This window comes from Cloacibacterium sp. Arc13 (assembly GCF_041431305.1).
Lineage (GTDB): Bacteria > Bacteroidota > Bacteroidia > Flavobacteriales > Weeksellaceae > Cloacibacterium > Cloacibacterium caeni_B.
In genome coordinates, this window is record NZ_JASMRM010000001.1 from 1 (window position 1) to 57,089 (window position 57,089).

The window sequence follows — 57,089 nt, forward strand, 5'->3', positions numbered from 1 at the left end:
GCAAAAACGTTTTTACTTTGGTTTAATTATTTATTTTTGTCCTATAATCTGTATCGGTTTTTTAGGACTAGTCATTTCAATTAAATTTCAGTTTTTGAAGCAAAAATTTTGTCTTTCAGTAAAATAAAGATAAATACAACTACTAAGATAAATAGGCAGAGAATGGTATTAAACCCAATTTTTGATGCTATTTCTTGTGTTTTTATTACTTCGTGACTGATGTAAAAAACACAATTCCCTGCCCAATGCATGGCTGAAGTTACCCAAAGTTTTTTGGTTACCAATATAGGAATGGCAAAAATTACACCTAATAAAAAGAGATAAGCAATAGTTTCAAAACCGTTTCCTAGTTTATAAATGTGGTTCAAAACATAGAAAACCGCCGAAAATAAAACGAAAAAAACGCTACCTATTTTGGAATGCAAATGTTTAAAGAGCAAACCTCGTGTTAAAATATCTTCTGATGTAGAAGAGAAAATTAATCCAAAAACAAAAGGAAGAGATGTCTTAATAATTGTGCTTATATCAGGAATTTCAGTTATTTTTTCAATTCCAAAAGAAATTCCAATCAAATACGAAATTCCATACAGCAGAACACCAAAGAAAATCCCTAAAGCAATTTGCAATACAAAACCACCTTTTATAGAAAGTCCCCATGTAGATAGCCCTCCTTTGTCATACCATTTCCCGAGAAAAAAAGCAGTGCCAAAAAACAAAAATTGAAATGCCAAAAACATTGTCGCATTGTTTTTAAACACTATAAAAAATTCAGCTAAATGATATAAGGCAAAAAGAAGAACCAACGATAAAACAAAAATGAAATTTTTATTTTTCATTGGTATCCATTAAATTTCCTCTTGACCTTTCATTTTCTCTGCATTTTCTGCCATAATCACAGCATCCATCATTTCTTGGATATCGCCATTCATATAAGCATCTAAATTGTAGATAGATTTGTTGATTCTGTGGTCGGTAACTCTACCTTGAGGATAATTGTAAGTTTTAATTTTTGCAGAACGGTCACCGGTAGAAACCATCGTTTTACGTTGTGCTGCAATATCTCCTACCACTTCCTGTAATTTAATATCATACAATTTTGCACGAAGCATTTCCATCGCTAACTCTCTGTTTGCCAGCTGAGAACGCGCTTGTTGACAAACCACCACAATTCCTGAAGGTTTGTGCGTCAATTGAACTTTCGTTTCAACTTTGTTTACGTTTTGTCCACCAGCTCCACCAGAACGAGAGGTTTGCATCTCAATATCTGCTGGGTTAATTTCCACATCTACTTCTTCCGCTTCTGGTAAAACCGCAATCGTAATCGCCGAAGTATGCACTCTACCTTGAGATTCTGTCTCAGGAACTCTCTGAACACGGTGAACTCCCGATTCAAATTTCATAATTCCGTAAACACCTTCTCCTTCTACTTTCATCACGAGTTCTTTGTAACCTTTAGAAGCTTCAGAAGAATCGGTAACCTCGTGTCTCCAACCTTTGGTTTTGAAATACATGGTGTACATTCTGTACATATCTTCCACGAAAATCGCAGCTTCGTCGCCACCAGTTCCGGCGCGCATTTCTAGGATAATATTTTTATCATCTGCAGGATCTTTTGGGATTAAAAGAACTTTTAATTCTTCTTCCAATCCTGGAATTTTTTCTAAAGCTTCGTTTTTTTCGATTTTTGCTAATTCTACAAAATCCTTATCAGAACCATCTGCAATGATTTCGTCTGATTCTTCAATCGTATTTAATGCTTGCATATACTCATCAAAAACTTTCACGATTTTTCCCAAATCGCTGTATTCTTTGTTGAGCTGACCATATCTTTTTTGGTCAGTAATCACATCTGGTTGTATAATTAAATCAGCAACCTCGTTATAACGTTGCTTAATTGCTTGAAGTTTTGGGATTAAACTTTTTGACATAGTCTAAAATTATTTGGGTACAAAGATAAGGAATTTTGCTTGGATGTTAGAAGTTAGATGTAAGGATGAAAAAAATCTGCCCAGAAAAACTGAACAGATTTTAAATATATTTTGTTTTGCTTTGATATTACTTTTCTCAAATTCAGGGAGAAAAGCAATGTCACCTCAATTAATGATGACCAGCGTGTAAATAAGGGCCGTCTCCTTTTGGTTGGTTGTAGATTACTTCTACACCTTCTTGCTCTAGAAGAGTTTTTCTTCTGATATCTTCTGGGTTAAATTTCTTTGTTTTCCCGAAATATTCAGCTAAACCTTCTGTTAACCACATAGGAATCACTACTCCGAAAAACATAAAGATACACCAAAATCCAACTAAAAACATGGTTAGAAAATATACAGTCCAAAGAAACTGATAAACTGGCCAAAATCCTGCTAAAAACATAATTTCTATTATTTTAGGCAAAAATATAACATTTTTTTAATCGACAAAAGTTTTTTTATTGAATTTTGCCGCATACTGCTAAATCTCCACCGAATTTTTACCTTTTCTTCATTAATGAGCTAAAGTTGCAAAGAAATCATTGCCTTTATCATCTGTAATAATAAACGCAGGGAAATCTTTCACTTCAATTTTTCTTACCGCTTCCATTCCTAATTCTGGGAAATCTACTACTTCTACCGAAAGAATATTTTCTTTCGCCAAAATTGCAGCAGGACCACCAATAGAACCTAAATAGAAACCGCCGTATTTTGCACAAGCATTGGTTACATCTTTGCTCCTATTGCCTTTAGCAAGCATAATCATACTTCCACCATTTTTCTGGAATTCGTCTACATAAACGTCCATTCTTCCCGCAGTTGTAGGCCCGAAACTTCCACTTGGCATTCCTTCTGGAGTTTTGGCAGGACCTGCGTAATAAATTGGGTGATTTTTAAAATATTCTGGCATTGGTTTTCCAGCATCTAATAATTCTTTGATTTTTGCATGAGCAATATCTCTTGCAACAATCAGCGTTCCGTTCAGTTTCAAACGAGTTTTGATTGGATATTTAGACAATTCTGCCAAAATTTCTGGCATTGGCTTGTTCAAATCTATTTCCACAGCTGGTTCTAAATGAGGAGCTGTTTCTGGTAAATATTGTGCTGGATTTGTTTCTAATTGCTCCAAGAAGATTCCGTCTTTGGTAATTTTACCTTTGATATTTCTGTCTGCAGAACAAGAAACGCCCATTCCAACAGGACAAGAAGCGGCGTGTCTCGGTAATCTGATAACTCGAACATCGTGTGTTAAGTATTTTCCACCAAATTGCGCCCCGATTGCTGATTCCTGACAAATTTCTTGCACTCTTTTTTCCCATTCTAAATCTCTGAACGCTTGACCAGCCATATTTCCTTCTGTAGGAAGGTTGTCATAATATTTTGCAGATGCTTTTTTCACCGCTGCTAAATTGGCTTCAGCAGAAGTTCCACCAATAACTAATGCTAAATGATAAGGCGGACAAGCTGCAGTTCCTAAATCCATAATTTTTTCGCGGATAAATTCTTCTAAAGATTTATCGTTCAATAGAGATTTTGTTTTTTGATACAAGAAAGTTTTATTCGCAGAACCTCCTCCTTTTGTCAAGAATAAAAATTCGTAATAATTTCCTTTTTTTGCATAAATATCAATTTGTGCAGGAAGATTAGAACCCGAATTTTTCTCTTCGAACATGCTCAAAGGAACAATCTGAGAATATCTTAAGTTTCTATTTTTATAAGTGTTATAAATTCCTCGGCTTAAAAATTCTCCGTCATCAACTCCAGTGTAAACATTTTCTCCTTTTTTTGCTACCACAATTGCAGTTCCTGTATCTTGACAAGAAGGTAATGCACCTTCTACCGCAACTGCAGCATTTTGCAACAAATTATACGCTACAAATCTATCATTATCAGTAGCTTCTGGATCATCTATAATTCTGCGTAAACTTGCCAAATGCTCAGAACGAAGCATAAAAGAAACATCTTCCATTGCTTTTTCCGCCAAAAGCTCTAAACCTTTTGGATCAACGGTTAAGATTTCTCTATCACCTAATTGTTCTACTTTTACGTAATCTGAAGTGAGTTTTTTATAAACAGTGTCATCCTTTAGAATTGGATACGGATCTTGGTAAATAAAGTCCATTTTATTTTTGATTTACGATTTTTGATTTACGATTTTTGAAGCTAAAAACCTTCTCTTTCATCTTCAAAATTGAAGTGTAAATTTACGAAATAAATCAAATAAAGGAAAGATAATATTGCGAGTATTAAAACAAAAAAACCTTTCTGCGTTCTATGCAAAAGCAAAAAACGCAGAAAGTGTTGGTTCTTAAAAAAAGCTAGTCTACAAACTTACTTGACTAGCAAAATATTCTTCTAATTCTTTCAAGGTCTCAGAATTGGTAGAAATATCTTTTACCACTACACCTTTATTGATGGCTACAATTCGGTTGCAAACTTCTGTAGTGTGCGCCAAATCATGGCTAGAAATCAAGAAAGTGACTTCTGCATTTTGAGAAAGCACTTTAATCAAATTTTTTAGTTTAATCTGTGTAGAAGGATCCAAATTCGCGAAAGGTTCATCTAAAACAATGATTTCTGGATTGCCAATTAAAGCGCCTACAATTCCTACTTTTTTCTGATTTCCTTTCGATAAATCTCTGATGTATTTTCTAGCATTGAGAATTTCTCCATTAAATAAATCTTCGAATTGTTTTAGAAATTCGTCTACAGAAGCTTTGTTTTGACCGCGCAACTCGCCTAAAAAGTAAAAATATTCTTCTGGAGTAAGATAACCAATTAAGAAACTGTCATCTATAAATGCAGAAACTTTATTTTTCCAATTTTCTGACTTATTCACCTGAATTCCATCAATTTGAATGCTTCCTGAACTGGGTTCAATTAAATCTAAAAGCAAGCTAAAGAGCGTGGTTTTTCCTGCTCCGTTATTTCCTACCAAACCGAAAGTTTCGCCTTTGGGAATAGTAAGTCCTTGTATATTAAGCACTTTTGCGGTTCCGTAAACTTTAGAAATATTTTGAATGTTTATCATGATAGTAATTGGTATTTAGTAGTTGGTAGTTGGTATTTAGTAATTGGTATTTGGTATATTTATTTTGGTTGTGATTTTGCGTGAGGGCGTAACTGGAAATCCTTTTTTGTAAAAAAAGATTGGAAGTGTAGACCGACTTTTTTGCTTTGGCTCTGTAAGAAAGCTTGGAAAAAAGGCACGCCCAAATTCTAATCATTATTTTTTAAAAGCCGCGATGGTAGAATATTTTTCGGTTCTGTAGATTTTTACAATGATGTTGAAAATTTTATCTCGAAGTAGAAACCCTATCAATCCTAGAATTCCTAAACTCATAACCGCTGGAGTCATTCCGAAGAAATATTTCATCGCTCCGAAAACAGCCATTGGTAAAACCATTTGTGGCAATAAAAGAAAGAGAATTTTAATATTGAAATTGTTTTGTCCGCTGGTGAAACCTTTCGAAGCAGAGTTCAAATCAATCGGTTTTTTATTGTAAGCTCCCGCCAATAAAGTGAGGTAAGAATTGACTCCTAAATTATATAAACCTGCCGCAAAAATGGTAAAATAAAATTCCCAACTGATGAATGCATAACCGACTGCTAAAATCATAGAAACCGAAATCGCAATCACAAAAAGCGCCCATTTTGCTTTGAGAAAATCTTTGTAAGGAACATTTTGCGTCATCATCAGAGGATAATAAGAACTGTCCCAAGCTGGAACTCTTTGTCCGAACATAAAATTAAAACCGCCTGTTACAAAAATCCCTAGAAAAACTTGCATGAAACTGGTGTTGTAACCTTTGCTAAAGAAAAGTAACCCGTAAAAAAGGAATAAAACTCCTCCAATTAAAGCACTTCTCGCCGCTTTACTTCTTTTAATCAATCGAATATCATTGTTGATAAAAGTTCCTAATGTACCGTATTTATTGAGGAAAGCAATGTTTTCGGTTTTTCCTGCCGCTTTTTTCATTTCTAAACCTCTGTCCAGATACAAATTCTTTTTGATGAAAGAAAAAGTATAAATCGCCAAAACCAGCAATACAACAATCGGAATAATAAAGAAGCCAATATTTTGATACAATCCATAGAAAATGCTCTCAGAAATCGCTAAAACATCTATAATTTCAAAGTAATGCAATCCACCAATAATCGCCATCAATCCAAAAAGACTGTACATCAGCTTATCACTTTTATTGATAATGGTGTTGACAAACGTATTGATAAAAACCATAGAAATACAAGCTGCGAAATAGAGCAAAACGGTTACTACATTTAGATTCCCTTTAAAAATTAAAAGCGCTGCAAATGGTATCGCAAAAAGTAAAAACGCCCAACTGAAGAATGAAACTAAAATTTTCACTAGGGTGTAACCTGCAATTTGATTTTTAGAAATTTTCAAGGTGAGAAAGGGCTTGATATTTTCCGCAGGAAGTTGCTGCATAAAATATTTCAACAACAAATCGATGGCAATATACACTAAGAAAATCCGGCTAAAAAGTTGAATCGGTTCGTAACCTACTTTTTTCGCTCCGAAATACACACCCAAAGCTCCGCCTACAAAAATAAGCGCCAAATATGCGTACATAAACAGCATTCCTATTTTCATTAAGATTCCCGCAGCAAATTGCGGGCTTCTCACAAAACTTTTGAGTTCAAGTTGTAGAAATTTTAGAAACATAATCGTTTTTCAATCATTAGTTTCTAAAACTATATTTTCGTTACAAAATTTATTGCATGAGTTCTTTTGCCTGAAGAATTGCGGCATCTGTAATCTTGCTTCCAGAAAGCAATTGTGCAATTTCTGTAAGTTTTTCTTCTTGATTAAGTGGCAAAATTCTGGTTTGGGTTTTTCCTTCAATATCAGATTTTTGCACTTTATAATTATCATTTCCTTTTGCCGCAACTTGCGCAAGGTGAGTAATGACTATCAACTGCATATTTTCTGCCATTTCTTGCATTACATTGCCCATTTCATCGGCAATTCTTCCAGAAACACCCGTGTCTATTTCGTCTAAAATAAGCGTAGGAAGTTCTGCATTTTCTGCCATGAATTTTTTAATCGAAAGCATCACTCTGCTTCTTTCACCACCAGAAATGGCATTTTGAATCGGTTTCAAGGCAAATCCAGCATTCGCTTGGAATAACAATTGGATTTTCTCCGTTCCGAATTTACCGAATTCTTTCGTTGAAGAGAGTTCCACTTCTACTTTAGCTTTTTCTAGTCCTAATTGATGTAAAAGTGATTCTACTTTTTCTACAAAAACTGGAGCCGTTTGTTTTCTGTTTTTAGATAAAATTTCAGCTTTTTTAAGCAAAGACTGAGAAGCTTCAGTAATTTCTTTTTCTAATTGAGCAATCTTATTTTCTATGTCTTCAAAAGAATTCTTTTCTAAAGAAAGTTCTTCTTTGATTTTCAATAAATCTTCTATATCTGAAACTTTGTGTTTTAGAAAAAGTGCATTGATTTTATCATTTTGCTCTTGTAAAACCAATAAATCTTCAGGATTTGCATCTAGTTTTTCGGCTTCATTTTGCAATTGAAAGAGAATATCTTTGAACTCTACATAGTTTTCTTCTAATCTTGCATTGAGCTCAGAAAACTGCAAAGACAAGTCTGCGACTCTGCTCAATTTGTTTTTAACATCATAGAAACCATCGAACAAACCTACTTCTTCTTGGTCTGTTCTGGCAAAAATTTGAGCGAGCAATTCAGAAATCGCACCTTTGTTTTCTGCTAAAGAAATTTGGCTTTGCAGCAATTCATAATTCACCGTTTCTAATTGTGCTGCTTCTAATTCCTCCAACAAAAACAACTTGTAATCGCTCTCTTTATTTCCTTCGGAAAGTGTATTTTTCAGTTTTTCTAGTTCTCTTTGCTTTCTTTGAAATTCAAAATAATCATTCTGATAAGTTTCTATTAAATTTTTATTTTCAGAAAGTCCATCGATGATTTTAAACTGATATTCTTCGCTAAAAAGTTGAGAAGTTTCAAACTGAGAATGGATATCAATCAATCTCTCAGAAAGTTCTTTCAAAACGTCTAAAGTAACAGGAACATCATTCACAAAAGCTCTAGATTTCCCAGAAGGCAAAATTTCTCTTCGGATAATGGTATCTACTTCAAAATCTAAATCATTTTCCTCGAAGAAAATTTTCAAAGATTCAGAAATTTTAAATTCCGCTTCAACTACACTTTTCGTTGAGAAGTCAGAAATGCTTTTAGAATCCGCTCTTTCTCCTAAAATAAGTCTCAAAGCACCCAAAATAATAGATTTACCAGCGCCTGTTTCGCCAGTAATCACTTGTAAACCTTTCTTAAAATTGATTTCAAGTTGGTCTATCAATGCAAAATTTTGGATGTAAATTCTTGATAACATTATTTAAAGAATACTTATTTGAGTTGCGTTTTCGAGCCTGTAAAAATAGTGTAAATTTCAGAAAATTCAAACCACAAAAGCGTAGCTCTAAGATTCATTTTACTTCCATTTATTCCACTTCGTGTCTATATCTTTTGGAGAGAATAAACTCATCAAATTTTTGAGCTGATTCATGTCTACACCTCCATTATTATTGGAATCGAAAATGTTATAAATTTCGTCTTTTTTGCTTTCTACAAAGAGGTTAAAAGGATAATTCATCTGGAAATTACTTTCGTAGAATTTAAGTCTCAAAATCTCATTTGCAATGGTTTGTTTCGTAGAAAATTGGTCTTGTTTGCCTAAATTATCTAAGCCCATTCTGTGATAATTATAGTAGAAATTTCTAAGCGTGGAATTTTGTTCAGACAAAATCGTAGCAATCAGCGCTCCTCTATTTCTAGGACTTTCTAATTGAGACCAACCCATATAGTTCTGATTTTGAGAATTTTGAGTAATCTGCATCGCTTTATCAAACCACGGAGTTCCGCCTTTCATTTGGTATGTATCTGCATCGTAACCTAAAATAAGGTAGACATAAAAACTCATCACATCAATCAAATTTTTCCCCGAAAATTGTCTTTCGTTAAAAACCATGTTCTGATTTTCTAGATATTCAAAAGAAAAATTGGTGTCATTAACATTAAGAATCGGCGTTTCATACTGCGTTCCATAAACAGGACGCACCGACTGAACCACCAAAGTTCCTTTGTAATTATTCCCGCTTTTTTCGACAAGAATGATTGAAAAATTGCATTTTATTTTTTCGTAGTTCTGAAATTTTTTGCCAGTCCAACTGGTTTTATTGATAAAGTCTTTCAGACTTTTCTCCATTGTTCTGAATAATTGCACGTTACTTCCGCCAATTTGTTGGTAATTAATCTGAACTTGGGCATTCAGTTCTTGCGCAAAACTAAATTGAGAAAGCAGTAAAAGTGCAAATATGTAAAGTAGTTTTTTCATTGAATTCTAAACGAATTTTTAAAAAATTTATTTCTTAAGTTGAGTTTCTACAAAATCTAAAATGTCTTTTGCCACTTCATCTTTAGATTTCAGAGAAAATTCTTTTTGTTCTGAATATGTTAAAATTTTAACCTTATTGGTGTCTTTTTGGAAACCAGCACCTTCATCACGAAGTGAATTAAGCACAATCATATCCAGATTTTTTTTCTGCAATTTGCTTTTGGCATTTTCTTCTTCATTCTTAGTTTCTAATGCAAAACCAACCAAAAACTGATGCGTTTTTTTCTCGCCCATCGTTTTCAAAATATCTGGATTTTTAACCAATTCTATGGTAAATTCTTCTTCAGATTTTTTTATTTTTTCTTTGGCAACGATTTTTGGGGCATAATCTGCAACAGCCGCACTTGCGATAGCAATATCTACCTTTTCATAGTATTTAAAAACCTCATCGTACATTTCTTTCGCCGAAGTTACTCTATGAATTTTAATATTTTTAGTGCTCGTTTTTTGTGAAGTAGGACCAGAAATTAAAATCACTTTTGCGCCACGTCTTACCGCTTCTTCAGCAAGCGAAAATCCCATTTTCCCCGAAGAATGATTGCCAATAAAACGAACTGGGTCTATTGCTTCATAGGTAGGTCCTGCTGTAATGAGAACGGTTTTTCCTTCTAAGTTTTTAGAATGATTTTGAGTAAAAAAATCTTCTATGTTTTGTAAAATAGTTTCTGGCTCCGCTAATCTTCCTTGACCTTCTAAACCAGAAGCCAATTCTCCAAATTCTGCTGGAATAATATAATGGCCAAATTTTTCTGCTTTTTCTAAATTTTCTTTGGTGGAAGGATGTGCATACATATCCAAATCCATTGCTGGAGCTATGAAAACCGGGCATTTTGCAGACAAATAAGTAGCAATTACCAAATTATCACAAATCCCATGAACCATTTTAGCCAAAGTATTTGCAGTACAAGGTGCTACCAATAATACATCGGCCCAAAGTGCGAGTTCTACATGAGAATTCCATGTTCCGTTTTGGTCATAAAAATCAGAATAAACTGCATTTTTAGAAAGCGTAGAAAGGATGACTTTTGTAACGAAATTTTCAGCAGAAGGTGTTAAAATAACTTTTACTTCTGCACCTTTTTTTACAAAATCTCTTACAAGGTAATTCATTTTGTAGGCTGCAATTCCGCCAGAAATTGCCAATAGAATTTTTTTACCTTTTAGAGCCATATGATTAGAATTTTAACTGAACGAATTTATGGTTTTTTTTTGAATTTTTATGGTTTATTTTAAACGCAAAGAATCTGCATCATTTACCTTTATTAAAGGCATTTCATTTAACAAAGCTTGCAAAGTTGAAAATCTAAAGATTTTCAAACATAAACTCAACAAAAAAGCCACAGAAAATCTGTGACTTTGTTTTTTATCCTAACAAATGTTGTTTATTTTTCTTCGGTTCTACGGAAATAAATTTCGTCATCTAACCATTCTCTAATGGCAATAGATGTAGGCTTCGGTAATCTTTCGTAGTTTTTAGAAATTTCAATTTGCTCTCTGTTTTCGAAAACTTCTTCCAGAGTAGAATTGTGCACCGCAAATTCGTCTAATTTTTGATGAAGTTCAGTTCTAATTTCAGCATTAATTTGTTCTGCTCTTTTTCCCATAATTACGATAGCTTCGTAGATAGAACCTACTTTTTCTTCGATTTTATCTTTATCGTATGTAATGGTGTTTACTTCTGCTTTTGTATCTTTTACGCTCATTTTGAGTGATTTATTTTTATTTTAGTTTGCAAAGATAATTAATTTCTTCTAATCTTGAAAGTAGCACCTGGTTCTGGTGTGCTAATTTTTGCACTATCTATTTTAATTTTATTCGCTTCTTGCTGATCTTTAACTTGTTTTTTAGCATCTTCCTTGGCTTCAGCTGCTTTTTGTTTTTCTGTAAATTCAGCTTTTCTAGCTTCTACTTCTTTTTGAAGTTTCGCAAATTCTACAACTTCTTTTTCTAGTTTTGCTCTTATATCAAGAGCTTCTTTGCTTAAATCTGAGTTTGGATATTCTCTTTCTACTTGTCTGGTAAATGCGATTGCACTTTCTAATCTTTCTTTTTTAAGGTCATAAATAGAATTGATCCCCAATTCTGATTTAGATTTTAAAATATAAGCGTAGATTTTAGATTTAAGCTTAGTTGCAGGAAAATCATTTAAAACGTTTTCAAAAGCAATGGTAGCTGCTTTATAATCTGCCATTTTAAAATATTGCCTTGCGTTTTCATAAGCCTTGAACTCTAATTTATAGTTCAGTTCATCAATTAAATCATTGATGTTTTTTGCTTTTTCTGAATTTGGATAATTATTTAAAAATTCTTGTAATTCATTAATCGCCGAAGTTGTATTACTCTGGTCTAAGTTATAATCCATAGAACCTTCGTAGTAACACAATGCAGACATATAAGCTGCTTCTTCTTTTCTAGGATCATTGGTAAACGTAACCGAGAAATTCTTGAATTGGTGTGCCGCTAGTTTATAGTTTTTGTCGTAATAATTAGCATACGCAGATTTATAAACCACTTCTGGAGCATCATCTGTTCCTGCCACCAAATTGGTTAATCTTTCGTAAAGCGCAAGTGCGTCTGTCCATTTCTTTTTTTCGTATTTTTCATTGGCAACTTTCATTATAAAATCTTTATCAGCAGATTTCATTGCCAAATCATATTGTTTGTTACAAGACAAAAGCAAAAAAGCGATTGCGAATAATGAGAATATTTTTTTCATAAATAAAAGTAAGGAAATCTTTCTATAATGTTCCCTTTATCAGTTTGCAAAAATAAAACTTTTTTTGTCAAAAGATTTATTTTAAGATACTTTAACGCAAATAAGGTTAAATTTGATATCCTAAAAGCGAGAAAACACAAAGATTGAGATGGTTTTTCAGTTTTTTTTCGGCATTAGCTAGGTAATCTTCGTCGTTACCTTTTAAATAAATTTCGTAATAATTTTTATTCCTAATGGTAAATACAATGGTTCCAATGATGGTAGAAACTATATCTTCTGATTTTGCAGCTCTTTTAAAAACGCCACTTACAATACCTTTCTGCACTACATCTTCTAGAACTTTAGTAAACGTTTGGTAGAATTCTAGCAACGTACCTTTCACTCTATCTTGATGTCTGAGTTCTTGCGTCACAAAACCATGAAAATAATTGAATTTAAATAACTGTTTAGTTACGAAATTAATAATTTCTTTGAGTTGCATCTCTGGTTTTCCGTCTTTTATGGTTTGGGTAAATTCAGCAAATGTTTCTCTGGTTTTCTGTACTCTATATTGGTAAAGATTTACCATCATTTTCTCTTTAGAGCCGAAGTAATAAGAAATCATCGCCACGTTGATATTCGCTTTAGCAGAGATATCACGAACGGAAGTCCCTTCAAAACCTTTCTGTGCAATAAGCTCTTCCGCGATTTCTAGAATATGAATTTGCTTTTCGGTAAATTTTTTCTTCATTCTCTAATTTGTTGAAAAGTAAAGATATAAAAAACTTTTTCTCATGCAAACAAATGTTTAATACTTTGTTTAATTTTTTAACCGATTTCATATCTTTGAATATGAATTTTTTCAACTTCCATCATCATAACCCACAAATCTCTTACGGAATTTATAATTCTACGCCAGAAGAAAAGATTCCAGAGCATTATTTTTCGGTGGGAATTCATCCGCAAAGCATTGATGAACACTGGGAAAATGATTTAGAAAACCTAAAAATCATTTCTCAAAATCCAAAATGTTTAGCCATTGGAGAATGTGGTTTGGATGCTTTGGTAAACATCGATGAAAATCTACAGAAAAAAGTTTTCGAAGCACAAATTCTTTGGGCAAATCAAATTCAAAAACCGGTTATCATTCATTGCGTAAGGAAATTTCAAGAATTAATTCCTTTTCAAAAAATTGCACAAATTCCATTAATTATTCATGGTTTTAATAAGAAAAAAGCAATTGCTGATGAGATGCTAAAACATGGTTTTTATCTAAGTTTTGGAAAATCTGTACTTCACAACTTATCTTTGCAAACTACATTGAAAGAAATTCCTTTAGAAAAAATATTTTTAGAAACAGATGATGCAGATTTTGACATTGCAGAATTGTATCTAAAAGCAGCTGAAATCAAGGAAATTTCTGTAGAAAAACTACAAGAACAGATTTCTAAAAATTTAGAAATTTTAAACATTCAGTTTTAATTAAGTGATTAAGAAAATCTTTGCGCTCTTTGCGTGAAAAAATAAAATTAGAAAATGACAGATTGGTTACAACGTTCGGAACTGCTCGTAAAAAAAGAAGGCTTAGAAACCTTGAAAAACGCTAAAGTTTTAGTGGTTGGTTTAGGTGGAGTGGGTTCTTTTGCAGCAGAATTTTTGGCAAGAGCTGGAGTTGGAAATATGACAATTGTAGACGGAGACATTGTAGATATCACCAACATAAACAGACAGTTACCCGCTTTACATTCTACTGTAGGAAAGGATAAAGTAGAAATCGTTGCAGAGAGAATTTTAGACATCAATCCTGAAATTAATTTGGTTAAAATCAATGAATTTCTGTCACCTGAAAGAATGGACGAAATTTTAGAAGAAAACAAATTTGATTACGTCTTAGATTGTATAGACAGTGTTTCGCCGAAATTAGCCTTGATTAAAGCTTGTAGAAGAAGAAAGATAAAACTGGTTTCATCAATGGGAGCTGGTGGAAAAACCGACCCAAGTAAAGTTTTGGTAAGAGATTTAAGCAAAACCAATAATTGTTACCTTGCCAAGCAAATCAGAAAAAGATTGAAAAAAGAAGGAATTACCAAAGGTTTCAGATGTGTTTTTTCTACAGAAATTCAAAAAGAAGAAAGTCTAAAACTCACCGATGGAAGCAATTTTAAAAAATCTTTTTACGGAACCATCAGTTTTATGCCTGCACTTTTTGGTTTAAATGCTGCCGCAGAAGTGATTAATTTTTTATTAAAAAGTGAAAAGTGAATCTTTCCTACGGAAAGAGAATGGTGAATTATAAAATTGACTGTAAAAGAAATTCACTTGCAAAGCAAAATTCACAAATTAATTGACAAAATTTTATATTTTGAATTTTAAATATCCCAGAGAAGAAAAACTCAAGCAAAAAAATGACATTTCCTTACTTTTTGAGAAAGGAAAATGGAAAACTTGCGGAAATTTGAGAGTGATTTCTTACCAAATAGATGCTTCGACTTCGCTCAGCATGACAACTCAACATAAAGTTGGCGTTTCTGTTTCTAAGAGATATTTTAAAAAAGCAGTTCACAGAAATAGAATCAAAAGACTTTTGCGCGAAGTTTATAGACTCAATAAAGCTCAGTTTTTAGAAAAATTTGGCGAAAATTCCTTAACCATGTTGTTCTACATTTCACCTACTCTTCCGAAAAATTATCAAGAAATAGAAGAAGAATTTTTAAAACTTCTCAAAAAATAAAAATCAATAGCACGTTTTTTGTAATTTAGTTTGCACAAATAATAAACTATTACACAAAATGTTAGACAACATTCCTTATCTTCCTTACTTCATCAGTGCATTTATTGGCATTGGTTTAGCTGCAGCTTCTGGCTTTAGAGTTTTCTTGCCTATGTTTGCTGTAAGTCTCGCTTCTTATATGGGTTGGATTCCCATGAACGAAAATTTTCAATGGTTGGCTGGTTTACCTACGCTCATCACTACAGGAATTGCCACTGTGGTAGAAATTTTAGCATATTATATTCCGTACGTTGACCATTTATTAGACACCGCTTCTGTTCCCTTGGCTACAATTGCAGGTTCTATCATGTTTGCTGCGCAATTCACAGATTTAGGAACGTTTCCAACTTGGGCACTTGCATTAATTGCAGGTGGAGGAACTGCCGCCGCAATTAGTTCAGGATTTGCAGGAACACGAGCCGCTTCTACTACTACAACTGGTGGACTCGGAAATTCTGTAGTTGCCACCACCGAAACAGCAGGAGCAGGAATGATGACTTTTTTAGCTTTAGCAGCTCCCGTAATTGCGTTTTTGGTAGCGATTGCCCTTGTTATTGTAGTCTTTATTTTAGGAAGGAAAATCTGGAATAAATTAAGAGGAAATCTGAAACCTGAAGAAACTTTATAAACAAATCGTTAGTCTAATTCAATAAAAAAACTCCAAGAAATTCTTGGAGTTTTTGTTTTATTTACCTTGCTTTAAATCTTTGATTTCTTGAATTTTATCTTTGAAATCTTCGGCTTTTTCTGGATGCTTATTTTGAAGGATTTCGTAAGCTTTAATTGCTTTGGTGTACAATCTTTGTTCGGTGTAAAGTTTTGCCAAAGTTTCAGTCATCAAATGAGAGATGTCGTCATTTTTTTCTTTTACGACAAAGCTAACTTCTTCTTTTAACTGAGAAATTTTAGGATTTTCTTCAATGAATTTATCGATGATTTCTGCTTTTTTCTCAATGACTTTTACTGGGATATTTTCAGGAGTTTTAACCATTGACCGGTCAATTTTAAGCCAACTTTGCCAAGTATTTACAAAATCTGGAACGTTGCTAATGTTTTCTTCCACCGAAACTGCTTCTACTTGATTTTCAAGAGTTTGAACTGGAGTTTCTTGGACGTTATTTTTTAAGAAAGACGTATTTAGAATAGATTTTTCAACAGGTTTTTCTGCTATTTTAACTTCTTCTAAAACCTCTTTTTTCAATTCGATTGGTGCAACTTCTTCTACCATTTTCTTCTCTTCTGTGATTGCAATTTCTGGTTTTACCTCAACTGGTTTTTCGGTAGCTTTCGGTTGAGAAACTGCTGGTTTTTTAATCATAGAATCCAGTGGATTCATCACAAAATTCATCGGTTTCCAATCGGTATGAATTTCTTCTACAATTTCTTCTTTTTCTTCCGTCAAAATAGGAGTATTAATTACTTGAGGCTCTTCTTTTTCAATCGTCATTTCCGTATTTTCCTCTATAATCTCTGTTTTTTCTGGTGCTGAAATGTTCCATTCTGGAGTTTTTTCAGATGGAATTTCTGCAGATTTTATTTTTTCTTCAGTTGGTTTTTCTTCAATAATTGGTGCAGGAATTTCTGCTGTTGGTTCAGATTTCGGTTCTTCTTTTGGAGTAGAAGGAACGGTGAATTTTACGTTTGGCAAGAAACTTTCGAAACCATTAAAACTGATATCCGAAGGTTTTACAGACGTAATTTCCTTGTCATCTGATTGATCAATATGCTCAAAAACCGTTTCTTTACTGAAATTAAGGTCTTCTTCTCTCGTTTTGAACGCAATTTCTATATTTTCTTCTTCCGATTTTTCTTGCTCAAGCAATTGATTTTCAATTTCTAGAATCTCCAATTCTTTCAGAACTTCGAACTCATTTTCTTTTTTGTCAAGAATCGGCGCTTCTAATTCAGTATCACCTACTACACTTTTCGGATGCGTAACTACAGGTTTTTCTGCCTCTATTTTTTCTACCGTTTCGGTTAAATTTTCAGAAGAATTCTTAGTGATATTTTGCTCTGGAACCTCAACGATTTTTACAGGTTCTTCAATGGTTTTTTCAACTTCATATTCAGTTTTAGCGAGTACAATTTTCTTGAATTTCGTCAATTCTTTTTTCTCTTCTTCCTTCTTTTTATTGATGAAAGTGTAGAGAATTTTTTTATCCGTAGTATACGCTGCGGTTTTTGTTAGTTCTTTTTGGTAATTTTCAGCATCGAAATTAAAAATCGCCGAAAGATGCAAAGTTCTGATACTCTGCATGTAAGGGAATTTAGAAATTTCATTCTGAAGAAGCGAAATGTCTTCTCTAGAAATATTTTCTGGGCGCTGAAGCAATTCTAAAACTCGTGCATTCATCTTTTACCAATTGGCTACAATATCGTTAAAAATTTTATTGATAATCCTTTCGTTTACCAATTTCACTTGAGAAGTTTCTATGGCATTAATATCTAAATCACTACTGAAAACCGCTTCGTCTGAATACGTTCTATCAAAACTTGCTTCTGGAAACTTACTGTTTTCGTAATGAACTTTTACCGTAATGGTAAGTTTATTTTGTGCCGCTTGAATATTTCCACCATCAGTAGTAACTGGTGTAGAAATAGTGGTAGGCGAAATGCTGTAATCTGTAATTTCTCCTTCAATAAGAACATCAGGATTTTCCGTAGTTCCCTTTAAACCAGACCTTTGCAAAAATCTATTTTGAAGAGCAATAGAAAATTCTTGACTTAAATTGGCATTCACCAAAGCTGCATTATTAGGGAAATTTTTAATCTGAATGGTTTTTTCGTCGTGATTCAAAGAATTCCCTGTAAAACTATAGCAAGAAGAAAAAAGAGCCAAGGAAAAGAAACCCAAGAATAAAACTCCAAAAATTTTAAAATTTTTGGCTTGAAATCTGAAATTTAAAATCTGAAATCTTTTCATTAATCTTCTAAATTATATTGTTTTATTTTTCTGTAAAGTGTTCTCTGAGAAATTCCCAATTCATCAGCAGCCTTATTTCTTCTGCCTTTGTGTTTTTCGAGCGCTTTTACAATTAAATCTCTCTCATTATTGATTAAAGAAAGAGACTCTTCTTTTGGTTCTTCTTCTAAATCTATATCTTCTACCCCATTCTCGTACTCCTCGGTATCATTATAAAAATTAGGAGTTGGCGCAGCTGGTTGATCTTCGTAATACAAAATAGAACTTGTATTAACCGGTTGGGTTTCAGTTTTAAAAACTCTACCGATTAAATCTTGCTCATGATGCGAAAAACTCTGATTTCCTCTATTCTTAATCAGTTCCGAAGTTAAGGATTTTAAATCATTTAAATCATTTCTCATGTCAAAAAGAATTTTGTACATGATTTCTCTTTCTGAACCGAAATCTGCTCCTGAATTCCCTGAATTTCCACCTCTGGAAACCACAGCAGGAAGTTGAGCATTCATCGGAATATATTCTGCTAATTTAGTAGAATTTACGCTTCTGTTTTGTTCTACCACCGTCATTTGTTCCACTAAATTTCTCAACTGACGTATATTTCCTGGGAAAGTATAATTTTCTAAATATTTAACGCCATCATCTGTCAATTGCAACTCTGGCATTCTGTATTTTTCGGCAAAATCAATGGCGAATTTTCTGAAAAGCAAATGAATATCTCCTTTTCTTTCTCTCAAAGGCGGCATATCAATCTGAACCGTATTGAGACGATAGTACAAATCTTCTCTGAATCTGCCATCTTCAATCGCTTTCATCATATTTACATTAGTCGCAGCTACGATTCTCACATTGGTTTTTTGAACCTGAGAAGAACCCACTTTCATAAATTCTCCACTTTCTAAAACTCTGAGAAGTCTTACTTGAGTTTGTAACGGAAGTTCACCTACTTCATCTAAGAAAATCGTTCCACCATCTGCTACTTCGAAATAACCTTTTCTGGTAGAAGTTGCGCCTGTAAAAGCTCCTTTTTCGTGCCCAAAAAGCTCTGAATCTATCGTTCCTTCCGGGATTGCACCACAGTTTACCACAATATATGGTTGGTGTTTTCTGCGAGATTCGCTATGAATAATTTTCGGGATATGTTCTTTACCAACTCCAGATTCTCCGATAACCAAAACGGAAATATCTGTGGGCGCCACCTGAATTGCTTTTTCTATGGCACGGTTAAGTGCGGGAAAATTCCCTATAATTCCGAAACGGTTTTTTATGGATTGTAAGTCGCTCATAATTTTGAGATTTGAGGTTTAGTGTTTTAAAAAATTTAGAAAACTTTACGATTTCCTTAAATCGCTTTCCCCAAAAGTGTGCCTTGAGTGCTATCATGAACAAAAACAGTCACAAAGTCACCAACATTGTGTCCTTCTACTTTGTCAAAAACCACTACTGCATTCTGAGAAGTTCTTCCTTTCCATTGATTTTTATCTTTTTTAGACTCTCCTTCAATTAGAACTTCGTAGTTTTTGCCAACGTAAGATTTCATTCTTTTTCTGGATAATTCTCCTTGTAACGCAATGATTTCGGCTAATCTTCTTTGCTTCACATCTGCAGGAACATCATCTTCCATTTTTTTATGAGCTGGAGTTCCTGGTCTTTCAGAATACGCAAACATATAACCGTAATCGTATTCTACTTGTCTCATTAAATCAAGAGTTAATTGATGATCTTCTTCGGTTTCGCCACAGAAACCAGCAATCATATCTTGAGAAAAAGCAATATCTGGAACTATTTCCTTCGCTTTTTTAATCAAATCTAAATATTCCTGACGTGTATGTTGACGATTCATTTTCTGCAAAATTCTGTCACTTCCGCTTTGTACAGGAAGGTGAATATATTTACAAACGTTATCATATTTTGCAATCACACGGAAAACTTCTTCCGTCATTTCGTGCGGATTAGAAGTAGAAAAACGAATTCTCATTGCAGGAACTGCTTTTGCTACCATTTCTAACAATTGAGCAAAATTTACAGCGGTAGCTTTTTGCATTTCCGAAGCTTTATCAAAATCTTTTTTAGGACCACCTCCATACCAAAGATATGAGTCCACGTTTTGTCCAAGAAGCGTAATTTCTTTGTAGCCATTTTCAGCCAAAGCTTTGCATTCTTCAATAATAGAATGCGGATCACGACTTCTTTCTCTACCTCTGGTAAAAGGAACTACGCAAAAAGTACACATATTATCACAACCTCTGGTAATGGTTACGAAAGCTGTAACACCGTTTCCACCCAAACGAACAGGATTAATATCTGCGTACGTTTCTTCTTTAGACAAAATAACATTGATGGCGTCTCTTCCGTCTTCTGTTTCTTTCAAAAGATTGGGTAAATCTCTGTAAGCATCTGGACCCACTACTAAGTCTACCAAATGTTCTTCTTCTAAAAATTTAGTTTTAAGACGTTCTGCCATACAACCAAGAACACCAACAGTAAGGTTAGGCCTTTCTTTTTTCAAATTTTTGAATTGTGAAAGTCGCATTCTCACCGTTTGTTCTGCTCTTTCTCTGATAGAGCAAGTATTCAGCAAAATTAAATCTGCTTCTTCCACATTCATAGTGGTATTATAACCTTGTTCGTTAAGAATAGAGGCTACGATTTCGGAGTCTGAGAAATTCATTTGGCAACCGTAACTTTCTAAAAACAATTTTTTAGAATTTTCTGGTTTTTCAGCAATAGCAAAAGCTTCGCCTTGTTTAGTTTCGTCTATATATTTTTCTTGCACTTTTCAAATATTTTGAGTGCAAAGATAATGAATTTTATGACAAAATGGCAGGAAGATTAGTCTACATTTATCGTAATGGGTAGTCTAAATCTAGAAGTAATCGGTGAACCATGATAAGTAGCGGGTTTAAATTTTATTTTTCTAGGAACTACACATTTTACAATCATTTTCACAAAATCTTCATTATCAAAGCTGGTATCAATGTAAATATTTTGAATATCACCTTGAGTATCTACCTCAAAATTAATGACAAATCTAAAACTTTGGCTGTAATTAAATCCATTGGTATTAAAACAAGAAATAAACTTCTTTCTATAATTGGTAATGCCACCAGGAAATTCAGCATCTATTAAAGAGGAATTCAAGGGAATGTAATTACTATCTGCAAACAACTCTTTTGGATAAAAAATAATTCGAGTAAGCGCTGGAGTTTTCACACCATCTACTTCTGCAGGAACATAATCATTAAGATTTGCTAATATTTTCTTCCCAAAATCAAAAGCACACTTATTATTTTTTACTCCCATCACATCTGGATCTTGCACATAATTTACTTTTCCATCTGGATTTACGAGAATTTTCATCAAATAGACTTCATCAGGATTTTCACATGGCTGAATTTTGTTATTTTTCACAAAATCATGGGCATCTTCATAGAATTTCATATAACCTCCTTTATAAAATTCTTGACCTTCTGGATAATTAGGTAAAACTTGTATCTGAGCTTGTAAAGAAATAGCAATAAATGAAAATAAAAGGGTAATTCTTGTCAACATCTTATTCATGTTCTGTATGATCTGTAATAAAATTAATTTTAATAGTGTAATTAGAAGTAATTGGCATTCCATCTTTAGTAGCTGGAATCCATTTAGTTTTAACTTTTCTCATGCAAAATAGCATATCATCAATAAAAAGTTCACTGTTTTTTACTTTTGGATTTACATCTAAATTTTTAATCTTTCCATCAGGTTGTACATCAAAAGAAAAGGTAAACACACCATTTACTGCATAAGTTTTTATATCAATATAAGCATTGATCATTTTGAACAACTCTTTTCTAAAAGCTGTATCACCACCCGGAAATTCTGCTTTCTTATTAATAACGCTAGTGCTTTCTGTATTCATTTCGGTTTTCTGCTCTTGAGAAAAAATAAAAATATTGGAAATGAATAGTGAGAATAAAAATAATTTTCTCATGTTTATTAGTTTTGTGCATCAAAGATAAATAAAAAAGTCGCTTTTCTCAAGCGACTTTTATTTTTTACATATCGAATAAATCTGTCCTGAAATTGACTTTCAGTCTTATTTTAGAATCTACTTTTGCACCATCGCAAGTTGCGGGCATCCATTTTTGATTCATGGCTTTTACCGCATTATTAATGTCTGTTTGCAAAAGATTACTATTCGGAACTTCTGGTTTTAGTGCAAAATCCTTTAAATTTCCTTCTTTATCAATGTAGAAAATGAAATCAAAAGTTCCATTTACAGAATATAAATTGTTAGAAAGACTGGCTTTTAGATTTTTAAATAATTTGTCTTTAAAACCATTTTCTCCGCCAATATATTGCGCATAAGTAGCATTCGCACATTTCAGCCTGTAAAATTCTAGCGGATTATTCATGTCTAATGAAATATCAGCTCTACCAAATTCTTTAGAATTTTCTGTAATATCATTGTCTTCTACCAAATATTGTGCACTCACAAAACCGAAAGAAAACGTCATCATCACTAATAATAAAAACTTTTTCATGTCTTAAAATTTAATAGTAAATTTACAAAAAAAGGTTGTAAATGAATTACAACCCTTATTTAAAATTTATAAAACTTCGATCTGATTTTTCAATAAATCATCGAATTCTTCTCTTTTTCTGATGAGATGCGCTTTTCCATCTAAGAATAAAACTTCGGCTGGTTTCAGTCTAGAATTGAAATTAGAACTCATCTCAAAACCATAAGCTCCTGCATTTCTGAACACTAAAACATCTCCTTCTCTAACTTCATGTAATTTTCTGTCCCAAGCAAAAGTATCGGTTTCACAGATATTTCCAACTACGGTGTAAATTCTTTCAGTTCCTTTAGGATTAGTTAGGTTTTCGATGACGTGATATGAATCATAGAACATCGGTCTGATTAAATGGTTAAATCCAGAGTTTACCCCTACAAAAACGGTAGCAGTTGTCTGTTTAATCACGTTAGATTTTACCAAAAAATGTCCAGATTTAGAAACCAAATATTTCCCTGGTTCAAACCACAATTCAAAATCTTTTCCAGTTTCTTTTTTGAACTGAGCCACTGCTTTTTCTACTTTTTTACCCAAAGCTTTTACATCAGTTTCTAACTCACCTTTTTGGTAAGGAACTTTGAAACCGCTTCCCATATCAATATATTTAAGATTTGGAAAACTTTCTGAAAGTTCAAACATAATTTCTAAACCTTGTAAGAAAACTTCCGGATCTTTAATCTCGCTACCAGTATGCATATGCAAACCTTCAATATTGAGATTAGTAGATTTCATCACGCGTTCTATGTGACGCATTTGGTGAATAGAAATCCCAAATTTAGAATCAATGTGTCCTGTAGAAATTTTATAATTTCCTCCTGCAAAAATATGTGGATTAATTCTTAGAAAAACCGGGTAAGAATCGCCATATTTAGTCCCGAATTGCTCTAAAATAGAGATGTTATCAATATTAATATGAACGTTTAGAGCCATTGCTTCTTCTATTTCGGCAAGGTCTACACAATTGGGCGTAAATAAAATTCTCTCTGGCGAAAAACCAGCTTTTAAACCTAATTTTACTTCGTTTATAGAAACACAATCAAGATTCGCTCCTAATTTTTCTACATATTTTAGGATGTTGATATTGGTGAGTGATTTACAAGCGTAGAAAAACTTAGTGCTCTCTGCAAAAGAAGTGGTGAGTTTCTCATACTGAGATTTTATAGAATCGGCGTCATAAACATAAACCGGCGTTCCGAATTCTTCTGCAATCTGAAGCAAATCTTGATTTGTCATAATAAAAATTTTACTGCAAAAATATAAATTTTAGATTTTAAAACCAAACAATAATTTTATTTAGTAAAAATTATCTATTTTGAGTGTTATTTTTAGATTTATTTAGGTAATTTTTCTATTTTATACTCGTTTTTCAGTAAAGATAGTTTTAAATCATTGATGATTTCTGGCGAAACTTTCTTCACTTCTATCTGCAATTTATTTAATTTCTTCCTAGATTGAATCTGATGGAACAATTCATAATACCCAAATGAAATCAATTTCCCTTCTTCTATGATGAGAAAGGATTTCTCGCCGAGATTCCTACCTTTTCCAATCCATAGTTCATTTCTACCTTTCAGCGTAATAAGCTCTTTCAGTGTTTTATAATCGCTAAGCGATTCATTTTCGGTGATATAATGCTTCACTTTACTGCCTTGAGAAAAATTTTTGAACTTCAACAAAGGTTTTTCTGTGTGAACAGAGTTTTTTTCAACCTTAAATTTTCCATCAATGTAGTACAAACCATAAGGCAAAAACTGCTTCTTCGATTTATTTTGATTCAACAACATTAGTCTCGCAATCGTATCTGTTCCCGTAAGTTCGTAATTAATTTGCGTTACTTCTTCCTGAATATTTTGCCATTTAACAGATTTAGAATTGAATAATTTTTTAGAAACTCTAAAAATATCATCTACATAATCTTCAAAAAGAATGGCTCCAGAAGCATTTTGAAAATATACAAAACCTTTCTCCGAAGGTAAATCTTGTGTAAGTTCTTTTATTTTATTGATATAAGATTTTGCGTTGCTTTCTTCGTGGTGCTGCTGAATAATTTCGTGGCTGTTGTCTTTGGTTTTTAACAATTTAAAAAGTTCCAAAGTAGCTCTCGCATCACCAGAAGCTCTGTGTTCATCAACCAAAGGAATCCCGATAGATTTACATAATTTCCCCAGAGAATAACTTTTTTCATGAGGAATCAGTTTTTTTGCCAAAGGAATGGTATCTAAAGTATTGATTTTAAAATCAAAACCTAACCTTTTAAAACTCTGACGAAGCATTCTGTAATCAAAATCTATATTGTGTCCCACTAAAATGGTTCCTTCTGTAATTTCTATGATTCTTTTCGCAATTTCATGAAATTTTGGGGCGGTTTTTACCATTTTTTGGGTAATTCCTGTCAGTTTTTGTACAAATGGAGATATTTCACTTTCTGGGTTGACAAGTGAAATAAATTGGTCTGTGATAACGTGGCCATCATATCTAAAAATCGCAATTTCTATAATGCTTTCTTTTCTATAAGGCGCTCCGTTTCCTTCTATGTCTATTATGGTATACAAAACGAAAAATAAATATCCCACAAATTTACGGTTTATAAATTGGTGGGATTTATAAAATTATAAGATTTTTTTTACCTTCTCATCTTCAATCCAAACATTCCGAGGACAAATTTGGCGCCTTCTCTGGCTAAAGTGGTAGTGAATGTTCTTCCAGCTCTGGATTTCATGACTTGCTCGAACATTCCCGGTTCTTCTTTGGGTTGTTTTGCCGTAGATTTTTCTTGTGCTACTTCTTTTTCTACTTCCGCAGCTTGTTCCATACGTTTGGCTAAAATTTCGTAGGCAGATTCTTTATCTACTTCATTTTTATATTTTTTAACCAAGTCAGAAGAATTAACCAAATCATCTATCTCTTCAGAAGTCAAAACATCCATTCTAGATTCTGGAGAAATCAAATAAGTATGAACCAATGGAGTTGGAATTCCCTTCTCGTCAAGCGCTGTGACGAAAGCTTCACCAATTCCTAAATTCTGAATCAAATTGGCTGCGTCATAATATTCGGTAATCGGATAATTTTCTACTGCTTTATCAATTTCTTTTCTGTCTTTTGCAGTGAAACCACGCAAAGCGTGTTGAATTTTAAGCCCTAATTGAGAAAGCACATTTTCTGGAACATCTCCCGGAATTTGAGTGATAAAATAAATTCCTACTCCTTTTGAACGAATGAGCTTAACCATTGTTTCTATCTGCGAAAGCAAAGCTTTACTCGCTTCATTGAAAATCAAATGCGCTTCGTCTATAAAAAGAACTAATTTTGGTTTTCCGCTGTCTCCTTCTTCTGGAAAAGTCATGTAAATTTCTGCAAAAAGCGAAAGCATAAACGTAGAAAATAATTGCGGCTGGTTCTGAATATCTGCAACTCTCAAAACGTTTACCACGCCTTTTCCGCCTCTGGTTTGCAGTAAATCTTCAACATCAAAACTTGGTTCACCGAAAAAACTCGTTGCTCCTTGTTGTTCCATCGCTACAATTGAACGAAGAATTGCACCTAGAGAAGCTGGCGAAATAGAACCATAATTATCTGCTAATTCTTTTTTGCCATCAGCATTATCGGTTACATATTGCAAAACTTTTTTCAAATCATCTAAATCAATGAGCGGCAATGCTTTGTCATCTGCATATTTGAAAACGATAGACATAATACTTGACTGCGTTTCATTCAATCCTAAAATTTTAGAAAGTAAAACTGGACCAAATTCTGTAACGGTAGCTCTCAGTTTCAAGCCTTTTTCCGCAGAAATGGTCATGAGTTCTACTGGAAAAGATTGCGGTTGATATGGCAATTGCGTTTTTGAATATCTTTCGTTGATTTTATCATTTTGTTCGCCTTCTACAGCAATTCCAGAAAGGTCACCTTTGATATCCATCACTAAAGTTGGAATACCTTTATGCGAAAGCTGTTCTACAAAAACTTGTAGCGTTTTGGTCTTTCCTGTACCTGTAGCTCCCGCAATCAGACCATGTCTATTGACTGTTTTTAGAGGAACGGTAACATCTACTTCAGTAATTACTTCTCCGTCTAACATTCCCTTTCCTAGAACGATATATTCTCCTTTTGGTTGATATCTACTATTAAGTTCTTCTATAAATTTTGATTTTTCTGCCATTATTTTCTTTTTTTTCAACCTTTAAATTTAAAAAATTTAGAAATACTTCTGCGAATTATTTTTTAAATGTATTTTTGCCCTGATTAAAATCATTTGCTTAATAAGATAAATTTGTCCTATTTTTGTAATGTAATGAAAAGTGCTATTTCTTTTATATTATCTTCTATCATATTTCTGGCAAGTTTCCAGAACTCACTTTTCTATGTAGATTATCAAATCAATACAGAATTCTACGAAACATACTGTATCAACAAACAAAAACCAGAATTAGACTGTAACGGTAAATGTCAGGTAAAGAAAGCAACGGAGCAATCTCAAAACCCAGCTTCGCAAATTAAATATGCTTTCGAACTGAACATTCTCCCTTCAAAACCCTTAGAAACTGAAATCAAAAATCCTTTTTCTTTGGAACTTAAAACTCAAAAGTTTTCATATAACCCTATTTTCACTTTAGATGGTTATACTCACATTCTACCGGATCCTCCGAAAAATTTAGCTTAAACCTAATCACTTTTTTCGCTCAGAACATTTCTCTTTATCATAATTTGATGAAGTGCAGTGACACATGATTATTTAATCTAAATTTTAAAAACAATGAATATTAAACTTTATAGCATTGCTGCAATATTTTTTGCAACAACACACACTTTATTCGCTCAACAAGAACAAGACAGCACTTACCGAAATATAGAAGTAGTAAAAATCACCAAAGTTTTACCTAAATCACAAAACAAACAAAACTTAGAAACCAAACAATCTGATTTACTGAATCACGATGCGGGAAAATTCCTGAATTCTATCCCAGAAATTAACGGAATTAAAAAAGCTGGAAATTATGCTACTGATCCAGTTTTGAGAGGTTTCAAATATGAGCAGTTGAATATTGTTATTGACGGAGCAGCTCATGCCGTAAATGCGTGTCCAAGTAGAATGGACCCTGCAGTTTCTCAAGTCAATATGAACATGGTTCAAGAAGCTGAAATTTACAAAGGACCTTATCATTTCCGTTACGGAAATTCTTTCGGAGGAACTATTAATTTCGTAACCCTTGCTCCTGAATTTACAGAAAATTTAAAATTAGGCGGTAGAATTTCATCCGGCTACGAAAGCAACGGAAATGTTTTTAGAAATGAATTGTTTTCTCAACTTTCACACCAAAAAATTGTTTGGGATTTATTCGGTTCTTATCAAAAAGGAGACCGCTACAAAGATGGAAACGGTGACGAAGTGCGTTCTGCTTTTCTAAGATACAACATGGGAACCAAAGGAAATTTCAAATGGAATGACCAAAACGTGACCACATTACAAATCAATACCAATCAAGGAAGAGATGTAGAATTTGCTGCACTTAACATGGATTTAATTTATGATAAAACATGGATGTTCCAGTTAAAACATTTGGCAGAATTCAACCAAAAATATTTAAAACACTTAGATTTTAATTCTTACTACTCTTTCGTAGACCATTCTATGGGAACTCCTGATAGAAAAATGGTTTCTGACGTACAATCTACCACTTATGGAGCTCGATTAGAATCTAAATTCGCTTTTGGAAAAAACATTTTCTACACTGGTTTAGATTATAAACATGAAGGCGCAGAAAATATCAGAATGATTATGCCTGCAATGATGCCAATGAGAGACGGAACTTCTTGGCAAGATTCTTCTACTGACCAAATCGGTTGGTTTAATGAATATCAAATCAATTTTAAAAATTCAAAATTAGTAGCTTCTCTTCGTTTAGATTTCAATAAAGGCGATGCGAAAGCACTTTCTAACCTATTCAAAACACTTTACGGAGACGGAAAAGCAGAAAATTTTAATCACAGCTTAAGTTTAGGATACAATAAAAACTTGTGCAACCATAATCAGTTAGGAATTTGGCTAGGAAGAGCACAACGCAGCGGAAGTTTAACCGAAAGATATATCAATAGATTTGCCGTAGGAATAGACGCTTACGAATTAGTAGGAAATCCTGAATTAAAAGCTGAAACCAACAATCAAATCGACCTTATTTTCACCCATAAAAAAGATAATATTTTCTTCCAAGCAGATGTTTTCTATTCTTATTTAGAAAATTATATTTCTGGAGTGATTGTTCCCATCAAACCGTATTCTATGACGGCACCAGGAACCAGACAAATCCAAAATATAGAAAAAGCCTTCAAAACAGGAGTGGAAACCAGATTTAATTGGCAATTTTTACCAAAATTTCGCACAGAATTGGCAGCAGCTTATACCTATGCAGAAGACTTGAGCACTAATAATCCTTTACCAGAAATCGCTCCGCTAGATTTCCGCTGGAACGTGTTAGCAGATTTTTCGCCAGTAAGTTTGGGACTTCATTACAGATATTCAGCAAAACAAAGCAGAATCAATCCTACTTTTGGTGAATTTACTACTCCAGAATTTTCTGTGTTTGATTTCACCTCAAAATACAATGTTTTCAAAAATGCTACTTTAAGTTTTGATGTTTTAAACATTTTTGACCGTGCTTATGCAGAACATTTAAACAGAACACTTTCTACCAATAAAAAACAAAGAATTTTAGCAGTTGGCAGAAGCTTCAACATTGGTTTTAGCTATAATTTTTAATACTTTTTTATCTTTTGTGTCTAAAACATTTTAGGCACAAAAGTTTTATTTTTTAGTCTAAGTAAGCCTAGCGAATTTTCCAAGGCTTTACTTTTAGAAGGTTGACAAACCTCATCTCTTTTTACGCATGAGAATGTCAATAATTTTGCTTAAATTTGTTAATCATCAAAAATAAAAAAAATCATGGATAAAGCATATATTTTATCTAGCATTATAGATGAGTATCAAAAAGTTATTGACAACCTAAAAGCTTCGGTGGAACGTTACAAGCATGAATCTGATATTGACGAAGATAACACGTTAGACCCAGAAGATTATGCCAGACAAACTGAAGCCAAAGATATGCAGCTTCGCTTTGAAAAAATGCTGAACGAAGCCAAACAAAATCTGAAATTTTTAGAAGATTCTAAATCAGAAACTAAGGAAATTGCAGAAGCTGGTGCTTTATTAGAGACCGATAAGAATTATCTGTTCATCGGCGTTTCTGTTCCAGCATTTAAATTGGGAGACAAGGATGTAATTTCGTTCTCAGAAGATGCTCCTATTTACCAAAACGTAAAAGGTAAAACATCAGGCGAAACCATAAAAATGGGAAGTAATAACTTTGAAATTAAAAATATTTTTTAAATGTCAAAAACTACAGAATTTAGCGCAACACCAGAACTTTTAAAACAGTTATACGAATACAGCATTATAAAAAATTACGAAGCTGGCGATGTTATTTTAGACGAAAACGCAAGAATTCGTTCTATCCCTATCGTTACCAAAGGAAGCATAAAAGTAATGCGAACCGAAGAAGATGGTAGAGAAATTCTACTTTATTATATAAAAGCTGGCGAAAGTTGCGTTATGTCTTTCCTTGGTGGTTTACACGGAGAAACCTCTAAAGTAAAAGCCGAAGTAGAAGAAGATGCGGAAATATTATTCTTGCCCACAGAAAAAGTTGCGCAACTCATCAAAACACATCCAGAATGGTTGGATTATATTTTCAAACTATACCATAAACGTTTTGAAGAATTGCTAGAAATGGTAAATGAAGTAACTTTCAAAAAAGTAGATGATAGATTACTCTCTCTGCTTCAAAAAAAATCAGAACTTACCGATTCTAAAATCATTCATACTACACACGAACAATTAGCCAATGAATTAGGAACAGCCAGAGTAGTGGTTTCCAGACTACTAAAATCGCTGGAAGAAGACGGCAAATTAAAATTAGGAAGAAATAAAATTGAACTTTTATCATAAAAATGCAACTTAAGTTGCATTTTTTTATTTTTACAAAACAGAACTTTGCAAAAATTTGATTAATGGAAATCTTAGGATACTTTTTCGCGCTTATCATCGGTTTAATTATGGGAATAATTGGCGGTGGTGGTAGTATTTTAGGCGTTCCTATTTTTGTCTATCTGTTTGATATGAACGCTTTAACCGCAACTACTCTTTCCCTTTTTGTGGTGGGAGTTGCGAGTGCAGTTGGCGCTACAGGAAACGCCAAACAAGGAAATGTAGATTTTAAAACTGCTTTATTATTTGGGATTCCTTCTGTATTGTCTGTGATTTTTGTTCGCAAAATTATTTTACCTCATCTTCCTGACCCTCTTTTCAGCATTGGAACATTTCCTATTGAGAAAAATCTATTCATTTTAGTTCTTTTTGCTGCTTTAATGCTCATTTCTTCCATTAAAATGATTGCAGGAAACAAAAAAATAGAAACTACTAATCAAAATCCGCAATATCCTATGTTGGTTACTCAAGGAATTGCCGTAGGAATGATTACAGGAATGATTGGAGCTGGCGGTGGTTTTCTCATTGTTCCCGCATTGGTTATGCTGCTGAATTTAGAAATGAAAAAAGCCATCGGAACTTCTATGATGATTATTTCTATGAATTCTCTTTTAGGTTTTTTAAGTTCTCAAAAAACAGAAATCAATTGGCAATTTCTATTGATTTTCACTTCAATTGCTGTCGTTGGAATGCTCATTGGAATTCAGTTGGCAAAAAAAATAGATGGCAAAAAACTGAAACCTATTTTCGGTTGGTTTGTTTTGATGATGGGAATTTATATCATCATCAAAGAAATCTTTTTTTACTAAATCTCTTTAATAGTGATTCTCTATCGAACAATGTGATTTTTGTTACAGAAATCTATTAAAATTTACCTCATTTTTGTACTACAAATTGCGAAGAAAAAAAAGTCATAGATTTTTTGTTGTAACTTCGTAGTGTAGTAACATATAAAAATATTAAAATGAAAATAGAACAAATTTATACCGGTTGTTTAGCTCAAGGTGCTTATTACATTGTTTCTGAAGGAGAAGCAGCCATCATTGATCCATTAAGAGAGGTACAACCTTATCTTGATCGATTAGCAAAAGATAACGTAAAACTCAAATACATTTTTGAGACCCATTTTCATGCAGATTTTGTATCTGGTCACGTAGATTTATCTAAAAAAACAGGCGCTCCTATTATTTATGGGCCAACTGCTGCACCAGAATTTGAAGCCATCGTAGCAGAAGACAATCAAATTTTTGAAATTGGAAAAATAAAAATCAAAGTTCTTCACACTCCTGGTCACACCATGGAAAGCTCTACCTATTTATTGATAGACGAAAATGGTAAAAACCATGCTATTTTCTCTGGTGATACTTTATTTTTAGGAGATGTAGGAAGACCAGATTTAGCTCAAAAAGCAGCAAATCTTACACAAGAAGAATTAGCGGGACTGCTTTATGATTCATTGTACAATAAAATTCTTCCTTTAGAAGATGATGTTACCGTTTATCCAGCTCACGGCGCTGGTTCTGCATGTGGAAAAAACATGCAAAAAGAGACTGTAGACACTTTAGGAAATCAAAAACAAACCAATTATGCTCTAAAACAAACCTCTAAAGAAAGTTTTATTGCTGCAGTTTTAGATGGTTTAACCGCTCCACCGAAATATTTCGGTATGAATGTAGCAATGAACAAAAAAGGCTATACCAGTTTTGATGAGGTTTTAGCAAAAGGTAAAACTGCACTTTCTGTAGATGAGTTTGAAACCGCTGCCGAAGAAACTGGAGCTTTAATTTTAGACACTAGAAATGCTGCGGAATTCCATAAAGGATTCATTCCTCAATCCATTAATATCGGGTTGAAAGGTGATTTTGCACCTTGGGTTGGAAGCATGATAGTAGATGTACAACAGCCAATTCTTTTGGTTTGTGATGATTGCACTGAAGAAGAAACCATTACTAGACTTTCTAGAGTGGGATTTGATAATGTTTTAGGATACTTAAAAGGTGGCTTTGAAAGCTGGAAAAATTCAGGAAAAGAAATAGATACTATTCATAGAATTTCGCCAGAAGAATTTGCAGAAAAATTCAATGAAAACAGCAAGGTAATTGACGTAAGAAAAGAAGGAGAATATGCGGCAGAACACGTAAATGATGCTTATAGCAAACCTTTAGCATACATTAATGACTGGGTAGGAAACATCAATCCAGATGAACATTTCTTCTTGCATTGTGCAGGTGGTTACAGAAGCATGATTGCCGCAAGTATTTTACAAGCAAGAGGTTATAGAAATTTCACAGAAGTAGAAGGTGGTTTTAACGGAATTAAAAAAACAGAAAAAGTTCCTACTACAGATTTTGTATGTCAAAGTAAAACTGCATTGTAATGAATATTTTCGAAAAAACAGACTTCACAGGAGACAAACCTTCTGTGGTAAGCATCAAAAAATCTGAAAAAGTCAACCTTTTTACCGTAGGCTTATCAGAAAAGCAAGTGTTAGCTAAGCATATCACAACTATTCCTGCAACTTTAGTTTTGCTAAGAGGAAAAGTAGATTTTAACATCTCTGGAGAAACAGTCGTTTTAAGAGATGGAGATGTTTACGAAATCCCAGTAAATGTAGAACATGAAGTGATAGGAAGAGATATAGAAAATGTGTTCTTAATTGTAAAAGAGTTATAAAATTGAACCAATTCGATCAAAATTTCTGGAATTCTCGCTGGGAAAATGGCGAAACAGGTTGGGACATTGGCGAAGCCTCTTCACCTATTGCAGAATATTTTTTACAAGTAGAAAATAAAGAGGTAAAAATATTAATTCCCGGTTGTGGAAATGCTCACGAAGCAGAATTGCTATTAGAAGAAGGTTTTACAAAGATCACGCTTCTAGACATTGCTCAGAAAGCTTGCGAAGTGATTTCTCAGAAATTTTCTCACCACGAAGTAGAAGTCATCTGCGAAGATTTTTTCGAACACCAAGGAAAATATGACATCATTGTAGAACAAACATTTTTCTGCGCACTTGATCCAGTTTTAAGAGCAAAATATGTAGAAAAAATGCACGATTTACTTACCGAAAATGGCAAAATCATTGGAGTAATGTTCAATAAAGATTTCGGGAATCCATTCCCTCCATTTGGTGGAAATATTGAGGAATATAAATCTCTTTTCAGCGAAAAATTTGAGATTAAAACATTAGAAAACTGCTACAACAGTATAAAACCAAGACAAAACACCGAAGTTTTTATTAACTTCACTAAAAAATAAACTCACCATAAAACAAAAAATATGAAAAAAAACATGGGAGCAACAGACAAGTACATCAGACTTTTCGTTGCATTAATTTTAGCCGTTTTGGTTTATCTTAAAGTGATTGAAGGAACTTGGGGAATCGCAACAACTGCAGTTGCATTCGTTTTTCTATTAACAGGAGCCATCGGCTTTTGTCCGCTTTATACTTTATTTGGCATTAACACTTGCAAAAGAGAGTAAAAATTAAAATTTTGCCAAAGTTGAGTTTTTAAAAACTTTGGCAAAATTCATCAAAAATTATGGAAAATTTTATTAAAAAATACAAATTAGGACTCATCGGAATCGTATTAGGCGGAATTTTAGGTTACGCTTATTACCATTTTATTGGGTGCAATACAGGAACTTGCGCCATTACTTCTAAACCTATCAACAGTTCGGTTTATGGTATGGTGATGGGTTATCTTATTCTTTCAACTTTCGAAAAAACAAAAGAAAATAAATAAAACATGTTAGGATTTTTAAAAAACTTATTCGGCAGTAAAAGTGTAGATTACGCAGAATTGGTAAAAAATGGAGCTCAAATTATAGACGTAAGAACGCCTGCAGAATTTAATGGTGGTCATGTAAAAGGTGCTAAAAACGTTCCGCTACAATCTCTAAGTCAAAATTTAGGAAAAATCAATAAAAACAAACCTGTAATCACGTGTTGTGCAAGTGGCGCAAGAAGTGCTGCTGCAAAAAGCATTTTACAAAACAATGGATTTACAGAAGTTTATAACGGCGGCGGTTGGATGAGCCTCAAAAACAAATTATCATAAAATGAGAAATTTCTTTAGCGATTGGAATTTGAGAAGAATAGTCTATTTGATTGGCGGAATATGGATTGTAGCGCAATCTGTAATGGATAAAATGTGGATTCTCATTCCATTTGGGTTGTATTTTGTTGCCATGTCTGTGTTTAAATTTGGTTGCGCTTCAGGAAATTGTACTGTCACAAATCATAAAAACCTACCATAGTTTCTCTGTCTTTTTTTAGTAAATTTGTTTTAACTTTTTATAAAACAAAGAGATATGTCACAAAAATTTCAAGAAATCATCAGTTCTGAAAAACCAGTGTTAATAGACTTTTTTGCAGTGTGGTGTCAACCGTGCAGAGTACAATCTTCTGTATTAGTCACTGTAAAAGAACAAGTAGGAGATAATGCCAGAATTATAAAAATAGATGTAGACCAATATCCTGATATTGCTGCTCAATATAACGTGAGAGGCGTTCCTACGCTTGCTCTTTTCAAAAAAGGTGAAATGCTTTGGAGAGAAAGTGGCGTACATGATGTAAATACTTTAGTGAATCTCATCAATCAACACAAATAATCTCATTCATGAGTAATTTTCCTGTTTATAGCGCTTGTGATTTAATTTCTACTGAAAATTCAGAAAGTGAAATCGTAGTTCATGAATTGCAAGATTTATTGACAGAAAAAAGTTTTATTCCAGAAAAACCTCATCGTCACACTTTTCACCAGATTCTGTACGTAGAAGAAGGCGCTGGAATTCATAAAATAGATTTCGAAGATTATTCTATAGATTCGCCCATCATCTATTTCATTTCTGCAGGACAAGTACATGATTTAATTTTCAAAAAACAAGTGACCAAAGGTTATTTGATTAATTTCAATGCAGAATTTTTTACTTCATTTCTCGCAAAATCTCATTGTATAGATAAATTGCCATTTTTCAGAATTAATGGAAACTTCACTTCTTATCAAATCAAAAAAGACAAAGCTGAAGAACTCAAAGAAATTTTTGACAAAATTAATTTCGAATATAAACAACAAAAAAGAAAATCCGAAGATTTAATCAGAATTTATCTTCTCGAATTGTTTTACTTCATTTTAAACGACGAAGAAAACACAGACGAAAACATAAATATTACCAATCAAAGAATTTTAATCAATAAATTCCAAAAGCTGGTAGAAGAAAACTATACCGCTGAACATTATCCCAAATTTTATGCAGACAAGCTCGCGATTACTGCAAATTACCTCAATTTCGTATGTAGAACTTTTGCAGGCAAAAAGGCTGGAGAAATCATTAGAAACAGGATTATTTTAGAAGCTAAAAGATTGCTCATCAACTCAGAATTAAGCATTTCTCAAATTTCTTTTCAATTAGGCTTTGAAGACAATTCTTATTTTACCAAGTTTTTCAAAACACACGCTAGAATTTCGCCTTCCGAATTCAGACAACATCTCAATAAATAAAAATTACCATTTTCCGAAGATTTTTTACAAGAATTCATTGCAATTCTTAGCATACCTTTGTACTGTAAAAATTACACTAAGAACAAACGCAAAACTTTTCATATTTTTTATAAAAACGCAACTAAAATCATAAAATTTTGTTGCGTTTTTCCTTTATAAAGCCTTTCCAGAAAGCGTTTTCTGACTTTGGCACGGAAATAGAATATCTCATAACAGCAACCCTAAGTTTTTCGAGGCAAGACTTTAGAAGCAGCCAAAAAACTTATTTAAATAAATATTATATGAGAAAATTTTATTTTTTATTAGCCGCATTCATCGCACTAGGATTTAGTGCACAAGAAGCAGGAAAAGCTGGAGAATTATTAAAAAACGAAGCGAGCAAAACCGAAACTTCTGCAAAAAATGAAGTTTTTGGCAGAAATAATTCTCAAGATAAATCTTCAGTTTTTAGAAACGATAATGGTTTTAGAAATTCTACAGAAAAATCAAGACCTAATTATAATTGGAACCAAAACTACGCATATGGTTACGCCGAAGTTTTCTTAAGAATTCCAGAGCAAGGTTACTTTAGCATAGAAATTGGCGACCAAAAAATTTCTAACGCGTCAGGAAAATTTAGATTTTTTGACTTGATGCCAGGAAACAACGTCATTTCTATCTATGAAAGAAATTTCCTAGTGTACAGAACTAGAATCAACATTAAAAACAACACCAGACTGGTTTTAGATTATTTCACACATCAAGGTTTATATCTTCTAGGAACATACAACCTAAGAAACAACTACGGAAATGTTTGGAATGACACTTGGAACAGTCCTTACGGAAATGGAAACGGAAACTCTTGGGATCCTTATGATGATTATCAAAACGATTATGGATACGGAGATGCTTACGGAAATGTAATGAGCGAAAGAGAATTCTCTTCTTTCTTACAAATGCTGAAAAAACAGAGTTTTGATGACAGAAGATTAGATTTCTTAAAAAGCCAACTGAATAGAACTGATTTCAACACAAGACAAATCAAAGCGATGATGAAAGAGTTTAGTTTTGACAAAAACAGATTAGAATTTGCAAAGATGGCGTATAGAAATTGTGTAGACAAAAGAAACTATTTCGAATTATACGACGCATTTGACTTCGAAAGCTACGCCAGAGAACTGAACAAATTTGTTCAAAATCAAAGATAACCCAATCATTCATTCATATATACAAAAAGTCGGTTTTCAGAAATTCTGAAGCCGACTTTCTATTTTGTGGAAATTTCTTATTTTTAACAAAAATATATCATGAAAAAAATCGTCATCCTTATTTATATTTTAATTTTTGGAGTTTCTTTCGCTCAAGAAAAAGACATTTTGAAAGTTCTGCATACACAACAAACCGCTTGGAATAATGGCAATATTGAAAATTTCATGAAAGGATATTGGAAAAATGATTCACTGCTTTTTATCGGTTCTAAAGGTCCAACTTACGGTTGGCAAAAAACACTAGACAATTACAAAAAAACTTATCCCAACAAAGAAATGATGGGCATTCTAGAATTTTCTGACATTCAAGTGAAAATGCTGGGCAAAAAACACGCTTATGTTTTCGGTAAGTGGAAACTCATCCGTGCAAATGACACTCCTCATGGAATTTACACTTTGGTTTTTCAGAAATTTAATGACGGCTGGAAAATTATTTCAGACCATACAAACTAGTTGTAGAATGGTAGAGGTATAGAGAAAAATTTATCTGTAATATTCTAAAACTCTCCTATTTTAAAGTCATCTGCATCATTCAAAAAAGGAAACTCTTTTCTGAAAGCTTCTAATTTTTGCAAATCTAATTCTGCAAAGATTAAATCTCCATTTTTAATAGAAACACCTGTTCCATCTGCAAAAAAACAATGGCTGCTTTCTTGATATTTCAAGTGATTTCCGTCTTCGCCTGTTCTATTTAAGGCAAAAACATAGGCTTGATTTTCGATTGCTCTTGCCCTATTTAATGTTTCCCACGCCAAAACTCTGGTTTCTGGCCAATTTGCGACATTTAGAATTACATCATAATCTTTTCTGTTTCTTGCAAAAACAGGAAATCTTGCATCAAAACAAACTTGTAATAAAAACCTGAATCCTAAATATTCCACCACCACTCTTTCCGTTCCTGCAGTGTATACTTTATCTTCTCCTGTGTAAGAAAAAAGATGTCTTTTATCGTATTGATGGTAAGTTCCGTCTGGTTTTACAAAATAAAATCGGTTATAGAATTTGCCATTATCCTTCACAGAAACGCTTCCGCCAACTGCTGCATTTTTAGATTTCGCAAAATTCTTCATCCAAGTCAATGCAAGTTCTTCTTCATCTGCAACTTCCTGAGCTTTCATGTAAAAACCAGTGGTAAACATCTCTGGAAGCAAAAACAAATCTGCTTCTAAATCTTTAAATTTTTCTTCTATCAAAAGAAAATTTTCTTGTTTTTCTTTCCAAATAATATTTTGACTTAAACCGATGATTTTCATAATGCTTAGGTTTCAGAATTTTTAAAATTTTTTACAAAATTATAACAAATGTATTTTTTTTAAACAAGATTAGTATACATTTGTGATTATAAATTAAAATAAAACTTAAAATAAATATTCTTATGAAAAAATTAGGATTAGCATTTGCGATGCTGTTCGCAGGACAATTAGCATTTGCACAAGCATGGCAAGGTAAAGGCGACCAAAAATTACAAGTAGGTTTTAACGGTTACGGAAACGGAACTGGGATTACAGGAACTTATGACTATGGAGTTTCCGATGTTATTTCTCTAGGAGCAGGAGCTAATTTTTACTTTGAAGGCTACGAAGACGACCACAAAGCTTTCGTTTTTGGTAGAGTAAATTTCCACCTTCAAGACGCTCTTAATATGCCGAGTAAATGGGATTTATATCCTGGTTTAGATGTAGGTTTATTAGGAAATACATTTGGATTAGGTGCACACTTAGGTGTAAGATATTTCTTCAACAATAATGTAGGTGCATTTATAGAAGCTGGTAACAATGGTAGCATAGGTTTATCATTTAACTTCTAATAAAAAATTCAACAATATTTAATGGAAAAGACGCTTTTTGGCGTCTTTTTTTATTTGGTACAGTTTTAGTGAGAGAGAATTATTACATTTGCATAACTTTAAAAAAAATTAAAATTTAATGGAATTAGCAACGCAGATATTTCAGTTCATATTAAGTATTTCAATTCTCGTTATTTTACACGAATTAGGGCATTTTTTACCTGCAAAATGGTTTAAATGCAGAGTAGATAAATTCTACTTATTCTTTGACCCATGGTTTTCTTTGGCAAAGAAAAAAATTGGTGAAACCGAATACGGAATCGGTTGGTTACCATTTGGTGGTTATGTAAAAATTGCAGGAATGGTAGACGAAAGCATGGATACAGAACAACTGAAACAACCTGCTCAACCTTGGGAATTCAGAAGCAAACCAGCTTGGCAAAGACTTATCATTATGTTAGGTGGTATTTTCGTGAATCTTATTTTGGCTTGGGCGATTTATACTGGATTGAATTTATCTGTTGGCGAAAAATACCATGATTTAGCAAAATTCGAGAATGGAATTGCAGTTTCTGAAGAAGGCGCAAAAATGGGATTGATGAACGGCGACAAAATCTTAAAAATAGATGGGAAACCTGCCGTAAGAATGGAAAATTCTATGATTAATATGCTTCTTGCCAATGAAATCACGGTACTCAGAAATGGCAAAGAAGTTTCTTTTGCACCAAAAGAAGACGGAATTGCCCATATTTTAGGTTCAAAAACAGCAAAATCTTATTTTCTAAATAGATTTGAACCAATTGTAGATTCTTTAGCAGAAGGCCCTGCAAAGAAAGCTGGGTTTCAAAAAGGAGATAAAATTATAGCACTTAACGGTAAAACGATTAGATTTTTTGATGAATTTACGGACGGCTTAGCTGGAAAGAAAAATCAACCTGTGATGGTAGATATTTTCAGAAATAATGAATTAAAAAGATTTACTCTAACAACTAATAATGAGGGCGTTATTGGCGTTTATATTGACAAAAAAGTAAGGATTGATGCTATTGAAAAAACAGCTGTTAATCAAGAATACAGCTTTTTACCAGCAGTTGGTAGAGGTTTTGAGAGAACTGTAGAATCTCTTACGATGCAGATTAAGCAATTTAAATTAATGTTCAACAAAAAAATTAAAGGTTACAAAAATGTAGGAGGACCAATTGCAATTGTGAAAATGATGCCTAAAGAAATCGATTGGGTTGCTTTTTGGAGTTTTACGGCTATGTTTTCTGCTTGGTTAGCATTCCTTAACTTGTTACCAATTCCAGGATTAGATGGTGGTCACGCGTTATTTACGACTTGGGAACTCATCACAGGGAAGCCGGTTCCACAAAAAGTTTTAGAAAATGCACAAATGATTGGAGTAATCTTTTTAATGGGATTAATGCTATTAATCTTTGGATCAGATATTTACAAATTTATCATTTCACCATTTTTAAAATAATGTAAATTTTTTCAAAAAATATCTTGCGCAAATAGAAAAAACGTATTATATTTGCACCACTCAAAACAACAAGAGTAGCCTTTTTAGCTCAGTCGGTTAGAGCATCTGACTGTTAATCAGAGGGTCGCTGGTTCGAGCCCAGCAAAAGGCGCCAAAACCATCACAGCAATGTGGTGGTTTTTTGTTTTAAATTCATTCTCAATATTTTATAAAAGTTATTCCACTAGAATTCCTCAAGTAAGTGATCTTTTTGGTTAAGAAAGGTATACTTTTCGGCAAACTCGAAAAAGCTTTTTTAAAATCATATTCCTTTCTAGAATTTGAGAAAATTAAAATCAGATATATCAAATATCATCTCCCGAACTTATTCTGAAATTTAAAAAACTCCAAAAAATCTCATACCTTTGTAAGTATGAAACAATTCTCATCAAAACGCAGTATTCAGATTTTAGGACACGTTCTTCAGCAATATGGAATAGACAAAATGGTGATTTCGCCAGGAAGCAGAAATGCTCCACTTGCTATTCATTTTTCAGAGCTAGATTCTTTTGAATGTTTCAGCATCATAGATGAAAGAAGTGCTGCTTTTGTAGCGATGGGAATGGCAAAATCTCTTAAACAACCAGTAGCAATTTCTTGTACTTCTGGTTCTGCTGCTACTAATTATTATCCAGCTGTAGTAGAAGCGTTTTATCAGAACGTTCCACTTTTGGTACTTACCGCAGATAGACCTACAGATTTCGTAGATTTATTTGATGGACAAACCATTCGTCAAAAAGACTTGTTTCAACAGCATTCTTACGGAGATTTTCAGCTTTTGGAAGACGACAAAGAAAATGCAGAGGAAGAAAACTTAAAAATCGTAAAAACAGCGATAGAATTGTGTTTCGAGAAACAAGGCCCTGTTCATATCAATATTCCGCTTACAGAACCTTTATATCAGTACGCTACAGAATTGCCAGTTTTCCCAAGCATTGAGAAAACGATTCAGAAAAGAGATTTCGAGATTTCTTCTACCCTAGTTTCTGAATTTAATGTAGCTAAAAGAATTTTGATTTTAGCGGGAACACTTGACAAAAATCCTGAACTCCAAAGTTTATTGTCGCAATTTGTGAAAAATCATTCTGTAGTAGTGCTTACAGAAGCGAATTCTAATCTCTATCACGACAAGTTTTTCAATCATATTGACCGATATGTCTTCAACTTCAGCGAAGAAGATTTCAAAACCTACGCTCCAGATTTACTCATTACGATTGGTCAAAACGTAGTTTCTAAAAAAGTGAAAGAATTTTTGAGAAAAGCAAAACCTCAAAATCATTGGCATATTGATGAATTTTGGCAACCCAACACTTATTTTGCTTTGACTCAAGAAATCAAAACAAAACCAGAGATTTTCTTCAGCCAGTTGTTGAAATTTGCCAAGTTAGAACCGTCAGCTTATTTCAATCTTTGGGATGTTCTTCGTGATAAAAAAGATGCAAAACACGATGAATATTGCAAAACAATAGATTTTTCAGATTTTAAAATTTTCCAGATTTTAGAACAAAAAATTCCGAGTAATTACAATATTCATATTTCTAATTCTTCGGCGATTCGCTATGCAGAATTGTTCCCATATTCACAAAACCACAACATTTATTGCAACCGTGGAACCAGCGGAATAGACGGGTCTACTTCTACTGCAATGGGTTTTGCGATGATGAACGAAAATCCTACAATTTTGATTTCTGGAGAACTTGGATTTTTCTATGATATTAATGGACTTTGGAACAATTACATTCCGCCGTACACTAGAATTATTGTGATGAATAACGGTGAAGGAAATATTTTTAGAATAATTCCCGGACCTACCACTTCTAATGCAATAGACGAATTTATCGCTACCAAACATCAGAAAAACTGCGAAAATCTAGCCAAACATTTTGGTTTTGGGTATTTTAAAGTGGAGGACGAAGATACGTTGTTAAGAGTTTTAGACAATTTCTTTAAGCCAGAAGCTAAACCAAAAATCTTAGAAATCGACACTGCCGATATTCAAAACGCAGAAGTTTTGAAAGAATATTTTAAGTTTTTGAAGTAAGGATTTTTCTCGCTGATTTTGCTGATTGAGCAGATTCTTGTGTAAGATTTAAAATTTTACGCTCAGTTTGTCATTCTCTAATCTTTGATATTCAAAAAAAACAAAGATTTTATAACAACAAAAAACGCTTAAAAACATTGCGTTCCTACGGAACGCTTTTTTTAGATTACCTCTAATTCTACACACATGAAACTCCCATGGAATAAAATTTACTATAAATGGTTCCGTAGGAACCAAATATGTGTAGTAATGTTTCATCATAAAAAAGGCGTTCCGTAGGAACGCTATCTAAAAAATGGTTTATTAAGTTTAGTCTCAAATTTTATAATTTACATTTTCTAATCTTTAATTTCCCTAGAAAACTCATTTATTTTTTTGATATTGTGTAGAATTTAATACTCTATTTTTAAAGTCTATTATTTAAAAACAATATAAAATCCATAAAAAACAAATCCAACTCCAAGAATAATACTAACAATAGCCCTATAAAAAATACTTTTATTTAAGCCATAATTAAAATATTTGGAACTATCATCTTTTAATTCTGACTTCAATTGTTTAAATCTTTCTTTTGCATATTTAACATTTCCTAAAGAATAAATTACAATTATTGCTCCAAAAATTAAACAAAATATTCCCCAAATAAGAGGATTTTCTTTCATAAATAAATCAAACGCATTCATAATCTAAACATCCAAATAATCAGAACTTTCTGGTAAATTTACAATTCTTTCGATGGGATAAATAAACATATCATCAAAATCATTCATGGCATTAATCAACTGAAAATGAGAAAATTCCTTAATGTTTTGAAGCGTAATTTCGGTTTCTTTTATCTTCTTTTCGTGAAGCAAATGTTGTCGCATCACACCATTTAACAGATAAGTAGTCGGCGTAAACCATTCTTTGCCTTTCAAAAAAAGAATATTGGTATAAGAAGTATCCGTAATGTGATTGTTTTTTACCACAATGATTTCTTCTGTTTTGGCTTTGGTTTTCATGCGTTCAAACTCCTTTCTATCTTCGAACTTGAAAGAATAATCGTAAGAATTATTTTCCACCAACTGAAAATTTTCTATTTCGGGAATCGCATAAGGAATGAGTTGCGTAGTGAATTTTTTATCTAAATCATACACGATGCGCAGCTTGTACAAACCATCTTCATCATGTTCTAAATTTTTAAAAATTTTAGCCAAATCTATAGAACCTTCTTTGCCAAAATGTGCAAAAGTTTGGTTCACTCGTTTTTGATGTAAGTCTAGCAAAAAGTCTTTTTGGTCTTCTATTTTAATGCTTTCAATGAATCGGGACATAAATTTTGTTTTTCATTTCTTGGTATTCATCTGCTAATTTACTCAAATGTGTAATTCCACCGCCACTTCGGAATGTTAAATTTTCACCGTTTTGTTGAATAAACCGAATCATCACACAAGAATCTAAATTCTCCCCATCAAAATAACCACAAACTCCTGTATAAAAGCCTCTTTCATAAGTTTCGGCTTCTAAGATAATTTCTAAGGTTTTGGGTTTTGGAGCGCCCAAAATACTTCCTGCAGGAAGCAAAGTTTTCATCAAACTTCCTATTTTATTTTGAAATTCCGGCTTTACTTTTCCCGAAATTTCAGAGCTCATCGCATAAAGATTTTTATTTCGGGTTTTTAAGAAATCTATCCTTTGAAATTCATCTAATTTTACCCAATCTGCAACCATACTCAAGTCGTTTCTAAGCAAATCTACTACCGTGTAATGCTCTGCTTTTTCTTTCACTGAGTTTTTTAGTTCATCTATGGCATTTGGAACAGATGCTTCGATAGTTCCTTTCATAGGATGCGTAAAAATCTCTTGATTTTTAATTTCCACAAAAGTTTCTGGTGAAAAAAAAGTAAAATTCTCTGGGAGTAAAACTTTATATTTTGCTACAGATCTGTAGAAAATTTCTTCTAAAGAAAGATTAGTTTCTATGGGCGTTTCGCAAGTGTAATTGATTAAATAAGAATCTCCCAATTTCAAATGATTTTGCACAATTTCGAAACCTTTTTGGTAGTCTTGTTCGGATTGAGGGAAAGATTTCAAAGTTACTTCTTTCGTTTCAAAAGTAAATGGTTGAACATTTTTAAAATTTGGAAAATCAACCAATATTTTTTGCGCTTCTAAATCTTCTTGACTGAAAATGAGCACATTTTCCATTAAAAAATCAATCACAAAAAAGAAAGGAACTTTCTGCAGAGAAAGCTCGTCCATTTCTGAAAATTTCTGTTCGTTGATTTTTAACATCTCGCAAATTTACAAATTAGAACTTGAGATTTCAGAATTTTTAAAATTTAAACGGTTTCTCGTTTTACGATTTTACGACTGCTCTACTTTACATCAAAAAACATTACTTTTGCAGCATGAATCAAGAAAATTTACCAAAGGCAAAAATCACTTTAGACGAGGTGATTAATCAGTCTTTTAAATATTGGAAAGCTACGCTTAAATTTCAATTGATCTTCAGTGTTTTATATTTATCTATTGCTTATATTTTGAGTTCTTTTCTTCTAAAATACTTTGGAATTAATGAAGAATTAAATAATATAATAGCTCTGGGGTTTAAAGATTTTGAAATGTTCATTAAGAAATTTGAAATTTTAATTTCTAGTAATAATTACAAAATTTATGAAATATCATTGATTGCTTCAATGTCATTAATCTACCCATTAAACATTGGTTTTTTTAGGGTTTATACATTGTTTGATGAAAAAAAGTATATATCAACAAATGAAATTTTTGATGGTTTTAAAGGTTCAACTTTTTTTAAGCTATTGGGATATTTTCTTTTTTGGGGAACTTTTAATTATTTTCTAAAAAAATATTTTTTCCCAGCTTCATTTTTATGGGTGTTTCTTACTGTTTTTGTAGGTCCGTTATTGTATTTTACGCCAATGAGAATGCTAGAAGCCATCAATATCAGCGCAAAAGTAGCTTGGGCAAATTGGAAAATTGTTTTACCGTGTGCTATCATCGCATTTTTATTCAGTTATAGCGGATTTATTTTATTTTTCGTAGGATTTTTATTCACTTATCCTTTTTGGAATGCTATTATTTATACTTTATTCAAAAGATTCTTCAGCATTAAATTTGTATAAAATGTAACGAAACTTTGAGAAAAATAACTAATTTTGGTAGAACTCAATTGAAAAAATTATGGAAAATTTTACCGAAGTAAACCAACCTATTACACCCAAAAAGGAAATAGGAAGTATTCTTTCTCATGCATTCGAAAATTTTACGGGAACTTTTTTATATGCATTAGTCTTTGTAGTCATTTACCTTTTAGCGTATTTCATCTTTAATGGTCTGTTGTCTTTCTTGATTCCAGGCGGTGGAGATTATCAAAATGAAGTCATGAGAGTCATGAATGATTTTGTAGAAGATAAAAAGTATGACCTTAATGCTATTACAGAATTACAAAACAGTTTAGAAGCGGCCAGAACTACTGCCGTAATGATTTCTGAAGTGATTTCTAAAAGTATTACTTCGGCGTTATTGGCTCCATTAGTGGTAGGAATTATTTACATTTCTTATCAATTCAATGCTAAGAAAGAGGTAGAATTTGGTGATTTATTCATTGGTTTCAGACAAAATACCGCACAAATCATTATTTACGGATTCATTACTACAGCGCTTATTCAAGCTGGCTTAGAAATCAATATGCTGATTGGCATGTATCTTTCTTTTGCATTTTTCATAGGATTACCGATTGTATTTTTTGAAAATACCTCAGCAATAGAAGGCATTAGAAAATCATTTTCTTTGGTTCATGCTAATTTTATCACGGTATTAGTATTGTGGCTTTTAGCAGGAATCATAGCTTCTGCAGGAGTTTTATTTTGCTTAGTTGGAGTTCTATTTACCTATCCGTTTTTCTTTACTGCAAGATATTCTATCTATTCGGCGATTTGCGGAGCACCTTACGAAGTAAAATCTTAAAATTTTATAAACAATTTAAAGAAAGCAACAGATTTTACTGTTGCTTTTTTTATTAAATTCGCATTAAAACAAAACAAATGCACCCAGACCAAATCAGCAATAACAAAATCCGTCAAGTTTTCATGTTGGCGGTTATTATCATTCTTTCAGCGATAATATTATACAATCTTAGTGATTTTTTGCCTTCCTTGTTGGGAGCCATCACGTTATATATTATTTCTAGAAATTGGAATTTTAAACTCGTCGAAGAAAAAGGCTGGAAATCTTGGGTTGCTGCATTGGTCATTATCTTAATTTGTCTAGTTATTATTGTGATTCCCACGTATTTCACCATTGAAGTTTTAGTGAATAAAATAAGTGATGCAAAAGCTTATACAGAAAGTATTACTCAATTTTTTGAAAAAATAGAAACTTATATTCGTGCCAAAACAGGGTTTGAAATATTAAGCGGCGGAAATCTAGAAAAAATCACAGGATTTGCTACGCAAGCTTCCACTGCTATTCTGAATACTACGGTTAATATGATTAGTATAATTGTGGGCATGTTTTTCATATTGTACTTTATGCTTACTAAAGGAAGATTATTCGAAAGAATTCTTACTTCAATTTCTCCTCTAAAGAAAGCGAATGACCAAAAAATTGGCGAAAAATTCAGAAAAATGGTGATTGCCAATGCAGTAGGAATTCCCGTAGTTGCTCTTGGACAAGCGATTATTGCGGTAATTGGTTATTTTATTTTCGGTGCGCCAAGTCCTTTATTATTGTTTATCCTTACTTTTATTGGCAGTATGATTCCAATTGTGGGAGCTGCTATTATTTATGTTCCGGTTGGTTTATTTATGCTTGCAAGTGGCGACACTTTTGGTGGATTAGGTGTTCTAGGCTTCGGATTTATTATTGTAGGATTGGTAGACAATATTTTTAGGTTTACTTTTTTAAAAAAATTAGAAAACATCCATCCTCTTAATACTGTATTTGGAATTATTTTAGGGCTAAAGATTTTTGGATTTTTAGGTTTAATTTTCGGGCCAATTTTAGTTTCTATAACTATTCTGTTGATGCAAATTTATGGAGACGAATTTTCTGAAGAAACAGAAGATTCTCCGAACGACATTGTTCTTCCCGAAAGTGAAAAGCCACTTCAATCAAAAATTGACATTGATATTTAAAAAAATGCAAGGAATTAACCCCGAAATACTAAAAGAAATCTGCGAGGTAAAAATGCCTTTCGGAAAACATGCTGGAATTGTTTTAGCAGATTTGCCCATTTCTTACTTAGAATGGTTTCACCGACAAGGAATGCCAAAAGGAAAACTCGGCATGCAACTTTCTACCATTTATGAAATAAAAATCAATGGTTTAATGGATTTACTGACTCCAATTCGCGGCGAAGTGAATTATGAAAAACCGAAGAAAAGGGTTTATAAGTTTTAATTTTCTGCAAATTCGTAAAGTTGTGGATTTGTAAAACTTTGAATTATTGCTTATTAAAATTCTTAATATTTTAAAAACAACTTTACGATTTTACAACTATTCAATTTCACGAGTTACATTTTTTACCCTTTCAACGCTACAATCTCATCTCTTAATTTCGCGGCGGTGATGAAATCTAGATTTTTCGCAGCGGCTTCCATTGCTTTTTGTTTTTCGGCGATGAGTTTTTCTACATCTACGCTTCCGTAAGTTTCGCGTTCTTCTGCAACTTGACGAATAATTTCTTTCTGCGTGTATTGAGAATCTGGGAAATCTTTGCTTCTTCCCACTAAATTTTCAGAAATTTTCTTATTGAGCGGAGTCGGTACTTTATTGTGTTCTAAATTGTACTGCGTTTGTTTTTCGCGACGATAATTGGTTTCATCAATCGCTTTTTGCATAGAATTGGTGATTTTATCTGCGTACATAATTGCTTTTCCGTTTACGTTTCTCGCAGCTCTACCAATGGTTTGAACCAAAGAACGACGAGAACGCAACATTCCTTCTTTATCTGCATCTAGAATTGCTACCAGCGAAACTTCTGGTAAATCTAAACCTTCCCTCAAAAGATTTACACCCACCAAAACATCAAATAATCCCGTTCTCAAATCCTGCATAATTTGAATACGCTCCAAAGTTTCTACATCTGAGTGAATATATCGAGTCCTAATACCAAATCTGGTAAAATATTTGGTCAATTCTTCTGCCATTTTCTTGGTTAAAGTCGTCACCAAAACACGTTCGTCTTCTTCTACTCTTTTTTGAATTTCCTCAATTAAATCATCAATTTGATTCATGGTAGGTCTTACTTCGATAATTGGGTCAAGAAGTCCAGTTGGTCTGATAATTTGTTCGGTGTAAATTCCGCCAGATTTTTCCAATTCATAATCAGCAGGAGTCGCCGAAACGTAAATCACTTGATTCTGCATTTCCTCAAATTCTGGAAATTTCAGCGGTCTGTTATCCATTGCAGCAGGAAGTCTGAATCCGTATTCCACCAAAGCCTCTTTTCTACTTCTATCACCACCATACATTGCATGAACTTGCGGAATGGTTACGTGAGATTCATCAATGACCATCAAATAATCTTTCGGAAAATAATCGAGTAAACAGAAAGGTCTAGAACCAGGCATTCTTCCGTCCATATAACGAGAATAATTCTCAATTCCAGAGCAATACCCGAGTTCTTTTATCATTTCCAAATCTAATTCAGTACGTTCTTGTAAACGCTTGGCTTCAATTGGTTTTTCAATAGAATTAAAAAAGTCGACTTGTTTTACCAAATCGTCTTGAATTTCTCTAATCGCTCCGTTTAAAGTTTCTTTGGAAGTAACAAATAAATTGGCAGGATAAATATTAATTCGGTCAAAACTAGAAGTTACGTTTCCTGAAATGACATCAAAACTTTGAATTTTTTCAATTTCATCTCCGAAAAATTGCACTCTAATTCCGTTATCAGCATAAGCTGGATAGACATCTATCACATCTCCTTTTACTCGAAATGTACCTCTCGCAAATTCGTTTACACTTCGGGAATACAGCGCATTTACCAACTTATGAAGAAACGCCGTTCTAGAAATTTTAGAATTAACTTCTAGCTCAATTAAAGATTTATTAAACTCTGTAGGATTTCCGATACCGTAAATACAAGAAACTGAAGCCACAATTAAAACGTCTCTTCTTCCGGAAAGTAAACTTGCCGTAGCCGAAAGTCTTAGTTTTTCTACTTCTTCATTGATAGACAAATCTTTCTCAATATAAGTTCCAGACGAAGCAATGTAAGCTTCTGGCTGATAATAATCGTAATAAGAAACGAAATATTCTACCGCATTATCTGGGAAAAACTCCTTGAATTCCATAAAAAGTTGAGCCGCCAAAGTTTTATTATGCGCTAAAACTAAAGTTGGCTTTTGAACTTTTTCTACCACATTTGCAATGGTAAAAGTCTTACCAGAACCGGTAACACCAAGCAAAGTCTGATATTTCTCTCCGTTTTGTAAACCTTCGGAGAGTTTTTCTATAGCTGTAGGTTGATCACCAGTTGGCGCAAATTCTGAATGGAGTTTGAAATTCATATTTTAGAATAAAGAACAAAGATAAAAGAATAAAGACAAAAAAAAGAGCAGAAATTTCTGCTCTTTAATGATTTAATTAAAATTCATGGTTATTGGCATTTTAAATTGAGATGCGACTGGCTTTCCATTTAGCGTACCTGGCTTCCACTCGACTCCTTTTAAGGTTTTTTCTAGAGCATCTTTGGCTGCTGTTTTGAAATTTCCATCATCAAATTGATAATTAGCATTATAACTTTTACCATCTTCAGAAACAATTATTATAAGGACACCTTTTAATGTTCCTTTAGAATTTTTCATTTTACTCACATCAAAATTTTCAGCTAATTTATTTCTTAATGCTGCAAGTCCTCCAGGAAATTCTGGTTCTGTTTGAGAAGAAATTTCTTTTACAGGAGGTGGAGGTGGAATCATTTCTGTATTTTCTTCCTTAACTTTTTCTACCTTTTGTTTTTTAGGTTTAATGGTATCTTTTTTAATTGAGATCATTTCATTTTTAAATGCGCTTTTTTCAATATTTGAAACTTGAGTTTCTGAAAATTGCGCCTCTCCTTTTTTAACAATTTTTTGAAGAGAATTGTTTACTGTATTTTCAATTTTTGCAGGCACTTTTTCTACAAAAGCAAAAAATAATAATGCAGATATTGGTAAAGTCAAGTAAGACTTCATTTTGGCTATTTTAGTTAATTTATTGGTCATCATAACAATTCTTTTTTTAGTGTTGTGTAAATTAAATGGATGTGTAAATAATATTTTCTCCGAAATAAGTTGGTCTAGTACGAGCTTTTGGTAACTAATTATATCATTATTTTGACTTAAAACCACTTCATCTGCCAGAAATTCATGATTAGTAACAATTGCTTTTCTATAAAAATAGAATGCAGGATTGAACCAGAAAACGCAAAGCATAATTTCTATAAAAATCACATCAATGCTGTGTTTTTGATTCACATGAGCTTTCTCGTGAAGAATAATTTTATAATCTATTTTCCCTTCTAAAAAATCACTTTTATTAAGAAAAATAGAGTTCCAAAAACTGTAAGGTGTAAATTTATTTTGTTTTAAAATGAATTGATAATGGTCTTGTTTTATTTTTTCTGAAAATTTAATTTCTTTTATAAGTTTAAAAATTCCCCAAGAAAATTTTAGAAACAGAATTGAAAATCCCAAAATGTAAATTGCCCAAAAAACATTTTCTTTAGTAAAAATGGATGATTCTACCAATTTGGTTTCTGGTAAAATCATTATTTCTGTATTATTTTGATTAATCCTTTCGACCACTTCAATACTTCCGTAATGGATTGATAGTAAAGGTACTAACACAGAAAATAAAGCACTACTTAAAAGATAAAACCTTTTAAAACGATGGTTCTTTTCTTTTTCTAAAAAAACAAAATACAGTAAAATGAAAATTGCAGAAAGTGCAATCATTTTATAAATATAAGTTTCCATTAGTCTTTCTTTTTCTGAATTTCTGCTTCTATAATTTTCTTTATTTCAATCAGTTCTTTTTCGCTTAATTTAGAATTAGCTGTAAAGAACGACGCAAATTGCGTTACAGAATTATTGAAAAATTTACCAATTAAGCCTTGCATTTCTTTGGCAAAATAATTTCCTTTTTCTACCAAAGGAAAATACTCTCTAGAGTTGCCAAAAGTTTTATAATCTATCAGATTTTTATTTTGCATCCTTTTGAGCAAAGTTGCAATGGTAGTTGTCGCAGGTTTTGGTTCTGGGAAAGCTTCTATAATATCTTTCATAAAAGCTTTTTCTTTGTCCCAAAGTATTTCCATTAATTCTTTTTCGGCTTCGGTTAACTTATTCATTTCTACAAAAATAAAATTTACTCTACAAATGTAGAATAATTTTTTAAATGCACAATATTTTTTTTAAAATAAATTTATGATAAAATTAAGAACGAACAGCGGCTATTAGGTGCACAAAATTTTAAAAATTTAATTTTTATCTTTGCCAAAGTTTTAAATTCAATAAAATTAAAATTATGAAAAAAATTTTTGCAAGCGCAATGATCTTCACAGTAGGTTTAGTTATGGCTCAAACCGATGCATATAAAGGAGCAGGTGATGTAAAAGTAAACATAGGTGCTAATTTACAAGATGGAGGAACAGGTATTGTTTCTTCTGTAGATTATGGTTTAGGTGAGAGTTTCTCAATTGGTGCACAAGCTGGATATCTTCTTGGCGTAAAAGAAATTGGTGGAGAAATTCCAAAATTCGGAGATAGATTTGATTTAAAAGTAAGATTAAATGCTAACCTTGGAAGCGTTTTGAAACTTCCTTCAAATGTAGATGTATATCCTGGATTAAACCTTGGACTTAAAAATTTCGGTGGACATCTTGGAGCTAGATATTTCTTCGATAAAGGTTTTGGACTTTATACAGAAATGCAATTCCCAATCGCGAAATACAAAAAATCTGAAATTGCTTTTGATAATTTAAACAATCAATTTGCAGTAAATATTGGAGTGTCTTTTGATATCGACAACTAAAAAACTTTATAAAAAATAAAATGCCGAGAAAATTCTCGGCATTTTTTATACTTGCTCTAACTTTACTGTAAAATGTCTTAAAATCTCTGATTCCCAAGTGATTTTGCAACCTCTTGTAATATCATCTCTTCGGTCAAAAACATTTTTAAGCGCTGCTGCAATATACCGAATATGATTATCCGTATAGGTTCTTCTTGGCAATGCCAATCTTACCAATTCCAGCTTCGGATAGCGATTTTCTCTGGTTTCTGGATCTCTATCTGCCAAAATAGTTCCTATTTCTACCCCTCTAATTCCAGCTTCTTTATAGATTTCTAAAGCCAATGTTTGCGCAGGAAATTCTTCTCTTTTGATATTGGGTAAAAATTTAAGCGCGTCTAAGAAAACAGCGTGACCGCCAATTGGTTTCTGAACAGGAATTCCGTATTCTATCAAGAGATTTCCCAAAAGTTCTACTTGAGAAATTCTGCTTTCCAAATATGGAAATTCAGTGGCTTCGTCTAAACCTTGCGCAAGTGCAGACATATCTCTTCCTGCCATTCCTCCGTAAGTGATAAAACCTTCATAAATAATAGTAAAATTAGACGCTTTTCTGAAAATTTCTTCGTCATTTAAAGCGATAAAACCACCAATATTCACCAAACCATCTTTTTTAGAACTCATGGTCATCCCAATTCCGTAAGAAAACATTTCTTTACAGATTTCTTTGATGCTCCAATTTTTGTAATTTTCTTCTCTTTGTTTGATGAAATAAGCATTTTCGGCAAATCTCGCAGCGTCAAAAATCACCGGAATTCCGTATTGATCCGAGAGATTTTTAACCGCTTTTATATTTTCCAAAGAAACGGGTTGTCCGCCAGAAGTATTACAAGTAATGGTAATTAAACAAAACGGAATTTGTTCTTTCGGATAAGACTGGTAAACTTTTTCTAATTTCTGAATATCTAAATTCCCTTTGAAAGGATGAAGATTTTCTATATCAAAAGCCTCATCAATCGTACAATCTACAGCATGAGCTTTTCTGAATTCTATATGACCTTTTGTCGTGTCAAAATGAGAATTCCCAGGAATGATGTCATTTTCTTTAATCATCGTAGAAAAAAGCACATTTTCTGCGGCTCTACCTTGATGAACGGGTAAAAGAAACTGAAATCCCGTTAATTTTTCGACTTGTTTTTGGAGTTTTTCGAAAGAGCGAGAACCTGCATAAGATTCATCTCCCGTCATGAGTTCTCCCCATTGTTTATCACTCATTGCTCCCGTTCCTGAATCAGTAAGCAAATCGATAAAAACCTGAGAGGATTTTAAATTAAATAAATTATAATGTGCTTCTTGAAGCCAAATTTCTCTTTGTTCGCGTGTAGATTGCGAAATTTCTTCCACCATTTTTATGCGGAAGGGTTCTGCGTAAGGAAGTTTCATTTTAGATTAAGATTAAGGTTGAGGTTGAGTGAATTACACTACCATTTTTTGACAAAATTTTAAATTTCTAAACCTTTGTCTTTACCTAAATCTCATTCCGGTGCCTTGAAGACGTTTTTATCACTGTGGAAACCTGCTACTCCACCAGAAACTGCAAATTTCATAGCTTCGGCAGCGTTCATTCCCACTACAGGTTTTATATTTTTTTCTTCGGTGACAATCACCCAGCCAGAAATAGCGTAAGAATGAGGCAAATACACCGCCACGAAATTGTGTTTTTCAACTTCGCCCATTTCTTTTTGAGTCAAAAATCCTATTCTCCAGATTTCTGGATTTTCATTGGTTTTTACCCAAACTGGCGTATTAAATTTTTTCTTATCTCCTACAAATGAAGACATTACATCTTTAGTAGGTGTGTAAATATGTTTTACTCCTGGTGTTTTTTCTAAAAAATGGTCTAAACTCTCGAAAACGACTTTCCCAAAAACAAATTTGTTAAAGAAATAACCTACTCCAGAAATAAATAGAATCAAAGACAAAAAACCAACTCCAGTTCTATTGAGGAAAGGGAAGAATTTTTCAAACGGAATAATGTTATCAATGGTATCAAAAACCAAAAAAATGAGATACAAAGTCGCCGCAATAGGACCAATGATAATCAGTCCTTTCAAGAAAGATTTCACGAAAAGATTTAAGTAGTCTTCGGGTTTTGGCTTTTTAATTCTCACTTTCTTAAAAATATCGCAGTAAAGATAATAATTTCATAAACTTTCTGATAAAAAATGTAAACTAAATTTTAATGTTTCATTCTACTTTTACCACACCAAAATATTAACAACTATTAAATCACAAGACCTATGAAAAATTTACAGAAAATGAGTGCAAGTTTATTTGCATTATTGGTTAGCTTTTTAGCATTTGCACAAGAAAAAGCAGTAGAAGTAACCACTTCTACTACTACCACCACAGAAGAATGGTACACTAATCCGCTTTATTGGGTTATAGGAGCAGTAGCTCTTATTGCAATTATCGCAATTGTATCAAGAAGTGGCAACAAAGATTAACCCCCTTTAATTTTACCAAAAAAGCTCATCAAAAATTGATGAGCTTTTTTATTTTTAACCATGAATGGTTTCTTTATTTCCGTAAGATTTTATGATTTCGCCTTCATATTCTAACCATTCTTCCCAGCGTTTGTTTACTTTTTCTGGGTCGCCTAATTGTCTTGCGAAACCGATGAAAGTAGTGTAATGATTGGCTTCAGAAATCATGAGCTCTTTGTAGAATTCTTTGAGTTCTTCGTCTTTTATGTTTTCTGTCAAAACTTTAAAACGCTCACAACTTCTCGCTTCAATCATCGCTGCAAAAAGCATTTTGTCTATAATTAAATCTTCTCTACTTCCTTGAATAATGAATTTAAAAAGTTGATTTACATAATCGTCTTTTCTGGTTCTTCCTAAAATATAACCTCTTTTTTTGATGATTTCGTGCACTTGATTGAAATGGTCCATTTCTTCTTGTGCAATTGCCAAAAGTTCGGTCACAATTTCTGTATGTTCAGGAATCATGGTGATTAAACCAATCGCATTAGTGGCAGCTTTTTGTTCGCACCAAGCGTGATCTGTAAGGATTTCTTCTAAATTTCCTTCTGCTATATTTGCCCAACGTGGATCTGTAGGTAATTTTAATTTGAACATTTTATTTCTAAATTTTTTACAAATTTACATTAATTCTCGGCAGTTTTCTTTCTTAGAAATTCTAAAACTTTCCAGCCATAATCGTCTACTTTTTTCAAAACTTCTGCGAAAAGAATAGCTAAAATCACATTCAGAACATACACAATCACCATCAAAACCCAAATATTTACGCTTTCTTTGAGTGGCGGAATTAAAAAATACACCACCGAAGAGCTCATTCCTTGCGCAAAATAATAGAAAATGGCGTTTTTACCAATGTAGTTAATAAAATTATCCTTGGTGATTTTCAATCGATTATACAATACAAAAATCGTTACTAAAGAAAGTAAACTCCACACGATGTAAGGAATTTTTGGCGGAAATTTTTGCTTATTAAATTTATAGAAAACTTCGTTCCCGAAATACCAGAAAACCAAAACCAAACTCAAAGCTACCAATCCATACAACACTGGAATAAAAACATTTTTAATTTTTTTTCCTTTCAATTGAGTAGCGATTAAGAAAATAGCAAGATAAAAAGCTACGTAACCAACTTGTCCGCTCGGATAATATGGTGCAAAGTTTTTCATCACATCGTTATCAATATTGAAATAAATCGTGAGCGCTAAACAAACTCCTATTAACCATTTGATGTGTTTTGGGAAAAATTTCAAGGCTAAAACTCCAAAAACAGTTACGATGTAATAGACTTTAAGATACCAGAAACTTCCCATCACTACAGGAAAACTATCACAATTGCTATAGCTGTGAAGCCACCAATTGCCGAGCATATCCCAATTAAAAGCTGAATCTAAATTTGGAACACCATATTTAGTCCCGAAAACCGTATAATAGGATTGCATCCCTTCTGCTCCAAAAATATTGAAGATTCCGAGTTTCATAAATCCATCCAAGAAAAATAAGAACGTCACGAAAATCATATAGGTGACTTGAAGTTTCAGCAATCTGTATAAAGTTTTCTCTACATTATTCCCAGAAGTTAAGCCACTTAAAGCAAAAAATACAGGAACATCTATGAGTAAACTCAACGTTCTCACTTCCGAAGGAAGATAAAGTTGACCACTCCAAAAAGCAGTATGAATAAAAATAATGGAAAGAGTAGCCAAACCTTTGGCAAAATCAATGTAGAGGTCTCGTTTCATATAGTTTATTAAGTAATTTCAAATTTACAATTTATCAGTGTAAATAAAAAATTTTAGCATTATTGTGGATAACTCAAAAATATTTCTTACTTTTGCACCCTGAATTAACTAAAAAAAATTATAAACAATGTTAGCAATCGTAGAGATAGCAGGGCTTCAATACAAAGTTGAGCAAAACCAAAAGTTGTTTGTAAACCGTCTAAAAGGAGAAAAAGGAGACAACGTTTCTTTTGACAAAGTTCTTCTTACTATTGACGGAGCAATCACTGTAGGTGCCCCAGCTGTAGAGGGTGTTTCTGTTCAAGCAGA

At 32.9% G+C, this 57,089-nt stretch carries 63 protein-coding genes and 1 tRNA gene (1 of these 64 running past the window's edge); 31 read left to right on the top strand and 33 right to left on the bottom strand.

Annotated elements, in window-relative coordinates; all coding sequences use genetic code 11:
- Positions 1 to 80: 80 nt before the first annotated feature.
- From QO190_RS00005 to QO190_RS00060, 12 genes are all read right to left on the bottom strand, one after another.
- A complete protein-coding gene (locus QO190_RS00005; protein ID WP_371460627.1) occupies positions 81 to 737 on the bottom strand; it encodes a CPBP family intramembrane glutamic endopeptidase in 657 nt (218 codons plus the stop codon).
- Positions 738 to 845: 108 nt separating this feature from the next.
- Positions 846 to 1,928, bottom strand: a complete 1,083-nt coding sequence (prfA, locus tag QO190_RS00010; RefSeq protein WP_213190368.1) for a peptide chain release factor 1 — start codon at positions 1,926 to 1,928, stop codon at positions 846 to 848.
- 169 nt (positions 1,929 to 2,097) lie between these two features.
- Positions 2,098 to 2,370 carry a hypothetical protein gene (locus QO190_RS00015; protein WP_371460628.1) on the bottom strand — a complete coding sequence of 91 codons (273 nt, stop codon included), beginning with the start codon at positions 2,368 to 2,370 and terminating at the stop codon, positions 2,098 to 2,100.
- 111 nt (positions 2,371 to 2,481) lie between these two features.
- Positions 2,482 to 4,089 (bottom strand): fumarate hydratase, encoded by a 1,608-nt coding sequence (locus tag QO190_RS00020; RefSeq protein WP_371460629.1) that lies wholly within the window; start codon positions 4,087 to 4,089, stop codon positions 2,482 to 2,484.
- A 201-nt stretch (positions 4,090 to 4,290) separates the two neighbouring features.
- On the bottom strand, positions 4,291 to 4,998 hold the full coding sequence (locus tag QO190_RS00025; protein ID WP_371460630.1) for an ABC transporter ATP-binding protein: 708 nt from the start codon (positions 4,996 to 4,998) through the stop codon (positions 4,291 to 4,293).
- 195 nt (positions 4,999 to 5,193) lie between these two features.
- Positions 5,194 to 6,654 (bottom strand): DUF5687 family protein, encoded by a 1,461-nt coding sequence (locus tag QO190_RS00030; protein ID WP_371460631.1) that lies wholly within the window; start codon positions 6,652 to 6,654, stop codon positions 5,194 to 5,196.
- 49 nt (positions 6,655 to 6,703) lie between these two features.
- The gene (gene recN / locus QO190_RS00035; RefSeq protein WP_371460632.1) at positions 6,704 to 8,353 is read right to left on the bottom strand and encodes a DNA repair protein RecN; all 1,650 of its coding nucleotides are present in this window, start codon (positions 8,351 to 8,353) and stop codon (positions 6,704 to 6,706) included.
- 99 nt (positions 8,354 to 8,452) lie between these two features.
- Positions 8,453 to 9,355, bottom strand: a complete 903-nt coding sequence (locus QO190_RS00040) for a DUF4835 family protein (protein ID WP_371460633.1) — start codon at positions 9,353 to 9,355, stop codon at positions 8,453 to 8,455.
- Between the two features lie 27 nt (positions 9,356 to 9,382).
- Entirely contained in the window at positions 9,383 to 10,585 is a 1,203-nt protein-coding gene (gene coaBC, locus QO190_RS00045) for a bifunctional phosphopantothenoylcysteine decarboxylase/phosphopantothenate--cysteine ligase CoaBC (RefSeq protein ID WP_371460635.1), read from the bottom strand.
- Between the two features lie 212 nt (positions 10,586 to 10,797).
- Entirely contained in the window at positions 10,798 to 11,118 is a 321-nt protein-coding gene (locus QO190_RS00050) for a DNA-directed RNA polymerase subunit omega (protein WP_371460637.1), read from the bottom strand.
- Positions 11,119 to 11,156: 38 nt separating this feature from the next.
- Positions 11,157 to 12,131 carry an outer membrane protein assembly factor BamD gene (locus tag QO190_RS00055; protein ID WP_069800392.1) on the bottom strand — a complete coding sequence of 325 codons (975 nt, stop codon included), beginning with the start codon at positions 12,129 to 12,131 and terminating at the stop codon, positions 11,157 to 11,159.
- 106 nt (positions 12,132 to 12,237) lie between these two features.
- Positions 12,238 to 12,861: a TetR/AcrR family transcriptional regulator gene (locus tag QO190_RS00060; RefSeq protein ID WP_371460639.1), complete on the bottom strand. Its 624-nt coding sequence runs from the start codon at positions 12,859 to 12,861 to the stop codon at positions 12,238 to 12,240.
- A 101-nt stretch (positions 12,862 to 12,962) separates the two neighbouring features.
- On the opposite strand from QO190_RS00060, the gene QO190_RS00065 reads away from it, so the two are divergent.
- From QO190_RS00065 to QO190_RS00080, 4 genes are all read left to right on the top strand, one after another.
- A complete protein-coding gene (locus QO190_RS00065; RefSeq protein ID WP_371460640.1) occupies positions 12,963 to 13,592 on the top strand; it encodes a TatD family hydrolase in 630 nt (209 codons plus the stop codon).
- Positions 13,593 to 13,646: 54 nt separating this feature from the next.
- Positions 13,647 to 14,372: a ThiF family adenylyltransferase gene (locus tag QO190_RS00070; RefSeq protein WP_371460642.1), complete on the top strand. Its 726-nt coding sequence runs from the start codon at positions 13,647 to 13,649 to the stop codon at positions 14,370 to 14,372.
- Positions 14,373 to 14,472: 100 nt separating this feature from the next.
- Positions 14,473 to 14,841, top strand: a complete 369-nt coding sequence (gene rnpA / locus QO190_RS00075; protein WP_371460643.1) for a ribonuclease P protein component — start codon at positions 14,473 to 14,475, stop codon at positions 14,839 to 14,841.
- A gap of 58 nt (positions 14,842 to 14,899) precedes the next feature.
- Positions 14,900 to 15,508 (top strand): DUF4126 domain-containing protein, encoded by a 609-nt coding sequence (locus QO190_RS00080; RefSeq protein WP_371460644.1) that lies wholly within the window; start codon positions 14,900 to 14,902, stop codon positions 15,506 to 15,508.
- A gap of 57 nt (positions 15,509 to 15,565) precedes the next feature.
- On the opposite strand, the gene QO190_RS00085 is transcribed toward QO190_RS00080, so the two are convergent.
- From QO190_RS00085 to QO190_RS00130, 10 genes are all read right to left on the bottom strand, one after another.
- The gene (locus tag QO190_RS00085) at positions 15,566 to 17,233 is read right to left on the bottom strand and encodes a hypothetical protein (RefSeq protein ID WP_371460645.1); all 1,668 of its coding nucleotides are present in this window, start codon (positions 17,231 to 17,233) and stop codon (positions 15,566 to 15,568) included.
- A gap of 3 nt (positions 17,234 to 17,236) precedes the next feature.
- Complete coding sequence (locus QO190_RS00090; RefSeq protein WP_371460646.1) at positions 17,237 to 17,803, bottom strand: LptE family protein; 567 nt, start codon at positions 17,801 to 17,803, stop codon at positions 17,237 to 17,239.
- Positions 17,803 to 19,086 (bottom strand): sigma-54 interaction domain-containing protein, encoded by a 1,284-nt coding sequence (locus QO190_RS00095; protein WP_371460647.1) that lies wholly within the window; start codon positions 19,084 to 19,086, stop codon positions 17,803 to 17,805. The genes QO190_RS00090 and QO190_RS00095 overlap by 1 nt, the downstream gene beginning before the upstream one ends.
- Before the next feature lie 56 nt (positions 19,087 to 19,142).
- Positions 19,143 to 20,576, bottom strand: a complete 1,434-nt coding sequence (gene miaB / locus QO190_RS00100) for a tRNA (N6-isopentenyl adenosine(37)-C2)-methylthiotransferase MiaB (RefSeq protein ID WP_371481218.1) — start codon at positions 20,574 to 20,576, stop codon at positions 19,143 to 19,145.
- Positions 20,577 to 20,632: 56 nt separating this feature from the next.
- Positions 20,633 to 21,352, bottom strand: a complete 720-nt coding sequence (locus QO190_RS00105) for an energy transducer TonB (protein WP_371460649.1) — start codon at positions 21,350 to 21,352, stop codon at positions 20,633 to 20,635.
- A gap of 1 nt (position 21,353) precedes the next feature.
- A complete protein-coding gene (locus QO190_RS00110; protein WP_371460650.1) occupies positions 21,354 to 21,773 on the bottom strand; it encodes a hypothetical protein in 420 nt (139 codons plus the stop codon).
- 64 nt (positions 21,774 to 21,837) lie between these two features.
- Entirely contained in the window at positions 21,838 to 22,326 is a 489-nt protein-coding gene (locus QO190_RS00115; RefSeq protein WP_371460652.1) for a hypothetical protein, read from the bottom strand.
- A gap of 66 nt (positions 22,327 to 22,392) precedes the next feature.
- Positions 22,393 to 23,592 (bottom strand): diaminopimelate decarboxylase, encoded by a 1,200-nt coding sequence (gene lysA, locus QO190_RS00120; RefSeq protein WP_371460653.1) that lies wholly within the window; start codon positions 23,590 to 23,592, stop codon positions 22,393 to 22,395.
- A gap of 98 nt (positions 23,593 to 23,690) precedes the next feature.
- Entirely contained in the window at positions 23,691 to 24,911 is a 1,221-nt protein-coding gene (locus tag QO190_RS00125; RefSeq protein ID WP_371461062.1) for a PolC-type DNA polymerase III, read from the bottom strand.
- Positions 24,912 to 24,982: 71 nt separating this feature from the next.
- Positions 24,983 to 26,518, bottom strand: coding sequence for a helicase HerA-like domain-containing protein (locus tag QO190_RS00130; RefSeq protein WP_371460655.1), 1,536 nt, complete (start codon positions 26,516 to 26,518; stop codon positions 24,983 to 24,985).
- Between the two features lie 132 nt (positions 26,519 to 26,650).
- On the opposite strand from QO190_RS00130, the gene QO190_RS00135 reads away from it, so the two are divergent.
- The 16 genes from QO190_RS00135 (at position 26,651) to QO190_RS00210 (ending at position 37,600) form a co-directional block, all read left to right on the top strand.
- Complete coding sequence (locus QO190_RS00135) at positions 26,651 to 27,019, top strand: hypothetical protein (RefSeq protein ID WP_371460656.1); 369 nt, start codon at positions 26,651 to 26,653, stop codon at positions 27,017 to 27,019.
- A gap of 93 nt (positions 27,020 to 27,112) precedes the next feature.
- Positions 27,113 to 29,113, top strand: coding sequence for a TonB-dependent receptor domain-containing protein (locus QO190_RS00140; protein ID WP_371460658.1), 2,001 nt, complete (start codon positions 27,113 to 27,115; stop codon positions 29,111 to 29,113).
- A 183-nt stretch (positions 29,114 to 29,296) separates the two neighbouring features.
- Positions 29,297 to 29,740 (top strand): hypothetical protein, encoded by a 444-nt coding sequence (locus QO190_RS00145; RefSeq protein ID WP_371460659.1) that lies wholly within the window; start codon positions 29,297 to 29,299, stop codon positions 29,738 to 29,740.
- On the top strand, positions 29,741 to 30,358 hold the full coding sequence (locus tag QO190_RS00150; protein WP_104792901.1) for a Crp/Fnr family transcriptional regulator: 618 nt from the start codon (positions 29,741 to 29,743) through the stop codon (positions 30,356 to 30,358).
- Positions 30,359 to 30,420: 62 nt separating this feature from the next.
- Positions 30,421 to 31,206, top strand: a complete 786-nt coding sequence (locus tag QO190_RS00155) for a sulfite exporter TauE/SafE family protein (RefSeq protein ID WP_371460661.1) — start codon at positions 30,421 to 30,423, stop codon at positions 31,204 to 31,206.
- A gap of 155 nt (positions 31,207 to 31,361) precedes the next feature.
- A complete protein-coding gene (locus tag QO190_RS00160) occupies positions 31,362 to 32,774 on the top strand; it encodes a rhodanese-like domain-containing protein (RefSeq protein WP_371460662.1) in 1,413 nt (470 codons plus the stop codon).
- Positions 32,774 to 33,070, top strand: a complete 297-nt coding sequence (locus tag QO190_RS00165; protein WP_371460663.1) for a cupin domain-containing protein — start codon at positions 32,774 to 32,776, stop codon at positions 33,068 to 33,070. Before QO190_RS00160 ends, QO190_RS00165 begins: the two co-directional genes overlap by 1 nt.
- 2 nt (positions 33,071 to 33,072) lie before the next feature.
- Positions 33,073 to 33,654: a methyltransferase gene (locus QO190_RS00170; RefSeq protein ID WP_371460664.1), complete on the top strand. Its 582-nt coding sequence runs from the start codon at positions 33,073 to 33,075 to the stop codon at positions 33,652 to 33,654.
- A 21-nt stretch (positions 33,655 to 33,675) separates the two neighbouring features.
- On the top strand, positions 33,676 to 33,879 hold the full coding sequence (locus tag QO190_RS00175) for a DUF2892 domain-containing protein (RefSeq protein ID WP_371460665.1): 204 nt from the start codon (positions 33,676 to 33,678) through the stop codon (positions 33,877 to 33,879).
- Between the two features lie 59 nt (positions 33,880 to 33,938).
- Entirely contained in the window at positions 33,939 to 34,142 is a 204-nt protein-coding gene (locus tag QO190_RS00180) for a DUF6132 family protein (protein ID WP_213190338.1), read from the top strand.
- 3 nt (positions 34,143 to 34,145) lie between these two features.
- Entirely contained in the window at positions 34,146 to 34,457 is a 312-nt protein-coding gene (locus tag QO190_RS00185; protein ID WP_371460667.1) for a rhodanese-like domain-containing protein, read from the top strand.
- A gap of 1 nt (position 34,458) precedes the next feature.
- Entirely contained in the window at positions 34,459 to 34,656 is a 198-nt protein-coding gene (locus tag QO190_RS00190) for a hypothetical protein (protein WP_069800439.1), read from the top strand.
- Between the two features lie 54 nt (positions 34,657 to 34,710).
- Positions 34,711 to 35,010: a co-chaperone YbbN gene (locus QO190_RS00195; protein ID WP_069800441.1), complete on the top strand. Its 300-nt coding sequence runs from the start codon at positions 34,711 to 34,713 to the stop codon at positions 35,008 to 35,010.
- A gap of 8 nt (positions 35,011 to 35,018) precedes the next feature.
- Positions 35,019 to 35,900, top strand: coding sequence for a helix-turn-helix transcriptional regulator (locus QO190_RS00200; RefSeq protein WP_371460668.1), 882 nt, complete (start codon positions 35,019 to 35,021; stop codon positions 35,898 to 35,900).
- A gap of 281 nt (positions 35,901 to 36,181) precedes the next feature.
- On the top strand, positions 36,182 to 37,087 hold the full coding sequence (locus tag QO190_RS00205; protein WP_371460669.1) for a DUF4476 domain-containing protein: 906 nt from the start codon (positions 36,182 to 36,184) through the stop codon (positions 37,085 to 37,087).
- 99 nt (positions 37,088 to 37,186) lie between these two features.
- Complete coding sequence (locus QO190_RS00210) at positions 37,187 to 37,600, top strand: DUF4440 domain-containing protein (protein WP_371460671.1); 414 nt, start codon at positions 37,187 to 37,189, stop codon at positions 37,598 to 37,600.
- A 44-nt stretch (positions 37,601 to 37,644) separates the two neighbouring features.
- On the opposite strand, the gene QO190_RS00215 is transcribed toward QO190_RS00210, so the two are convergent.
- Positions 37,645 to 38,400, bottom strand: coding sequence for a nitrilase-related carbon-nitrogen hydrolase (locus QO190_RS00215; protein WP_371460672.1), 756 nt, complete (start codon positions 38,398 to 38,400; stop codon positions 37,645 to 37,647).
- Positions 38,401 to 38,522: 122 nt separating this feature from the next.
- On the opposite strand from QO190_RS00215, the gene QO190_RS00220 reads away from it, so the two are divergent.
- The 4 genes from QO190_RS00220 to menD all read left to right on the top strand — a co-directional run bounded on the left by QO190_RS00220 (position 38,523) and on the right by menD (position 42,496).
- The gene (locus QO190_RS00220; protein WP_371460674.1) at positions 38,523 to 38,954 is read left to right on the top strand and encodes a DUF6646 family protein; all 432 of its coding nucleotides are present in this window, start codon (positions 38,523 to 38,525) and stop codon (positions 38,952 to 38,954) included.
- A 118-nt stretch (positions 38,955 to 39,072) separates the two neighbouring features.
- On the top strand, positions 39,073 to 40,416 hold the full coding sequence (gene rseP, locus QO190_RS00225; RefSeq protein WP_371460675.1) for an RIP metalloprotease RseP: 1,344 nt from the start codon (positions 39,073 to 39,075) through the stop codon (positions 40,414 to 40,416).
- Between the two features lie 77 nt (positions 40,417 to 40,493).
- Positions 40,494 to 40,570, top strand: a tRNA-Asn gene (locus tag QO190_RS00230).
- Positions 40,571 to 40,828: 258 nt separating this feature from the next.
- A complete protein-coding gene (menD, locus tag QO190_RS00235) occupies positions 40,829 to 42,496 on the top strand; it encodes a 2-succinyl-5-enolpyruvyl-6-hydroxy-3-cyclohexene-1-carboxylic-acid synthase (RefSeq protein ID WP_371460676.1) in 1,668 nt (555 codons plus the stop codon).
- Positions 42,497 to 42,912: 416 nt separating this feature from the next.
- Here the strand turns inward: menD and QO190_RS00240 are convergent, their stop codons facing one another.
- From QO190_RS00240 to QO190_RS00250, 3 genes are read right to left on the bottom strand one after another with little or no spacing between them, the layout of a single operon-like run.
- Entirely contained in the window at positions 42,913 to 43,179 is a 267-nt protein-coding gene (locus QO190_RS00240; RefSeq protein WP_371481220.1) for a hypothetical protein, read from the bottom strand.
- Positions 43,180 to 43,182: 3 nt separating this feature from the next.
- A complete protein-coding gene (locus QO190_RS00245; RefSeq protein WP_371460678.1) occupies positions 43,183 to 43,809 on the bottom strand; it encodes an aminotransferase class IV in 627 nt (208 codons plus the stop codon).
- Positions 43,793 to 44,770, bottom strand: coding sequence for an aminodeoxychorismate synthase component I (locus QO190_RS00250; RefSeq protein WP_371460680.1), 978 nt, complete (start codon positions 44,768 to 44,770; stop codon positions 43,793 to 43,795). Before QO190_RS00250 ends, QO190_RS00245 begins: the two co-directional genes overlap by 17 nt.
- Positions 44,771 to 44,886: 116 nt before the next feature.
- Between QO190_RS00250 and QO190_RS00255 the strand changes: the two genes are divergently transcribed.
- From QO190_RS00255 to QO190_RS00270, 4 genes are all read left to right on the top strand, one after another.
- Positions 44,887 to 45,621, top strand: a complete 735-nt coding sequence (locus QO190_RS00255) for a hypothetical protein (RefSeq protein ID WP_371460681.1) — start codon at positions 44,887 to 44,889, stop codon at positions 45,619 to 45,621.
- A 58-nt stretch (positions 45,622 to 45,679) separates the two neighbouring features.
- Positions 45,680 to 46,465 carry a hypothetical protein gene (locus QO190_RS00260; protein WP_371460682.1) on the top strand — a complete coding sequence of 262 codons (786 nt, stop codon included), beginning with the start codon at positions 45,680 to 45,682 and terminating at the stop codon, positions 46,463 to 46,465.
- 77 nt (positions 46,466 to 46,542) lie between these two features.
- Positions 46,543 to 47,634 (top strand): AI-2E family transporter, encoded by a 1,092-nt coding sequence (locus QO190_RS00265; protein ID WP_371460684.1) that lies wholly within the window; start codon positions 46,543 to 46,545, stop codon positions 47,632 to 47,634.
- Positions 47,635 to 47,647: 13 nt separating this feature from the next.
- Entirely contained in the window at positions 47,648 to 47,899 is a 252-nt protein-coding gene (locus tag QO190_RS00270; protein ID WP_069800511.1) for a DUF3820 family protein, read from the top strand.
- Between the two features lie 122 nt (positions 47,900 to 48,021).
- Here QO190_RS00270 and uvrB read toward each other — a convergent pair whose 3' ends face one another.
- The 3 genes from uvrB to QO190_RS00285 all read right to left on the bottom strand — a co-directional run bounded on the left by uvrB (position 48,022) and on the right by QO190_RS00285 (position 51,836).
- Positions 48,022 to 50,013 carry an excinuclease ABC subunit UvrB gene (gene uvrB / locus QO190_RS00275; RefSeq protein ID WP_371460686.1) on the bottom strand — a complete coding sequence of 664 codons (1,992 nt, stop codon included), beginning with the start codon at positions 50,011 to 50,013 and terminating at the stop codon, positions 48,022 to 48,024.
- Between the two features lie 72 nt (positions 50,014 to 50,085).
- Entirely contained in the window at positions 50,086 to 51,462 is a 1,377-nt protein-coding gene (locus QO190_RS00280) for a M56 family metallopeptidase (protein ID WP_371460687.1), read from the bottom strand.
- Positions 51,462 to 51,836, bottom strand: coding sequence for a BlaI/MecI/CopY family transcriptional regulator (locus tag QO190_RS00285; RefSeq protein ID WP_371460688.1), 375 nt, complete (start codon positions 51,834 to 51,836; stop codon positions 51,462 to 51,464). Before QO190_RS00285 ends, QO190_RS00280 begins: the two co-directional genes overlap by 1 nt.
- Before the next feature lie 176 nt (positions 51,837 to 52,012).
- Between QO190_RS00285 and QO190_RS00290 the strand changes: the two genes are divergently transcribed.
- Positions 52,013 to 52,519: a DUF6646 family protein gene (locus QO190_RS00290; RefSeq protein WP_371460689.1), complete on the top strand. Its 507-nt coding sequence runs from the start codon at positions 52,013 to 52,015 to the stop codon at positions 52,517 to 52,519.
- 45 nt (positions 52,520 to 52,564) lie between these two features.
- On the opposite strand, the gene QO190_RS00295 is transcribed toward QO190_RS00290, so the two are convergent.
- Together QO190_RS00295 and QO190_RS00300 are read right to left on the bottom strand one after the other, a co-directional pair.
- Positions 52,565 to 53,941 carry a tryptophanase gene (locus tag QO190_RS00295; protein WP_371460691.1) on the bottom strand — a complete coding sequence of 459 codons (1,377 nt, stop codon included), beginning with the start codon at positions 53,939 to 53,941 and terminating at the stop codon, positions 52,565 to 52,567.
- Positions 53,942 to 54,033: 92 nt separating this feature from the next.
- A complete protein-coding gene (locus QO190_RS00300) occupies positions 54,034 to 54,663 on the bottom strand; it encodes a DUF502 domain-containing protein (protein ID WP_104793209.1) in 630 nt (209 codons plus the stop codon).
- A gap of 135 nt (positions 54,664 to 54,798) precedes the next feature.
- Between QO190_RS00300 and QO190_RS00305 the strand changes: the two genes are divergently transcribed.
- A complete protein-coding gene (locus QO190_RS00305) occupies positions 54,799 to 55,005 on the top strand; it encodes a hypothetical protein (protein WP_133159935.1) in 207 nt (68 codons plus the stop codon).
- A 54-nt stretch (positions 55,006 to 55,059) separates the two neighbouring features.
- Here QO190_RS00305 and QO190_RS00310 read toward each other — a convergent pair whose 3' ends face one another.
- On the bottom strand, positions 55,060 to 55,638 hold the full coding sequence (locus QO190_RS00310) for a tRNA-(ms[2]io[6]A)-hydroxylase (RefSeq protein WP_069800481.1): 579 nt from the start codon (positions 55,636 to 55,638) through the stop codon (positions 55,060 to 55,062).
- A 29-nt stretch (positions 55,639 to 55,667) separates the two neighbouring features.
- Positions 55,668 to 56,780: an acyltransferase gene (locus QO190_RS00315; RefSeq protein ID WP_371460693.1), complete on the bottom strand. Its 1,113-nt coding sequence runs from the start codon at positions 56,778 to 56,780 to the stop codon at positions 55,668 to 55,670.
- A 127-nt stretch (positions 56,781 to 56,907) separates the two neighbouring features.
- On the opposite strand from QO190_RS00315, the gene rplU reads away from it, so the two are divergent.
- Positions 56,908 to 57,089: the 5' end (the start) of a 50S ribosomal protein L21 gene (gene rplU / locus QO190_RS00320; RefSeq protein ID WP_371460695.1), read on the top strand. Its footprint extends 247 nt past the window's final position; 182 of the gene's 429 nt are visible here — the first part of the coding sequence; the start codon lies at positions 56,908 to 56,910; its stop codon lies beyond the right edge, outside the window.

Excerpts from the sequence above, each read along its gene's own strand:
- QO190_RS00180 (WP_213190338.1), top strand. The coding sequence starts at position 33,939 with ATGGAAAATTTTATTAAAAAATACAAATTAGGACTCATCGGAATCGTA.
- lysA (WP_371460653.1), bottom strand. The coding sequence starts at position 23,592 with ATGACAAATCAAGATTTGCTTCAGATTGCAGAAGAATTCGGAACGCCG.
- QO190_RS00140 (WP_371460658.1), top strand. The coding sequence starts at position 27,113 with ATGAATATTAAACTTTATAGCATTGCTGCAATATTTTTTGCAACAACA.
- QO190_RS00295 (WP_371460691.1), bottom strand. The coding sequence starts at position 53,941 with ATGAAACTTCCTTACGCAGAACCCTTCCGCATAAAAATGGTGGAAGAA.
- QO190_RS00050 (WP_371460637.1), bottom strand. The coding sequence starts at position 11,118 with ATGAGCGTAAAAGATACAAAAGCAGAAGTAAACACCATTACATACGAT.
- QO190_RS00240 (WP_371481220.1), bottom strand. The coding sequence starts at position 43,179 with ATGAATGCGTTTGATTTATTTATGAAAGAAAATCCTCTTATTTGGGGA.
- QO190_RS00130 (WP_371460655.1), bottom strand. The coding sequence starts at position 26,518 with ATGGCAGAAAAATCAAAATTTATAGAAGAACTTAATAGTAGATATCAA.
- QO190_RS00165 (WP_371460663.1), top strand. The coding sequence starts at position 32,774 with ATGAATATTTTCGAAAAAACAGACTTCACAGGAGACAAACCTTCTGTG.
- QO190_RS00080 (WP_371460644.1), top strand. The coding sequence starts at position 14,900 with ATGTTAGACAACATTCCTTATCTTCCTTACTTCATCAGTGCATTTATT.
- QO190_RS00030 (WP_371460631.1), bottom strand. The coding sequence starts at position 6,654 with ATGTTTCTAAAATTTCTACAACTTGAACTCAAAAGTTTTGTGAGAAGC.
- QO190_RS00095 (WP_371460647.1), bottom strand. The coding sequence starts at position 19,086 with ATGAGCGACTTACAATCCATAAAAAACCGTTTCGGAATTATAGGGAAT.
- QO190_RS00255 (WP_371460681.1), top strand. The coding sequence starts at position 44,887 with ATGAATCAAGAAAATTTACCAAAGGCAAAAATCACTTTAGACGAGGTG.
- QO190_RS00115 (WP_371460652.1), bottom strand. The coding sequence starts at position 22,326 with ATGAAAAAGTTTTTATTATTAGTGATGATGACGTTTTCTTTCGGTTTT.
- QO190_RS00305 (WP_133159935.1), top strand. The coding sequence starts at position 54,799 with ATGAAAAATTTACAGAAAATGAGTGCAAGTTTATTTGCATTATTGGTT.
- QO190_RS00285 (WP_371460688.1), bottom strand. The coding sequence starts at position 51,836 with ATGAATAAGTTAACCGAAGCCGAAAAAGAATTAATGGAAATACTTTGG.
- coaBC (WP_371460635.1), bottom strand. The coding sequence starts at position 10,585 with ATGGCTCTAAAAGGTAAAAAAATTCTATTGGCAATTTCTGGCGGAATT.
- menD (WP_371460676.1), top strand. The coding sequence starts at position 40,829 with ATGAAACAATTCTCATCAAAACGCAGTATTCAGATTTTAGGACACGTT.
- QO190_RS00210 (WP_371460671.1), top strand. The coding sequence starts at position 37,187 with ATGAAAAAAATCGTCATCCTTATTTATATTTTAATTTTTGGAGTTTCT.
- uvrB (WP_371460686.1), bottom strand. The coding sequence starts at position 50,013 with ATGAATTTCAAACTCCATTCAGAATTTGCGCCAACTGGTGATCAACCT.
- QO190_RS00055 (WP_069800392.1), bottom strand. The coding sequence starts at position 12,131 with ATGAAAAAAATATTCTCATTATTCGCAATCGCTTTTTTGCTTTTGTCT.
- QO190_RS00250 (WP_371460680.1), bottom strand. The coding sequence starts at position 44,770 with ATGTTAAAAATCAACGAACAGAAATTTTCAGAAATGGACGAGCTTTCT.
- QO190_RS00065 (WP_371460640.1), top strand. The coding sequence starts at position 12,963 with ATGAATTTTTTCAACTTCCATCATCATAACCCACAAATCTCTTACGGA.
- QO190_RS00215 (WP_371460672.1), bottom strand. The coding sequence starts at position 38,400 with ATGAAAATCATCGGTTTAAGTCAAAATATTATTTGGAAAGAAAAACAA.
- QO190_RS00290 (WP_371460689.1), top strand. The coding sequence starts at position 52,013 with ATGAAAAAAATTTTTGCAAGCGCAATGATCTTCACAGTAGGTTTAGTT.
- QO190_RS00105 (WP_371460649.1), bottom strand. The coding sequence starts at position 21,352 with ATGTTGACAAGAATTACCCTTTTATTTTCATTTATTGCTATTTCTTTA.
- QO190_RS00040 (WP_371460633.1), bottom strand. The coding sequence starts at position 9,355 with ATGAAAAAACTACTTTACATATTTGCACTTTTACTGCTTTCTCAATTT.
- QO190_RS00150 (WP_104792901.1), top strand. The coding sequence starts at position 29,741 with ATGTCAAAAACTACAGAATTTAGCGCAACACCAGAACTTTTAAAACAG.
- QO190_RS00260 (WP_371460682.1), top strand. The coding sequence starts at position 45,680 with ATGGAAAATTTTACCGAAGTAAACCAACCTATTACACCCAAAAAGGAA.
- QO190_RS00200 (WP_371460668.1), top strand. The coding sequence starts at position 35,019 with ATGAGTAATTTTCCTGTTTATAGCGCTTGTGATTTAATTTCTACTGAA.
- QO190_RS00070 (WP_371460642.1), top strand. The coding sequence starts at position 13,647 with ATGACAGATTGGTTACAACGTTCGGAACTGCTCGTAAAAAAAGAAGGC.
- QO190_RS00185 (WP_371460667.1), top strand. The coding sequence starts at position 34,146 with ATGTTAGGATTTTTAAAAAACTTATTCGGCAGTAAAAGTGTAGATTAC.
- QO190_RS00110 (WP_371460650.1), bottom strand. The coding sequence starts at position 21,773 with ATGAGAAAATTATTTTTATTCTCACTATTCATTTCCAATATTTTTATT.
- QO190_RS00195 (WP_069800441.1), top strand. The coding sequence starts at position 34,711 with ATGTCACAAAAATTTCAAGAAATCATCAGTTCTGAAAAACCAGTGTTA.
- QO190_RS00245 (WP_371460678.1), bottom strand. The coding sequence starts at position 43,809 with ATGTCCCGATTCATTGAAAGCATTAAAATAGAAGACCAAAAAGACTTT.
- QO190_RS00020 (WP_371460629.1), bottom strand. The coding sequence starts at position 4,089 with ATGGACTTTATTTACCAAGATCCGTATCCAATTCTAAAGGATGACACT.
- QO190_RS00015 (WP_371460628.1), bottom strand. The coding sequence starts at position 2,370 with ATGTTTTTAGCAGGATTTTGGCCAGTTTATCAGTTTCTTTGGACTGTA.
- QO190_RS00175 (WP_371460665.1), top strand. The coding sequence starts at position 33,676 with ATGAAAAAAAACATGGGAGCAACAGACAAGTACATCAGACTTTTCGTT.
- QO190_RS00135 (WP_371460656.1), top strand. The coding sequence starts at position 26,651 with ATGAAAAGTGCTATTTCTTTTATATTATCTTCTATCATATTTCTGGCA.
- QO190_RS00005 (WP_371460627.1), bottom strand. The coding sequence starts at position 737 with ATGTTTTTGGCATTTCAATTTTTGTTTTTTGGCACTGCTTTTTTTCTC.
- QO190_RS00265 (WP_371460684.1), top strand. The coding sequence starts at position 46,543 with ATGCACCCAGACCAAATCAGCAATAACAAAATCCGTCAAGTTTTCATG.
- QO190_RS00060 (WP_371460639.1), bottom strand. The coding sequence starts at position 12,861 with ATGAAGAAAAAATTTACCGAAAAGCAAATTCATATTCTAGAAATCGCG.
- QO190_RS00205 (WP_371460669.1), top strand. The coding sequence starts at position 36,182 with ATGAGAAAATTTTATTTTTTATTAGCCGCATTCATCGCACTAGGATTT.
- QO190_RS00090 (WP_371460646.1), bottom strand. The coding sequence starts at position 17,803 with ATGAAAAGATTTCAGATTTTAAATTTCAGATTTCAAGCCAAAAATTTT.
- QO190_RS00315 (WP_371460693.1), bottom strand. The coding sequence starts at position 56,780 with ATGAAACGAGACCTCTACATTGATTTTGCCAAAGGTTTGGCTACTCTT.
- recN (WP_371460632.1), bottom strand. The coding sequence starts at position 8,353 with ATGTTATCAAGAATTTACATCCAAAATTTTGCATTGATAGACCAACTT.
- prfA (WP_213190368.1), bottom strand. The coding sequence starts at position 1,928 with ATGTCAAAAAGTTTAATCCCAAAACTTCAAGCAATTAAGCAACGTTAT.
- QO190_RS00190 (WP_069800439.1), top strand. The coding sequence starts at position 34,459 with ATGAGAAATTTCTTTAGCGATTGGAATTTGAGAAGAATAGTCTATTTG.
- QO190_RS00280 (WP_371460687.1), bottom strand. The coding sequence starts at position 51,462 with ATGGAAACTTATATTTATAAAATGATTGCACTTTCTGCAATTTTCATT.
- QO190_RS00155 (WP_371460661.1), top strand. The coding sequence starts at position 30,421 with ATGGAAATCTTAGGATACTTTTTCGCGCTTATCATCGGTTTAATTATG.
- QO190_RS00220 (WP_371460674.1), top strand. The coding sequence starts at position 38,523 with ATGAAAAAATTAGGATTAGCATTTGCGATGCTGTTCGCAGGACAATTA.
- QO190_RS00085 (WP_371460645.1), bottom strand. The coding sequence starts at position 17,233 with ATGAATGCACGAGTTTTAGAATTGCTTCAGCGCCCAGAAAATATTTCT.
- rseP (WP_371460675.1), top strand. The coding sequence starts at position 39,073 with ATGGAATTAGCAACGCAGATATTTCAGTTCATATTAAGTATTTCAATT.
- QO190_RS00145 (WP_371460659.1), top strand. The coding sequence starts at position 29,297 with ATGGATAAAGCATATATTTTATCTAGCATTATAGATGAGTATCAAAAA.
- QO190_RS00025 (WP_371460630.1), bottom strand. The coding sequence starts at position 4,998 with ATGATAAACATTCAAAATATTTCTAAAGTTTACGGAACCGCAAAAGTG.
- QO190_RS00310 (WP_069800481.1), bottom strand. The coding sequence starts at position 55,638 with ATGTTCAAATTAAAATTACCTACAGATCCACGTTGGGCAAATATAGCA.
- QO190_RS00160 (WP_371460662.1), top strand. The coding sequence starts at position 31,362 with ATGAAAATAGAACAAATTTATACCGGTTGTTTAGCTCAAGGTGCTTAT.